Annotated in this window: 54 protein-coding genes, 3 pseudogenes and 1 riboswitch (1 of these 58 only partly in view); of the genes and pseudogenes, 43 read left to right on the top strand and 14 right to left on the bottom strand. The window is 73.3% G+C overall.

What is annotated here, in order from left to right:
- On the bottom strand, window positions 1-1095 hold the 5' portion of the coding sequence (locus AMK25_RS30785; RefSeq protein ID WP_073831865.1) for a glycosyltransferase. It extends 27 nt beyond the left edge of the window; 1095 of the gene's 1122 nt are visible here — the first part of the coding sequence; the start codon lies at window positions 1093-1095; its stop codon lies beyond the left edge, outside the window.
- A gap of 129 nt (window positions 1096-1224) precedes the next feature.
- On the opposite strand from AMK25_RS30785, the gene AMK25_RS30780 reads away from it, so the two are divergent.
- Window positions 1225-1863, top strand: coding sequence for an SRPBCC family protein (locus AMK25_RS30780; protein ID WP_073831864.1), 639 nt, complete (start codon window positions 1225-1227; stop codon window positions 1861-1863).
- The gene (locus AMK25_RS30775) at window positions 1860-3038 is read left to right on the top strand and encodes a zinc-dependent alcohol dehydrogenase (protein WP_073831863.1); all 1179 of its coding nucleotides are present in this window, start codon (window positions 1860-1862) and stop codon (window positions 3036-3038) included. The genes AMK25_RS30780 and AMK25_RS30775 overlap by 4 nt, the downstream gene beginning before the upstream one ends.
- Before the next feature lie 19 nt (window positions 3039-3057).
- Here AMK25_RS30775 and AMK25_RS30770 read toward each other — a convergent pair whose 3' ends face one another.
- Window positions 3058-4341 (bottom strand): cytochrome P450, encoded by a 1284-nt coding sequence (locus tag AMK25_RS30770; RefSeq protein WP_073831862.1) that lies wholly within the window; start codon window positions 4339-4341, stop codon window positions 3058-3060.
- A 238-nt stretch (window positions 4342-4579) separates the two neighbouring features.
- Between AMK25_RS30770 and AMK25_RS30765 the strand changes: the two genes are divergently transcribed.
- Window positions 4580-4966, top strand: coding sequence for a hypothetical protein (locus AMK25_RS30765; RefSeq protein WP_073831861.1), 387 nt, complete (start codon window positions 4580-4582; stop codon window positions 4964-4966).
- Window positions 4967-4973: 7 nt separating this feature from the next.
- Here the strand turns inward: AMK25_RS30765 and AMK25_RS30760 are convergent, their stop codons facing one another.
- Window positions 4974-5192, bottom strand: a complete 219-nt coding sequence (locus AMK25_RS30760) for a DUF397 domain-containing protein (RefSeq protein WP_030503096.1) — start codon at window positions 5190-5192, stop codon at window positions 4974-4976.
- 67 nt (window positions 5193-5259) lie between these two features.
- On the opposite strand from AMK25_RS30760, the gene pepN reads away from it, so the two are divergent.
- From pepN to AMK25_RS30710, 10 genes are all read left to right on the top strand, one after another.
- On the top strand, window positions 5260-7776 hold the full coding sequence (gene pepN, locus AMK25_RS30755; protein WP_073831860.1) for an aminopeptidase N: 2517 nt from the start codon (window positions 5260-5262) through the stop codon (window positions 7774-7776).
- A gap of 89 nt (window positions 7777-7865) precedes the next feature.
- The gene (nadD, locus tag AMK25_RS30750; RefSeq protein ID WP_030503098.1) at window positions 7866-8462 is read left to right on the top strand and encodes a nicotinate-nucleotide adenylyltransferase; all 597 of its coding nucleotides are present in this window, start codon (window positions 7866-7868) and stop codon (window positions 8460-8462) included.
- A gap of 110 nt (window positions 8463-8572) precedes the next feature.
- A complete protein-coding gene (rsfS, locus tag AMK25_RS30745; protein WP_073831859.1) occupies window positions 8573-8977 on the top strand; it encodes a ribosome silencing factor in 405 nt (134 codons plus the stop codon).
- Window positions 8974-9603: a histidine phosphatase family protein gene (locus AMK25_RS30740; protein WP_073831858.1), complete on the top strand. Its 630-nt coding sequence runs from the start codon at window positions 8974-8976 to the stop codon at window positions 9601-9603. The genes rsfS and AMK25_RS30740 overlap by 4 nt, the downstream gene beginning before the upstream one ends.
- A 48-nt stretch (window positions 9604-9651) precedes the next feature.
- Window positions 9652-10506, top strand: coding sequence for a DegV family protein (locus AMK25_RS30735; RefSeq protein ID WP_073831857.1), 855 nt, complete (start codon window positions 9652-9654; stop codon window positions 10504-10506).
- A gap of 9 nt (window positions 10507-10515) precedes the next feature.
- Complete coding sequence (locus tag AMK25_RS30730; protein ID WP_073831856.1) at window positions 10516-11292, top strand: SDR family NAD(P)-dependent oxidoreductase; 777 nt, start codon at window positions 10516-10518, stop codon at window positions 11290-11292.
- A gap of 125 nt (window positions 11293-11417) precedes the next feature.
- A complete protein-coding gene (locus tag AMK25_RS30725; protein WP_073831855.1) occupies window positions 11418-12296 on the top strand; it encodes a ComEA family DNA-binding protein in 879 nt (292 codons plus the stop codon).
- Window positions 12293-14707 carry a ComEC/Rec2 family competence protein gene (locus tag AMK25_RS30720; RefSeq protein WP_241826569.1) on the top strand — a complete coding sequence of 805 codons (2415 nt, stop codon included), beginning with the start codon at window positions 12293-12295 and terminating at the stop codon, window positions 14705-14707. The genes AMK25_RS30725 and AMK25_RS30720 overlap by 4 nt, the downstream gene beginning before the upstream one ends.
- 122 nt (window positions 14708-14829) lie before the next feature.
- Window positions 14830-15810 (top strand): DNA polymerase III subunit delta, encoded by a 981-nt coding sequence (holA, locus tag AMK25_RS30715; protein WP_073831854.1) that lies wholly within the window; start codon window positions 14830-14832, stop codon window positions 15808-15810.
- Entirely contained in the window at window positions 15807-16271 is a 465-nt protein-coding gene (locus AMK25_RS30710) for a hypothetical protein (RefSeq protein WP_073831853.1), read from the top strand. The genes holA and AMK25_RS30710 overlap by 4 nt, the downstream gene beginning before the upstream one ends.
- 171 nt (window positions 16272-16442) lie before the next feature.
- Here AMK25_RS30710 and rpsT read toward each other — a convergent pair whose 3' ends face one another.
- Both rpsT and AMK25_RS30700 read right to left on the bottom strand, forming a co-directional pair.
- On the bottom strand, window positions 16443-16709 hold the full coding sequence (gene rpsT, locus AMK25_RS30705; RefSeq protein WP_030503107.1) for a 30S ribosomal protein S20: 267 nt from the start codon (window positions 16707-16709) through the stop codon (window positions 16443-16445).
- Window positions 16710-17212: 503 nt separating this feature from the next.
- Window positions 17213-18217, bottom strand: coding sequence for a phosphotransferase family protein (locus AMK25_RS30700; protein WP_073831852.1), 1005 nt, complete (start codon window positions 18215-18217; stop codon window positions 17213-17215).
- 293 nt (window positions 18218-18510) lie between these two features.
- On the opposite strand from AMK25_RS30700, the gene AMK25_RS30695 reads away from it, so the two are divergent.
- The 7 genes from AMK25_RS30695 to AMK25_RS30665 all read left to right on the top strand — a co-directional run bounded on the left by AMK25_RS30695 (window position 18511) and on the right by AMK25_RS30665 (window position 25425).
- Complete coding sequence (locus AMK25_RS30695) at window positions 18511-19047, top strand: DUF4240 domain-containing protein (RefSeq protein WP_073831851.1); 537 nt, start codon at window positions 18511-18513, stop codon at window positions 19045-19047.
- A gap of 125 nt (window positions 19048-19172) precedes the next feature.
- Window positions 19173-21050 carry a translation elongation factor 4 gene (gene lepA, locus AMK25_RS30690; RefSeq protein ID WP_073831850.1) on the top strand — a complete coding sequence of 626 codons (1878 nt, stop codon included), beginning with the start codon at window positions 19173-19175 and terminating at the stop codon, window positions 21048-21050.
- A gap of 222 nt (window positions 21051-21272) precedes the next feature.
- Window positions 21273-21560, top strand: coding sequence for a GlsB/YeaQ/YmgE family stress response membrane protein (locus tag AMK25_RS30685; protein WP_073831849.1), 288 nt, complete (start codon window positions 21273-21275; stop codon window positions 21558-21560).
- Between the two features lie 251 nt (window positions 21561-21811).
- Entirely contained in the window at window positions 21812-22096 is a 285-nt protein-coding gene (locus AMK25_RS30680) for a GlsB/YeaQ/YmgE family stress response membrane protein (protein ID WP_013287983.1), read from the top strand.
- 223 nt (window positions 22097-22319) lie between these two features.
- Complete coding sequence (locus AMK25_RS30675; protein WP_073831848.1) at window positions 22320-23612, top strand: sugar ABC transporter substrate-binding protein; 1293 nt, start codon at window positions 22320-22322, stop codon at window positions 23610-23612.
- The gene (locus AMK25_RS30670) at window positions 23609-24595 is read left to right on the top strand and encodes a carbohydrate ABC transporter permease (protein WP_073831847.1); all 987 of its coding nucleotides are present in this window, start codon (window positions 23609-23611) and stop codon (window positions 24593-24595) included. The genes AMK25_RS30675 and AMK25_RS30670 overlap by 4 nt, the downstream gene beginning before the upstream one ends.
- Window positions 24592-25425 (top strand): carbohydrate ABC transporter permease, encoded by an 834-nt coding sequence (locus tag AMK25_RS30665; protein ID WP_030503115.1) that lies wholly within the window; start codon window positions 24592-24594, stop codon window positions 25423-25425. Before AMK25_RS30670 ends, AMK25_RS30665 begins: the two co-directional genes overlap by 4 nt.
- 12 nt (window positions 25426-25437) lie before the next feature.
- Here AMK25_RS30665 and AMK25_RS30660 read toward each other — a convergent pair whose 3' ends face one another.
- Together AMK25_RS30660 and AMK25_RS30655 are read right to left on the bottom strand one after the other, a co-directional pair.
- On the bottom strand, window positions 25438-26298 hold the full coding sequence (locus AMK25_RS30660) for a hypothetical protein (RefSeq protein ID WP_198937726.1): 861 nt from the start codon (window positions 26296-26298) through the stop codon (window positions 25438-25440).
- Between the two features lie 152 nt (window positions 26299-26450).
- Window positions 26451-27236 (bottom strand): enoyl-CoA hydratase-related protein, encoded by a 786-nt coding sequence (locus AMK25_RS30655; protein WP_073831875.1) that lies wholly within the window; start codon window positions 27234-27236, stop codon window positions 26451-26453.
- 19 nt (window positions 27237-27255) lie between these two features.
- Here AMK25_RS30655 and hemW point away from each other — a divergent pair, with 19 nt between their 5' ends.
- Window positions 27256-28479 (top strand): radical SAM family heme chaperone HemW, encoded by a 1224-nt coding sequence (hemW, locus tag AMK25_RS30650; RefSeq protein WP_198937725.1) that lies wholly within the window; start codon window positions 27256-27258, stop codon window positions 28477-28479.
- A gap of 39 nt (window positions 28480-28518) precedes the next feature.
- On the opposite strand, the gene AMK25_RS30645 is transcribed toward hemW, so the two are convergent.
- On the bottom strand, window positions 28519-29175 hold the full coding sequence (locus tag AMK25_RS30645) for a DUF4870 domain-containing protein (protein WP_073831845.1): 657 nt from the start codon (window positions 29173-29175) through the stop codon (window positions 28519-28521).
- 231 nt (window positions 29176-29406) lie between these two features.
- Here AMK25_RS30645 and hrcA point away from each other — a divergent pair, with 231 nt between their 5' ends.
- From hrcA to AMK25_RS30630, 3 genes are all read left to right on the top strand, one after another.
- The gene (gene hrcA / locus AMK25_RS30640) at window positions 29407-30429 is read left to right on the top strand and encodes a heat-inducible transcriptional repressor HrcA (protein WP_030503120.1); all 1023 of its coding nucleotides are present in this window, start codon (window positions 29407-29409) and stop codon (window positions 30427-30429) included.
- A gap of 73 nt (window positions 30430-30502) precedes the next feature.
- A complete protein-coding gene (gene dnaJ, locus AMK25_RS30635) occupies window positions 30503-31648 on the top strand; it encodes a molecular chaperone DnaJ (protein ID WP_192900100.1) in 1146 nt (381 codons plus the stop codon).
- A 1-nt stretch (window position 31649) separates the two neighbouring features.
- Entirely contained in the window at window positions 31650-32384 is a 735-nt protein-coding gene (locus AMK25_RS30630) for a 16S rRNA (uracil(1498)-N(3))-methyltransferase (RefSeq protein WP_064448691.1), read from the top strand.
- Between the two features lie 106 nt (window positions 32385-32490).
- Here the strand turns inward: AMK25_RS30630 and AMK25_RS30625 are convergent, their stop codons facing one another.
- Window positions 32491-33252, bottom strand: a complete 762-nt coding sequence (locus AMK25_RS30625) for an SDR family NAD(P)-dependent oxidoreductase (RefSeq protein ID WP_073831843.1) — start codon at window positions 33250-33252, stop codon at window positions 32491-32493.
- Between the two features lie 93 nt (window positions 33253-33345).
- Between AMK25_RS30625 and AMK25_RS30620 the strand changes: the two genes are divergently transcribed.
- The 10 genes and pseudogenes from AMK25_RS30620 (at window position 33346) to AMK25_RS30585 (ending at window position 41814) form a co-directional block, all read left to right on the top strand.
- Complete coding sequence (locus tag AMK25_RS30620) at window positions 33346-33690, top strand: histidine triad nucleotide-binding protein (RefSeq protein ID WP_073831842.1); 345 nt, start codon at window positions 33346-33348, stop codon at window positions 33688-33690.
- Window positions 33687-35063, top strand: a complete 1377-nt coding sequence (locus AMK25_RS30615) for a serine hydrolase domain-containing protein (protein WP_073831841.1) — start codon at window positions 33687-33689, stop codon at window positions 35061-35063. The genes AMK25_RS30620 and AMK25_RS30615 overlap by 4 nt, the downstream gene beginning before the upstream one ends.
- Before the next feature lie 134 nt (window positions 35064-35197).
- A pseudogene (locus AMK25_RS32915) lies at window positions 35198-35893 on the top strand (PhoH family protein); the annotation flags it as partial.
- Window positions 35882-36703: pseudogene (locus tag AMK25_RS33135) on the top strand (LAGLIDADG family homing endonuclease); the annotation flags it as partial. The pseudogenes AMK25_RS32915 and AMK25_RS33135, both read left to right, overlap by 12 nt.
- A 261-nt stretch (window positions 36704-36964) precedes the next feature.
- A pseudogene (locus tag AMK25_RS32905) lies at window positions 36965-37327 on the top strand (PhoH family protein); the annotation flags it as partial.
- 38 nt (window positions 37328-37365) lie between these two features.
- Window positions 37366-37839 carry an rRNA maturation RNase YbeY gene (gene ybeY, locus AMK25_RS30605; protein ID WP_073831839.1) on the top strand — a complete coding sequence of 158 codons (474 nt, stop codon included), beginning with the start codon at window positions 37366-37368 and terminating at the stop codon, window positions 37837-37839.
- The gene (locus AMK25_RS30600; protein ID WP_198937727.1) at window positions 37815-39224 is read left to right on the top strand and encodes a hemolysin family protein; all 1410 of its coding nucleotides are present in this window, start codon (window positions 37815-37817) and stop codon (window positions 39222-39224) included. Before ybeY ends, AMK25_RS30600 begins: the two co-directional genes overlap by 25 nt.
- On the top strand, window positions 39217-39603 hold the full coding sequence (locus AMK25_RS30595) for a cytidine deaminase (protein WP_073831837.1): 387 nt from the start codon (window positions 39217-39219) through the stop codon (window positions 39601-39603). Before AMK25_RS30600 ends, AMK25_RS30595 begins: the two co-directional genes overlap by 8 nt.
- On the top strand, window positions 39600-40496 hold the full coding sequence (gene era / locus AMK25_RS30590) for a GTPase Era (RefSeq protein ID WP_073831836.1): 897 nt from the start codon (window positions 39600-39602) through the stop codon (window positions 40494-40496). Before AMK25_RS30595 ends, era begins: the two co-directional genes overlap by 4 nt.
- A 148-nt stretch (window positions 40497-40644) precedes the next feature.
- A complete protein-coding gene (locus tag AMK25_RS30585) occupies window positions 40645-41814 on the top strand; it encodes an acyltransferase family protein (RefSeq protein WP_073831835.1) in 1170 nt (389 codons plus the stop codon).
- A 21-nt stretch (window positions 41815-41835) separates the two neighbouring features.
- Here the strand turns inward: AMK25_RS30585 and AMK25_RS30580 are convergent, their stop codons facing one another.
- Window positions 41836-42615, bottom strand: coding sequence for a DUF4097 family beta strand repeat-containing protein (locus tag AMK25_RS30580; RefSeq protein ID WP_073831834.1), 780 nt, complete (start codon window positions 42613-42615; stop codon window positions 41836-41838).
- A gap of 102 nt (window positions 42616-42717) precedes the next feature.
- Between AMK25_RS30580 and recO the strand changes: the two genes are divergently transcribed.
- The 4 genes from recO (at window position 42718) to AMK25_RS30560 (ending at window position 45000) form a co-directional block, all read left to right on the top strand.
- Window positions 42718-43590 (top strand): DNA repair protein RecO, encoded by an 873-nt coding sequence (gene recO / locus AMK25_RS30575; protein ID WP_073831833.1) that lies wholly within the window; start codon window positions 42718-42720, stop codon window positions 43588-43590.
- Between the two features lie 32 nt (window positions 43591-43622).
- Window positions 43623-44399 carry an isoprenyl transferase gene (locus tag AMK25_RS30570; RefSeq protein ID WP_030274649.1) on the top strand — a complete coding sequence of 259 codons (777 nt, stop codon included), beginning with the start codon at window positions 43623-43625 and terminating at the stop codon, window positions 44397-44399.
- A gap of 68 nt (window positions 44400-44467) precedes the next feature.
- Entirely contained in the window at window positions 44468-44653 is a 186-nt protein-coding gene (locus AMK25_RS30565) for a hypothetical protein (protein ID WP_073831832.1), read from the top strand.
- Between the two features lie 122 nt (window positions 44654-44775).
- Window positions 44776-45000: a thioredoxin reductase gene (locus AMK25_RS30560; protein WP_073831831.1), complete on the top strand. Its 225-nt coding sequence runs from the start codon at window positions 44776-44778 to the stop codon at window positions 44998-45000.
- A gap of 9 nt (window positions 45001-45009) precedes the next feature.
- Here the strand turns inward: AMK25_RS30560 and gndA are convergent, their stop codons facing one another.
- Window positions 45010-46452: an NADP-dependent phosphogluconate dehydrogenase gene (gene gndA, locus AMK25_RS30555; RefSeq protein ID WP_073831874.1), complete on the bottom strand. Its 1443-nt coding sequence runs from the start codon at window positions 46450-46452 to the stop codon at window positions 45010-45012.
- A gap of 354 nt (window positions 46453-46806) precedes the next feature.
- On the opposite strand from gndA, the gene AMK25_RS30550 reads away from it, so the two are divergent.
- Window positions 46807-47169, top strand: coding sequence for a hypothetical protein (locus tag AMK25_RS30550; protein ID WP_073831830.1), 363 nt, complete (start codon window positions 46807-46809; stop codon window positions 47167-47169).
- A 253-nt stretch (window positions 47170-47422) separates the two neighbouring features.
- Here AMK25_RS30550 and AMK25_RS30545 read toward each other — a convergent pair whose 3' ends face one another.
- The 3 genes from AMK25_RS30545 to AMK25_RS30535 all read right to left on the bottom strand — a co-directional run bounded on the left by AMK25_RS30545 (window position 47423) and on the right by AMK25_RS30535 (window position 50356).
- A complete protein-coding gene (locus AMK25_RS30545; RefSeq protein WP_073831829.1) occupies window positions 47423-48223 on the bottom strand; it encodes an energy-coupling factor transporter transmembrane component T family protein in 801 nt (266 codons plus the stop codon).
- Entirely contained in the window at window positions 48220-49653 is a 1434-nt protein-coding gene (locus tag AMK25_RS30540) for an ABC transporter ATP-binding protein (protein WP_073831828.1), read from the bottom strand. Before AMK25_RS30540 ends, AMK25_RS30545 begins: the two co-directional genes overlap by 4 nt.
- 112 nt (window positions 49654-49765) lie before the next feature.
- A complete protein-coding gene (locus tag AMK25_RS30535) occupies window positions 49766-50356 on the bottom strand; it encodes an ECF transporter S component (protein WP_073831827.1) in 591 nt (196 codons plus the stop codon).
- A 75-nt stretch (window positions 50357-50431) separates the two neighbouring features.
- Window positions 50432-50538: riboswitch (TPP riboswitch) on the bottom strand.
- 76 nt (window positions 50539-50614) lie between these two features.
- Between AMK25_RS30535 and AMK25_RS30530 the strand changes: the two genes are divergently transcribed.
- The 4 genes from AMK25_RS30530 to AMK25_RS30515 all read left to right on the top strand — a co-directional run bounded on the left by AMK25_RS30530 (window position 50615) and on the right by AMK25_RS30515 (window position 54870).
- Window positions 50615-51451, top strand: a complete 837-nt coding sequence (locus AMK25_RS30530; RefSeq protein WP_198937724.1) for an alpha/beta fold hydrolase — start codon at window positions 50615-50617, stop codon at window positions 51449-51451.
- Window positions 51448-52197 carry a sugar isomerase domain-containing protein gene (locus AMK25_RS30525; protein WP_073831825.1) on the top strand — a complete coding sequence of 250 codons (750 nt, stop codon included), beginning with the start codon at window positions 51448-51450 and terminating at the stop codon, window positions 52195-52197. The genes AMK25_RS30530 and AMK25_RS30525 overlap by 4 nt, the downstream gene beginning before the upstream one ends.
- Window positions 52198-52287: 90 nt before the next feature.
- A complete protein-coding gene (locus tag AMK25_RS30520; RefSeq protein ID WP_073831824.1) occupies window positions 52288-52788 on the top strand; it encodes a DUF6328 family protein in 501 nt (166 codons plus the stop codon).
- Window positions 52789-52896: 108 nt separating this feature from the next.
- The gene (locus tag AMK25_RS30515) at window positions 52897-54870 is read left to right on the top strand and encodes an acyl-CoA dehydrogenase family protein (RefSeq protein ID WP_073831823.1); all 1974 of its coding nucleotides are present in this window, start codon (window positions 52897-52899) and stop codon (window positions 54868-54870) included.
- Window positions 54871-55233: the final 363 nt, after the last annotated feature.

The following is a 55233-nucleotide window of genomic DNA, read 5'->3' as shown; positions in this document are numbered from 1 at the left end:
GCGATAAGAAGGGGCCCTTCCTTTCACCTCAGCGGGCGCCGCCCCGGTCTCCACCCAGAGCACCAGCTCGTCCGGGCGGCGCCGGGTCATCCGGCGGCGCAGCGCACGTGTGGAGTTGGCGGCCACCCGCAGCCGGGCGCCCGCGTAGGGCACCCCGCCGCGCAGCCGCAGCCCCACCGCCAGCCACGCGCACAGCCCGCGCTCCAGCGCCCACACGGGCGCGGCCAGGCTGGTGTGCGCCGGGAACACGGTCGCGCCGCCGGCCCGTCGCCGGCCCAGCTCGGCCACCGCCACCGTCGCCAGCCCGGCCCGCAGCAGCAGCCCGGGCCGGCGGGTGGCGAGCACGAGAGCCGTCGCCGGCAGCACCGCCAGCGCGGCCAGCAGCCACGCCGGCCGGGCCGTCTCGTCGTACGCCTGGCGGACACGCTGCCCGAGGAAGTGCGCGGCGGTGGGCGGGAGCCGCCGCACGTACAGCCACGCCGGGGTGGCCGTGCTGCCGCCGTACGCGCGCACGGTCCGGACCAGCTCCAGGTTCTCGAAGAGCACGTCCGGGTCGTAGCCGCCCATCGCCAGGAACGTGCCCCGCCGCACCCCGAGGGTGCCCGGCCAGTCCCCGCCGAACGCGCGGGCGAGCAGCGTCCGGCCGGTGTCCCACCAGGCGTGCCAGGGCAGCGGGTCGAAGTGGTTCTGCGGCCGGACCAGGTCGACCACGTCCAGCATCTGGTGTACCGCGCACAGGGCCGGCAGGTCGTACCGGACGTCGTCGTCGGCGATCACCACGTGCTCGTGCCGGGCCAGCGCGACGCCGGTGAGCACCCCGAGCACCTTGCCGTTGCGTCCGCGCAGCGCCGGGTCCGGCGGCACGTGCCGCACCAGCCCGTCCCAGGCGTCGGCGTGCCGGGCGAACAGTTCCGGCGGCGAGGCGTCGACCACCACCACGTCGAGCCAGCGGCTCAGCTCCCGCAGGTACCGGGTCAGCTCGTCCAGGCCGCCGTCGTCGTGGGCGCGCAGCGGCAGCACGTACGCCATCGGGAGCCGGACCGGCGCGGACGCGGCGGCCTCGTCACGCACGTGCGCAGCGGTCGGTCTGGTCACGTCGCCTCCCCTCGTGTCGGGTCACGCGACTTGCCCGGAATGCGGCTGCTGAAACCGTTTCGGGCGGGCTGTGTCGGGTAGCGCAGCCGGATACGGACGGTCCGAGTCGTTCGAGGCGGAGGAGACGTGATGAGCAGGAACGCGACCAGGTGGGCGCTGGCCGGCGCCGCCACGGTGACCGCGCTCGGGATCACCCGCACGGTGGCCCGGCGGCGGCACCGGCACCAACCCGACCGTGAGGACGGCTGGTACGTGGTGCGCCGCGGCATCACAGTGGACCGGCCGGTCGACGCGGTGATCGGGTTCTGGACCGACCGGGAACGGCTCGACCGCGGCCTGGCCGAGTGGGCGACGCTGGAGCAGCTCGACGCGAACCGGTGGCGCTGCGTGGCGGCCGACCCGGCCGGCGGCGGTGCCGAGTGGCGGGCCGAGATCACCGTCGACGGCCCGGGACGGTTGAGCTGGCGGGTCACCGACGGACCGGTGGCCCAGCGCGGCCGGATCGAGCTGGTGACCGCGCCGCAGGACCGGGGCACCGAGATCCGGGCCGAGCTGCGCTGGCGCTCCGGACCGATCCGGCGCGCGGTCGGGCTGGCCGGTGGAACCGACCCCGACCTGGGGCTGCGCACCACGCTGCGCCGGATCAAGTCGCTGATCGAGACCGGGCAGGTGCTGGACACCCGGCACGACCCGTCCGGGCGCAGCCCGCGCCAGGAGCGGGCGACGGACAAGGTACGCGAGAAGCTGATGGTGGGAGGACGACCGTGAGGGCGTTGTGCTGGGAGGGTGTCGGGAAGCTGGCCGTGCGGGACGTGCCGGAGCCGACCATCAGGTCGGCCGGCGACATCATCGTCAAGGTGCGCGCGAGCAGCGTGTGCGGCTCCGACCTGCACCTGATCAACGGCTACCTGCCGGCGATGCGCGAGGGGGACGTCCTCGGCCACGAGTTCATGGGTGAGGTGGTCGAGACCGGCCCGGACGTGCGGCGCATCTCCGTCGGCGACCGGGTGGTGGTCGGGTCGGTGGTGGCCTGCGGCTCGTGCTGGTACTGCCGTACCGAGCAGTTCTCGCTCTGCGACAACTCGAACCCGCAGCCGGTCTTCACCGAGAAGCTGTGGGGTCACTCGCCCGCGGGCATCCTCGGCTACTCGCACGCGGCCGGCGGCTACTCGGGCAGCCACGCCGAGTACATCCGCGTGCCGTTCGGCGACGTCGGCGCGTTCACCGTGCCGGACGGGGTGCCGGACGACTCGGTGGTGTTCGCCTCCGACGCGATGCCGACCGGCTGGATGGCCGCCGACTTCTGCAACCTCAAGGGCGGCGAGGTGGTGGCGGTCTGGGGCGCCGGTGGGGTCGGCCAGATGGCGGCCCGGTCCGCGCAGATCCTCGGCGCCGAGCGAGTAGTGGTCATCGACCGGCTGCCGGAACGGCTCGCCACCGCGGCGCAGCGGCTCGGCGTGGAGACGATCAACTACGCCGAGACCGACGTGCTGGAGGCGCTGCGGGAGATGACCGCCGGGCGCGGCCCGGACGCCTGCATCGAGGCCGTCGGCATGGAGTCGCACGACGTCGGCCCGGCGTACGCGTACGACAAGGCCAAGCAGACGGTACGGGCGCAGACCGACCGGCCCACCTCGGTCCGGCAGGCGATCATGGCGGCTCGCAAGGGCGGCACGGTGAGCATCGTCGGCGTGTACGGCGGCCTGGTGGACAAGTTCCCGCTCGGCGCGGCCATGAACAAGGCCCTGGTGCTGCGGATGGGGCAGATGCACGCCCAGCGCTACATCCCGATGCTGCTGGACCGGGTCGCGGCCGGCGAGATCGACCCCGGCTACCTGGCCACTCACCCGATGTCCCTGGAGCAGGGCGCCCGGGGTTACGAGATCTTCGAGAAGAAGGAGGACGGCTGCCTGCGTACCGTGCTGCACCCGCAGGCCGCCTGACGACGAAGGGTGCGCCCGTTCAGCGCAGCGGGCGCACCCCGTCGGCCCGATGTGCCCCGTCGACCGGGCGTACGCCGTCGAGCACCAGCCCGCTGGGCGGCAGCGCCGGCATGGCGCCCAGGTCGAGCGCCAGGTCCTGCGGCGGTACGCGGTAGTCCATCGCGCCGGTCAGGTTCGTCACGGCCCGCTTCATCAACTCGATGGTGATCCATTCTCCGGCGCAGCGGTGGCCGGTGAAGTGGTCGCCGCCGCCCTGCGGGACCAGGCCGAACGGGTCGTCGCGCCAGCCGGTGAAGCGCTCGGGGCGGAACTGCTCCGGCTCCGGCCAGATGTCGGGGTGGTGGTTGGTGCCGTACAGGTCGAGCAGCACCCGCCGGCCCTGCGGGAACGTGTACCCCCGCCACTGGAACGAGCGGCGCACCCGGGCCGCGGTGACCGGGAAGAACGGGTAGTAGCGGCGTACCTCCTGCACGAACCGCTCCGTCGCGGCGTCGTCGCCTGGTAGCCGGTCCCGCCAGTGCGGGTGGTCGTGCAGCGCCAGTGCGGCGAAGACCACGTACCGGTCCACCGCGACGGTGGGGCGCAGCACGTTGAGCAGTTCCACAGCGGCGATCCGGCGGGGCAGCGGCCGTCCCCGCTCGTCCCGGTGCCCGGCGACGACCGCCAGCGCGCTGCCCTCCGGGGCGGGCACCGTGCCCGCGCGTACCCCTTCGATCAGGTCGCCGGCCCAGCGTTGCGCGCGGTGGCGGCCGAGCCGTCCGCGCCAGTGACGGGGGCCCAGCGCGGCCGGGGCCTCGATCATCGCGTGCATCTCGGCGGTGCGGCGCGGCACGTCGTCCTCGGCAAGCGGCACCCCGGCCCAGGCCCAGACCGTACGGGTCAGGATCTCGCCCACCTCGTCGTAGAGCACCACCGGTCCGGTGCGGGACCAGGCCGGGATCCGGGCCCGCCACTGCTCGTCGAAGACCTCCCCGAGGCGGCTGATCGCGGCCCGCGTCATGATCGACATGAACATCGCCTTGCGGACCCGGTGCGCCTGGCCGTCCAGGCCCTGCACGCCGCCGACACCGGTGAGCGTGCGCTGCCCGCGCATCGGCATGGCGCCGTGCCGTACGAACCGCTCCTCGTCGTAGAACAGCTCGGCGGCGTCCCGGCCGCGCAGGCAGATCGTCGGTCTCAGCAGCAGCCGGGTCTGGAAGATGTCGGTGCCGAGGCGGTCGCAGCGGGAGCCGACGAAGCGGTAGCCCTCCCGGATGAAGGCGAGCGTGCTGTCCGGGCTCCGGTCGCTGGGCATGGTGCTCATGTCGACTGCTCCTACGCGGTTCGGCGGCGCTGCCTACCTACCCCGGGCGGCGCTGCCGAACCCTCTATCTCAGCAGCTCGGGCCGCATGGGGGAGGGGCCAGCGGGGCGGGCGGACGCTGGCCCCTCCCCGGGGGCGGAAAAGCTGGTTCCCTCGGGGTACGCGGACCGGCGGCGACCGGTCCGGCGCCCGCCGGCGTGGTGTCCGGCGGTGGTCACCGGCGACGGGGGAGGACACGGATGCGTGACGACAGGGCGGTGCGGCGGCACCGCGAGGCGTTGGCCGGGCTGCGCGGCGACGGCCGCGACGGCACGCTGATCGGCGGGCCCCGGCGCGCCGGGGCCCGCCCACCGCGGTACTTCACCGTGCACCTGGGCTTCGCCGCCACCGATCCCGCGGTCGCGCGGGAGCAGGCGGTGGCGTACGCCGAAGCGCTCGGCCTGCTCCGCCCGGAGCTGGCGCTCGGCGCGGCGGCCCTGTCCCCGGCGGACGCCTGGCACCGGGCCGAGCGGCTGTTCTGCGACGCGGTCGGGCCCGACGGCGAGCGCTGCGCCGACGTGGCCGCTCACCCCGGCTTCCACCACGCGCCCGGTCCGGGCGGCCTCGGCTGGGGCGACGGTGACTGAGGTGCGCTCAGTCCAGGTCGAACTCGCCGTCCTGGGCGCCCGCCACGAAGGCGTCCCACTCGGCCTGGGTGAAGACCAGCACCGGACCGTCCGGCTCGGCGGAGTTGCGCATGCCGATCAGGTCGTCCACGAAGGCCACCTCGACCGCGCCCTCGGAGGTGTCGCCCTCCGCCCGCTGCCAGACCGCCCGGGAACTGTCGAAATCACCCTTGGGGTGCTGACCCATCGCTGCTCCTTCGTCGCCTTGCGTAACGAGAAGGTCCCGAGCGGACCTCATCGGGCAGGATAAGCGGATGCCGAGCCTCACCCGTGCAGAGGCGACCGCGCGCCGCGCGTCGATCGATGTCGAGTCCTATCACGTGGACCTCGACCTGACCGGCGACGCCGAGCGGTTCCGCTCCGCCGTCACCATCCGGTTCCGGGCCACCCCCGGCGCCGAGACCTTCGTCGACATCAAGCCGCGCCGACTCCTCGCCGCCCGCCTCAACGACAGCGACCTCGACCCGGCCCTGCTGGCGGACGGCCGGCTGCCGCTGCCCGGCCTGGCCGCCGACAACACGCTCATCGTCGAGGCCGAGATGGCCTACTCCAACACCGGCGAAGGGCTGCACCGCTTCGTCGACCCGGCCGACGGCGAGACCTACCTCTATGCGATGTCCTTCCTGGACGAGGGGCCGCGCCTCTTCGCCGCGTTCGACCAGCCCGACCTGAAGGCGCCGGTGACGCTGACCGTCACCGCCCCGGCGGAGTGGACTGTTGCCGCCAACGGGCCGCTCGCCGACCGGCCGGAGCCCGGGCGTTGGGAGTTCGCCCCCACGGAGCCGCTCGCCACCTACTTCGTCACGCTGATCGCCGGGCCCTGGCACGTGCTGCGCGCCGAGCACGACGGCATCCCGCTCGGCCTCTACTGCCGGCGCTCGCTCGCCGCCCACCTGGACGCCGACGCCGACGAGATCTTCACGGTCACCCGGCAGTGCCTCGACCGCTTCCACCAGTTGTTCGCCGAGCGCTACCCGTTCGGCAAGTACGACCAGGCGTTCGTGCCCGAGTTCAACGCCGGCGCGATGGAGAACCCGGGCCTGGTCACGATCCGCGACGACTACGTCTTCCGCTCGGCGGTCACCGACACGCAGCGGGAGCTGCGCGCCACCACGATCGCCCACGAGATGGCGCACATGTGGTTCGGCGACCTGGTCACCATGCGCTGGTGGGACGACCTCTGGCTCAACGAGTCGTTCGCGGAATACCTCGGCACCCGGGTCACCGCCGAGGCGACCCGGTTCGACCGGGCGTGGACCACGTTCGCGAGCCGCCGCAAGGCCTGGGGCTACACCGCCGACCAGCGCCCCTCCACCCACCCGGTCGCGCCGGAGGAGGTCGCAGACGCCGCCCAGGCGCTGCTCAACTTCGACGGCATCTCGTACGCCAAGGGCGCCAGCGTGCTGCGCCAGCTCGTCGCCTGGCTCGGCGACGACGCGTTCCTGGCCGGGCTGAACGCGCACTTCGCCGCGCACCGGTTCGGCAACGCCACGCTCGCCGACCTGCTGTCCAGCCTGGGCGCCGCGAGCGGCCGCGACCTGGACGGCTGGGCCGAGCGCTGGCTGCGCCGCGCGCAGGTGAACACGCTGCGGATCGACACCGCTGTGGACACCGACGGGCGGTGGACCGAGGTGGCGATCGTGCAGACCGCCCCGGCGAGCCACCCGGTCCTGCGGCCGCACCGCATCGGCGTGGCCCACCACACCGCCGACGGCCCGGCCCGCCGGTACGCCGTCGACCTCGACCCGGACGCCGACGGCGGCCGGACGCCGCTGCCCGAGCTGGTCGGGCAGCCCGCCACCGGGCTGCTGCTGCCGAACGCCGGTGACCTGACGTTCGCCAAGATCCGGCTCGATCCGGCCTCGGCGGACGCGGTGCCGACGCTGCTGCCCGGCCTCGCCGACCCGCTGGCCCGGGCGCTGCTCTGGGGCGAGGCGCTGGACGCGGTCACCGACGGGGAACGCCCGGCCGGCGCGCTGGCCGCGCTGATCGCGGCGGCGCTGCCCGCCGAGACCGAGGTGACGATCGTCGAGGACGTGCTGCTGCTCAGCCGCCGGCTGATCGACCGCTACCTCGACCCGCTCGCCCGGGACGCGGCGCTGCTGCGGGTGGCGACCGCCTGCGCGGCGCTGCTCGACTCGGCTCCCGCGGGCGGCTCGTTGCAGCTCGCCGCGGCGCGGGGTCTGATCGCCGCGACCACCGACACCGCGATGCTCACCGGCTGGCTGGCCGGCAAGGAGGTGCCGTCGGGGCTGGCCGTGGACACCGACCTGCGCTGGGCGGTGCTGCGCCGGCTGGTGGTGCTCGGCGCGGCCGGTACACCGCAGATCGACGCCGAGGCCGACGCCGACCGCAGCGCCACCGGCGCCGAGCAGGCAACCGCGTGCCGGGCCGCGCTGCCCGACCCCGACGCGAAGCGGGCCGCCTGGGAGATCGTCACCCGCAGCACGGAGCTGTCCAACCGCCTGGTCGAGGCGGCCGCCGAGGGCTTCTGGCAGCCCGAGCAGGCCGAGCTGACCGCCGGGTACGTGCAGCGCTACTTCACCGACATTCCGGCGGCGGCGCGGCTGCGTACCCCGTGGGTGGCCGACGCGGTCACGGTGGCCGCGTATCCCCGCTACGCCGTGGCGCAGCCCACCCGGGAACTGGCCGCGGCGCTGCTGGCCCGCGACGACCTGACGCCCGGCCTGCGGCGGTGGGTGACCGACCTGGACGACGACATGCGCCGGGCGCTCGTGGCCCGGACAGCGGTGGCCGCCGCGTCGGCCTGAGCTGGGAGCGCGCCGGGTGAGGGCCCGCCCGGCGCGCTCGACCGCGGACCCCGCCCAGGGCTGTCGGGCGGGCGGCCTACGATCGCTGGGTGGAGGAAGACATCCGGCGGGTCGGCATCATGGGCGGCACGTTCGACCCGATCCACCACGGGCACCTGGTGGCGGCGAGCGAGGTGGCCGACCGGTTCGGTCTGGACGAGGTGGTCTTCGTGCCGACCGGACAGCCGTGGCAGAAGGCGGAGGAAGCGGTCACCCCGGCCGAGGACCGTTATCTGATGACGGTGATCGCCACCGCCTCCAACCCGCGCTTCCAGGTGAGCCGGGTCGACATCGACCGCGGCGGCCCCACCTACACGGTCGACACGCTGCGCGACCTGCACGCCGAGTACGGCGCGAAGGCGCAGCTGTTCTTCATCACCGGCGCGGACGCGCTGGAGCGCATCCTCTCCTGGAAGGACCTGGACGAGGCGCTCGAACTCGCCCACTTCATCGGCGTGACCCGGCCCGGCTTCGAACTCACCGACAAGCACCTGCCGGCCGACTCGGTCAGCCTGGTGCAGGTGCCCGCGATGGCGATCTCCTCGACCGACTGCCGCGCCCGGGTCGCCCGGGGCGAACCGGTGTGGTACCTGGTGCCCGACGGTGTGGTGCAGTACATCGCGAAACGGCGGCTCTATCAGCGGTGATTGCGCCCTTTGTGTCCCCCTTCATGCCTGAAATCGACCAGAACTGACAAGTCGTCGCCACGCCGGGTGTGAGAGGCTTGGAGGGTCGCACGGTTGATCGAAGGAGAACGGTGACAGTTTCCGAGCGCGCGCACGAGCTGGCGATGGCCGCCGCCCAGGCCGCGGCCGACAAGAAGGCACAGGACATCGTCATCATCGACGTGGGTGACCAGCTCGCGATCACCGACGCGTTCCTGCTGGCCGCCGCTCCGAACGAGCGTCAGGTGCTCGCCATCGTCGACGCCATCGAGGAACGCCTGCTGGAGCTGCCGGAGAAGGCCAAGCCGGTGCGCCGCGAAGGCGAGCGGGGTGGCCGCTGGGTGCTGCTCGACTACGTCGACATCGTGATCCACGTCCAGCACGCCGAGGAGCGCGAGTTCTACGCGCTCGACCGGCTCTGGAAGGACTGCCCGCAGATCCCGTTCACCGATCGCGACCTGGCCGACTCGGCCGCCGGCACCGCCACCGCCGAATGACCCGCCTGATCATCTGGCGGCACGGCAACACCGACTGGAACGCCGCGAGCCGCGTCCAGGGCCAGACCGACGTGCCACTCAACGACCTCGGCCGGGAGCAGGCCCACGCCGCAGCCCCGGTGCTCGCCGCGCTGCGCCCGGACGCGATCGTCGCCAGCGACCTGCGCCGGGCCGCCGACACCGCCGCCGCGCTCGCCGCGCTGACCGGGCTGCCGGTCCGCACCGACGCGCGGCTGCGGGAACGGCACTTCGGCCAGTGGCAGGGCCTCACCCTGACCGAGGCGGCCGAGCGGTTCCCCGACGAGTACGCCCGCTGGCGGGCCGGTGACCCCGACCCCGGCGCCGACATCGAGAGCCTGCACGACCTGGGCGAACGGCTCGGCGCCGCCTTCCGGGACGCCGCCGGCCTGGCCACCGGCGGCACTGTCGTGGTGACCACGCACGGTGGCGGCGCCCGGCAGGGCGTCGGGCACCTGCTCGGCTGGGACCACACGGTGCTGCGCAGCCTCGGCTCGCTGGCGAACTGCCACTGGACCGAGCTGCGCCGCAACGACGTCCGGGGCTGGCACCTGCGGGCGCACAACGTCGGTCTGGTCACCCAGGCGGCGCTCACCGACGCGGTCTGAGACCTCCGGCCCCGGCGTGTCACCGCGTCATCGGCTAGCGTGCCGGTCATGCCCGTCGCGGTCGTCACCGACTCCACCGCCTATCTGCCCTCCGACCTGGTCCGCGCACGCGGGCTCACAGTCGTCCCGCTGACCGTCGTCCTCAACGGCGCCGAAGGGCTGGAGGGCGTCGAGACCTCGCCCGCCGACGCCACCCGCGCGCTGAGCGCCCGGCGGGTCTCGGTGAGCACGTCCCGGCCCGCGCCGGAACAGTTCGCGCAGGTCTACCGCACGCTGCTCGCCGAGGGCGCCGACGGCGTGGTGTCGGTGCACCTGTCCGCCGAACTGTCCGGCACCGTCGAGGCCGCCCGGCTGGCCGCCGCCGAGGTCGGCGACGACCGTGTCACCGTCGTGGACAGCCGATCCACCGGCATGGGCCTCGGCTTCCCGGCGCTCGCCGCCGCCGCGGCCGCCGCGCAGGGCGCCGACCTCACCGGGGTACGCGACGCGGCGCTGGACGCGGTCGCCCGGACCACCATCTACTTCTACGTCGACACGCTCGAGTTCCTGCGCCGGGGCGGCCGGATCAACGCGGCCGAGGCGCTGCTCGGCACCGCCCTCTCGGTGAAGCCCATCATGCACATGCCGGACGGCGCGATCGTGGTGAAGGACAAGGTCCGGACCGCCAGCCGGGGAGTCGCACGTCTGGTCGACCTCGCCGTCGAGACAGCCGGGGATGCCCAGGTGGACGTGGCGGTGCACCACCTCGCCGCGCCGCAGCGGGCCGAGCAGTTGCTGACGGCGCTGACCGAGCGGCTGGGCGACCGGCTGCACGACACGTACGTCACCGAGGCCGGAGCGGTGGTCGCGGCGCACGCCGGACCCGGGCTGGCATGCGTGGTGGTCCACCGCCGCACGCCCTAGGGTGGCCGGATGAGCGTTCGGTCGTATGTCGTCACCGGCGGTGGGCGGGGCGTCGGACGGGCGATTGTCGAGCGGTTGGCCGCCGGCGGCGGCGTGGTGGTCGTGGTCGAACGGGACCCGGGCGCGCTGGAATGGCTGGCCGGGCATCCGCTCACCGACCGGCTGCACGCCGTGACCGGGGACGCCGGCGACGAGGCCGTCACCGGCCCGGCCGCCGACCGCGCCGAGGCGTACGCGCCGCTGGCCGGCTGGGTCAACAACGCCGCCGTCTTCCGCGACGCCGACCTGCACCGCGCGCCCGCGAGCGAGGTGGTCGACCTGATCGCGCTCAACCTGCGGCCCGCCGTGGCCGGGGCCGGCACCGCCGTACGCCGGTTCCTGGCCGCCCGGACCGGCGGGGCGATCGTCAACGTCTCGTCCCACCAGGCCCGCCGGGCGGTGCCGGGCGCGCTGCCGTACGCCACCGCCAAGGCCGCGGTGGAGGGGCTGACCCGGGCGCTCGCCGTCGACTACGGCCCGCACGGGATCCGTGCCAACGCGGTCGCGCTCGGCTCCGTCCACACCGAACGGCACGCCGCCTACCTGGCCGGACTCGACCCGGCGGAGGTGGCGCACGTCGACGCGGAGATGGCCCGGCTGCACCCGCTCGGCCGGATCGGGCGTACCGACGAGGTGGCCGAGGTGGTCGCGTTTCTGCTCTCCGACCGCGCCTCGTTCGTCAACGGCGCGACGGTGCCGGTCGACGGGGGACGGGCCGCGCTCGGCCTGGACCCGGAGGCACGCTGACTGCCGTCTCGGCTACCTAGCACGGCCACGGCTTGATCGGGTGTCCGTCCACAGTCCTCCCGTCGTCCACAGGTGAGCGCTCGCCGGCCGATGCGGCACGAGCTGTCGCCGTAGCGTCCCGAGCCGTGCCAGACGACGAGGAGACGACGGTACGGCGGCGGCTCGCCCGGCTGTTCGGGTCTGGGCCGGGCGAGGCCGAGCCGGGTCTCGGGCTGCGTCCCGGTTTCCCGGAGCGCGACGGCGGGCGGGAGCGTCCCTCCGGGGCGTACCCCTGGTCCGGCGAGCCGGACGCCGACGACGGCCCGCCCCACGATGCTCCCGTGACCGCGCGCGGCCTGGCGTCCCGGCTGCCCGGACCCGGGGCGTTCGACCCCGGCCGCCGGGGTGTGCGTGCGCTCGCGGCGGTGGCGGCAGTGGTGGTCGTGGTGGCCGCCGTCTGGGCCTGGCGCTCGCGCCCGAGCACCGAACCCGTCCAGCCGGTGGCGGCGTCCTCCGAGGCGCCGGTGGGTGCGGCGACCGAGGCGGTCACCGGGGCGCCCGCGTCAGCCGGCTCACCGGGTCAGGTGGTCGTCGCGGTGGCCGGGAAGGTCCGCCGCCCCGGCCTGGTCCGGCTGCCGGCCGGAGCCCGGCTGGCCGACGCCGTCGAGGCGGCCGGCGGGGCGCTGCCCGGCGTCGACGTCGCGCTGCTCAACCCCGCCCGCAAGGTCACCGACGGCGAGCTGATCCTGGTCGGCGTGACCGCCCCACCGGGACCGGGCGGGCCCGCCGCGGCGGGCGCCGGCGGTGCGCCGGGCGGTCCGCCGGCGCCGGCCGGGCCGGTCAACCTGAACACCGCGACGCTCGCCCAGCTCGACGCGCTGCCGGGCGTCGGCCCGGTGCTCGCCCAGCGGATCCTCGACCACCGGGACCAGCACGGCGGATTCCGGTCCGTGTCCGACCTGCGCCAGGTCGACGGCATCGGCGACGCCCGGTACGAGCAGCTCAAGGAACTGGTGACGGTGTGACCGGCCGGCGTGCCACTGCCTCGCCCGTCCTCGACGGTGGCCCTGCGTACGTTCGCGACGTACCCGATCTGCGGCTGGCCGGGTCGGCGGTGGCCGCGTGGCTCGCCGCGCTGGCCGGGCTGCACCTCACCGTCCGGGCGACCGTGTGGATGGCCGCCGTCGCCGCCACGCTCGCCCTTCTGGCGGGCCTGCGCCGCTGCGGCGTGCTCGGTCGGCCGGGAGAACCGGCCCGCCGTTACGGCTGGATCGCCGTCGCCGTGCTGCTCGGCGTCGTCTGCGGGGCGGCCGCCACCGGCGCCCGGCTCGCGATCCGCGACGCCACAGCGGTACGCGCGCTGGTCACCGAAGGCGCAGTGGTCACCGCCGACCTGGTGCTGCGCGACGATCCGCGTCCGGTACGCGGTGCCCCCGGCCGGCCACCGATGCTGCTGGTCCGAGTCGACCTGGTCCGCCTCACCGGAGGCGACGGCGCGCGGGTCACCGGCCCGGTACGCGCCCTGGTGCTGGCCACCGACCCGGCCTGGCGACCGCTGCTGCCGGGTCAGCGGGTCACCACCCAAGGGCGGCTGTCCGCCCCGCGCGGCGGTGACCTGACCGCCGCCGTGCTCTCCGCGGCCGACCCGCCCACGTTGCGCGGCAGCGCGTCCTGGCCGCAGCGGGCAGCCGGTGTGCTGCGATCGGGGCTCCAACGCGCCTGTGAGCCGCTGCCGGACGCGCCGGGCGGGCTGCTGCCCGGACTCGTGGTGGGGGACATCAGCCGGCTGCTGCCCGAGGTGGAGGACGACTTCCGGGCCACCGGGATGACGCACCTCAACGCGGTGTCCGGCTCCAACGTGGCGATCGTCGTCGGGGCCGTGCTGCTGCTGGCCCGCTGGGCTCGTGCCGGTCCGCGTACCGCCGCCACGCTGTGCGTGCTCGCCCTGGTCGGGTTCGTCATCCTGGTGCGGCCCTCGCCGAGCGTGGTGCGCGCCGCCGCGATGGGTGCGATCGGGCTCGCCGCGCTGGCCGCCGGGCGGTCCCGGTCGGCGCTGCCCGCGCTCGCCGCGGCGGTCACCGGGCTGATCCTGTACGACCCGGACCTCGCGGGCGACCCGGGGTTCGCGTTGTCGGTCTGTGCCACCGGGGGGCTGCTGCTGCTCGCACCGGGATGGCGGGACGCGCTGCGCCGCCGGGGCGTACCGGCCGGGCTGGCCGAGGCGCTCGCCGTGCCGGCCGCCGCGCAGCTCGCCTGCGGCCCGGTGATCGCCGGACTGTCCGCGACAGTGAGCCTGGTGGCGGTGCCGGCGAACCTGCTGGTGGTGCCGGCCGTCGCGCCGGCCACTGTGCTCGGTGTGCTGGCGGCGGTGCTGTCGCCGGTGTGGCCGGGCGGGGCGGAATTCCTGGCCTGGCTGGCGAGTTGGCCGGCGCGCTGGCTGGTGGCGGTCGCCGCGTACGGGGCGGACCTGCCGGCCGGGAACCTGCCCTGGGCGGGCGGCGTGGCCGGCGCCCTGCTGCTGGCGGTGGTGAGCGTGGCGCTGCTGCTCGCCTTCCGCCGACGCCGGGCCCGGCGGCTGATCGTGGTCGTCGCGGTGGCGGTCGTGCTGGGCGCGGTGCCGGTCCGGCTGCTGGCCTCCGGCTGGCCGCCGCGCGGCTGGGTGGTGGTGGCGTGCGCGGTGGGGCAGGGGGACGCGGTCGTGCTGCCGGTCGCGGCCGGCCGGGCCGTGGTGGTGGACGCCGGACCGGACCCGTCCGGCGTGGACGCCTGCCTGCGCCGCCTCCGCGTACGCGAGGTGTCGCTGCTGGTGGTCAGTCACTTCCACGTCGACCACATCGGCGGCGTGGCCGGGGTGTTCCGGGGCCGGCGGGTGAGCGCGGTGGTGGGGCCGTCCTGGTCCGAGCCGCCCTACGGCGCCGCCCAGGTCCGTGAGGCGGCCCGCCGGGCCGGTGCGCCGCTCGCTGCCGCCCAGGCGGGCTGGCGATGGCGGGCGGGAGCTGTGGACCTGGTCGCGATCGGGCCGCCGTACCCGCTGCGGGGCAGCCGGTCAGATCCGAACAACAACTCGCTCGTCCTGACCGCCACCGTGGCCGGGGTACGGATCCTGCTCGCCGGTGACGCCGAGACGGAGGAGCAGCGGGCGATGCTGGAGACGATGCCGGCCGCCGCGATCCGGGCCGACGTGCTGAAGGTGGCCCACCACGGCTCGGCGTACCAGGATCCGGAGTTCATCGCCGCGGTGCGGCCGGCGGTGGCGCTGGTGTGCGTCGGCGTCGACAACGACTACGGGCATCCCAACGCCGGGCTGCTGGACCGGCTGACCCGGGGCGGCGCGCGGGTGCTGCGTACCGACACCGGCGGTGACCTGGCCGCTGTTCGCGTCGGCGCCGGCCTCGCCGTGGTGACGCGCGGCCCCGATCCGGTACGACAGCGATGAGCCGGTGAATCTTGTCGTGGTAGATGGGGGATCAAGGCAAATGTCTGGATTTGCGCTGAGTGCGGGCTGCGCCGTCACAGTCCTCGATGACCAGGTCCGATCGGGTCGGAGGGCGTGCGAGTATGGGCGACGTGACCCCCGCCGACCTGCCCCCTATTGTGCTCGTCCTCGGCGACGAGGAGCTGCTCGCCACGCGAGCGGTCACCGAAGCCGTCGCCCGGGCCCGCGAGGTGGACCCCGACGTGGACGTGCGGGAATACCAGGCCGGCACGCTGACCGTCGGCGAGATCGCCGAGATGCTCAGCCCGTCTCTGTTCGGCGGCCGCCGGGTGCTGGTGCTCCGCTCCGGCCAGGACGCCCGCAAGGACCTGTCCACCGCGCTGCTGGCGTACGCGAAGAACCCCGACCCGGACGTGCAACTCGTGGTGCTGCACCTGGGCGGGGCCAAGGGCAAGGCGTTCGCCGACGGGCTGCGGGCGGCCGGCGCCACAGTGGTGCCGGCGATGAAGCTCAAGGGCGACCGGGAGCGGGCCGCCTTCGTGCGGGACGAGATCCGCCGCAACGGTGGCAAGTGCACGCCGGACGCGGCTGACGCACTGGTCGCGGCGGTCGGGAACGACATGCGTGAGCTGGCCGCCGCCTGCTCGCAGCTGCTCGCCGACACGGACGGGCGGATCGGCGCGGACACGGTGGCCCGCTACTACCGGGGACGGGCCGAGGTGACCGGCTTCACGGTGGCCGACGCGACGATGATCGGCGACGTGCCCGGCGCGCTGGAGGCGCTGCGGTGGGCGTTGCACGTCGGTGTCGATCCGGTGCCGATCGCCGACGCGCTGGCCGACGGCGTGCGGACCGTGGCCCGGGTCGCCGCCGCCGGGCGGGGAAGCCCGTTCCAGCTGGCCAAGACGCTGGGCATGCCGGCGTGGAAGATCGAGAAGGCTCAGGTGCGTGCCCGGGGCTGGACGCCCGAGGGCCTGGTCGAGGCGATGCGGGTGGCCGCCGAGTGCAACGCGGCGGTCAAGGGCGGCGCCGACGACCGGGCGTACGCGCTGGAGCGAGCCGTGTTCTCGGTGGCCGCGGCCCGGCAGGGCGGCGCCCGGTGACCCGATCGTGGTCGACGGTGGCCACTGAGGAGGAGCAGTACCGCCCGCTCTACGCCCGGGTGCTGGGCCTGCGCTTCGTCAACCCGGGCGGGGTGCTCTGCTTCCTGTTCTTCGAGGGCGCGATGGCGCTCGCCGTGCTACTCGCGCTCGCCGAACTGGTGAGCTGGTGGGCGGTGCTGGTGCTGCCGGTCGCGGTGGCCGCGATGGTCAAGCTCAACGACGTGGTCGCCGAGATGGTCGTCCGCACCGCGGCGCTGGTGCCCGAGCAGGAGCGGGACCGCTTCCGGCGGCAGATGGAGCCGGTGGTCGGCCGGGCCCGGGTGCCCGCGAGCGCCCGAGCATTGCCGGGTGGCACGGCCCAGAGCGTCCGGTCGTTGCCGGGCGGCGCGACCACCGACTCCCGGGGCGTCCGCTACCACCATCCGCAACGCGCGACGTTCGACCGCCCGCCTGGGCGGTAGCAGCGCCTCTTCCCCGCGTCGCGCCCTGTGCCGTCGCGCGGAGATCTTGGTACGGAACCGCCCCTCCGAGGGCTGACTTGTACCAAGATCTGCGGCGTGATCGGAGTGGGGACAGCCGTAAGCCCCGGGACTCGGTGGCCCCGGGGCTTACGGTCGGATCTGCGGTTCCGGTCAGGCAGAGAACGAGGCGACGCGCTTGGCGATCGCCGACTTGCGGTTGGCCGCCTGGTTGGCGTGGATGACACCCTTGCTGGCAGCCTTGTCCAGCTTCCGGGTGGCCTCACGCATCAGTACGGTGGCCTTCTCGGCGTCGCCCGCCTCGGCAGCCTCGTGGAACTTCCGGATGGCGGTCTTCAGCGACGACTTGACCGACTTGTTACGCAGCCGGCGCTTCTCGTTCTGCCGGTTGCGCTTGATCTGGGACTTGATGTTCGCCACGCGACAGCCTCGTCTTGATAGCTCGGGTTGGTCTGCTTTCGCGCACGACGAGCATGCGTCATCGCCGCGCGAAAAGCCAGGCTACCAGGTCAGCCCCGGACGAGCCAAAACGCCTCCACCCGCCCCCCGTTGCCAGCCTCCCGTCGCACCCAGGCCGACCGTCTTTCCCAGGCTGGTCGAGCGGCGCACCACTTCGGGGAGGTGGTGGGGTCAGGGGCCGTGTGATGTGGCCACTTCCCCGTGCTGGTGTGGATCAAGGAGAGGGGCAGGTGGGCTGGTTCGCCAGTTCGGGGAGGTGGTGGGGTTAAGGGCCGTGTGATGTGGCCACTTCCCCGTACTGGTGTGGATCAAGGGGAGGGGCAGGTGGGCTGGTTCGCCAGTTCGGGGAGGTGGTGGGGTTAAGGGCCGTGTGATGTGGCCACTTCCCCGTACTGGTGTGGATCAAGGGCGAGGGGACCGGTTTGGTGGGTCAGGGCGGGCCACCGTGGTCGAGCTGGTGTGGATCAAGGGGGAGGGGTGGGGTGTGTCCAGGGCCAGCCTCGCCGCTCGGCCAGCCAGCCGAGCGCCTGCTCGCCGCTCCAGCGCTGATGGGCGCGCAGGTGCGGGGACGCCGTCGACGGTCCGGCGGCGGCCCCGGTCAGGTAGTAGCCGGCCAGCGCGGCCAGCGTCACGTCCAGCGCGTCCCCGGGCGCGCAGGCGGCGGCCGGGTGTCCGGCGAACGCGGCGTCCGCGTCCAGGCCGCTGGCGTACGCGGTGAGCAGCAGTCCGGCCAGGTCGAACCAGCCCGGCCCGTGACAGAGCCACGGCCAGTCGCAGAGCCAGGCCCGCCCGTCGGGGTCGATCAGGAGGTTGTCCACCCGCAGGTCGCCGTGGGCGAGCCCGGTGGCCGCGTCGGCGTACCCGGGCAGGCGCGACTCCAGCGCCACCAGGTCGGCCAGCGGGGCGCCGGCCGCCGGCTCGGGCAGCGGCTCACGTCCGGCGGCCACCTCGCCCCACCAGAGGATGTCGTCGCGGGCCAGGTCCGCGAGCCGGGGGAGCGGGAGCGCGGCCAGCTCCGGGGGCGGATCGGCGAGCGCGGCGGCCACCTCGGCGTACGCGGCCAGGGCGGCGTCCAGCTCGGCCGGCGTCCAGGGCAACCGGGGGGTGTGTCCGTCGATCGCGTCGAGCGCGAGCGCGTACCAGCCGGACTCGGTGAGCGCCCAGCGCGGCCGGGGCACCGGCAGGCCGGCCGGGAGCCGGGCCAGGATCGCCGCCTCGTGGGCGTACCAGTCGACCAGGTGCCGCTGCCCGTCCAGCGCCGCCGCCTTGACGAACACGCGCTCACCGGCGGGACCGGTCAGTACGGCGGCGAAGCCGCTGGTGAACCCGCCGGCCGCCACCCGGACCGCCGCCGGTTCCCCGCCGAGCCGGGCGGCCAGCGCCTCGCGCAGCCCGGCCGGCAGGTCGGTCCAGCCCGGCCGCACGGCCGTCGCCCCGTACGCGACGGGCGGGAGTGAGATCGCACGCACCGCACCATGCTGCCGCACGCGGACCGCGCCGCCCCGCCGCACCGGCCCGCCGACGCAAAGCCGGCGCCGAACGCGCACCGACGCAAGCGCCGACGCCGAACGCGCACCGACGCAAGCGCCGACGCAAGCGCCGACGCCGAACGCGCACCGACGCAAAGCCGCCGAACGCGCACCGGCGCAAAGGCCGGCACCGAACCGAGCACCGGTGCACGAACCGAGCACCGGTGCACGAACCGAGCACCGGCGCACGCACCGCGGACCACTCGTCGGTGGGCTCTGCCAGACTGCCCACCATGAGGACCGACGAGTTCTGGCAGCTGATCGACGAGGCCCGCGCCGGGGCCGGGGGAGAGCCCGACGCGGTCGCCGCCCGGGCGGTCGCGCTGCTGGCCGAGCGCGACCCGGAGGAGATCGTCGGGTACGCCCACCACCAGCGGCGGGTGCTCGCCGCCTCCTACCAGGTCGACCTCTGGGGCGCGGCGTACCTGATCAACGGGGGCGCGTCCGACGACGGCTTCGAGTATTTCCGGGGCTGGCTGATGACCCAGGGCCGGGCGGTGTTCGCCAAGGCGGTCGGCGATCCGGACTCGCTCGCCGAGCTGCCGCAGGTCCGGGCCGCGGCGCTCAGCGGCGAGGAGTTCGAGTGCGAGGACATGCTGGCGGTGCCGTGGGACGCGTACCGGAAGGCCACCGCGGCCGATCTGCCGGCCGAGCGTGATCCGGTGCCGGTGCCCGACCTGAACGACTTCTGGGACTTCGACGACGAGGAGGAGGCCCGCCGCCGGCTGCCGAGGCTGGCCGCGCTCTTCGTCGAGCCACCCGTGGAATAGCGAGCCACCCGTGGAATAGCAGTGGAGTAAAGGGGGAGTCCGGGCGCGCCCCGGGCGACGTGGGACCATGGAGGGGGCCGGCGGCGCGCCGGCCCGCTCACGTCAGCCGACCAGAACGGACCGCTGTGCCACCGACGCTCGATCCCGGCGCGAACGCTCCTGGTGCCACCGACCCGGCGCGCATCCGGAACTTCTGCATCATCGCCCACATCGACCACGGGAAGTCGACCCTGGCCGACCGGATGTTGCAGCTCACCGGTGTGGTCGATCCCCGGCAGATGCGCGCGCAGTATCTGGACCGGATGGACATCGAGCGCGAGCGCGGCATCACCATCAAGAGCCAGGCCGTGCGGATGCCGTGGACGATCCGCGAGGGCGACCGGGCCGGTGAGACAGCCGTGCTCAACATGATCGACACGCCGGGCCACGTGGACTTCACCTACGAGGTGTCCCGTTCGCTGGCCGCCTGCGAGGGCGCGATCCTGCTCGTCGACGCCGCGCAGGGCATCGAGGCGCAGACGCTCGCCAACCTCTACCTGGCGCTCGAGAACGACCTGCACATCATCCCGGTGCTCAACAAGATCGACCTGCCGGCCGCCCAGCCGGAGAAGTACGCCGAGGAGCTGGCGCACCTGATCGGCGGGGACCCGGCGGACTGCATCAGGGTCTCCGGCAAGACCGGTGAGGGAGTGCCCTATCTCCTGGACGAGATCGTCCGGCAGTTCGTGCCGCCGGTGGGCGAGGCCGAGTCGCCGGCCCGCGCGATGATCTTCGACTCGGTGTACGACGTCTACCGGGGCGTGGTCACGTACGTCCGGGTGATCGACGGCCGGATCTCGGCCCGGGACCGGATCAAGATGATGTCCACCGGCGCGGTCCACGAGCTGCTGGAGATCGGCGTCATCTCGCCGGAGATGGTCAAGGCCGACGCGCTCGGCGTCGGCGAGGTGGGCTATCTGATCACCGGCGTGAAGGACGTGCGCCAGTCCCGGGTCGGTGACACCGTCACCATCAACAACAACCCGGCCAAGGAGGCGCTCGGCGGTTACAAGGACCCGAAGCCGATGGTCTACTCGGGCCTCTATCCGATCGACGGCTCGGACTACCCGAACCTGCGCGAGGCGCTGGACAAGCTCAAGCTCAACGACGCCGCGCTGGTCTACGAGCCGGAGACCTCCGGCGCGCTGGGCTTCGGCTTCCGCTGCGGCTTCCTCGGCCTGCTGCACCTGGAGATCATCCGGGAGCGGCTGGAGCGGGAGTTCAACCTCGACCTGATCTCCACCGCGCCGAACGTGGTCTACCGGGCCATCCAGGAGGACGGCGAGGAGATCGTGGTCACCAACCCGAGCGAGTACCCGACCGGCAAGATCGCCGAGGTGTACGAGCCGACGGTGCGGGCGACAGTGCTGACCCCGAACGACTACGTCGGCGCGGTGATGGAGCTGTGCCAGGGCCGCCGGGGCAGCCTGCTCGGCATGGACTACCTCTCCGCCGACCGGGTGGAGCTGCGCTACACGCTGCCGCTGGCCGAGATCATCTTCGACTTCTTCGACCAGCTCAAGAGCCGTACCAAGGGTTACGCCTCGCTCGACTACGAGCCCTCCGGCGAGCAGGCGTCCGACCTGGTGAAGGTGGACATCCTGCTGCACGGCGAGCCGGTCGACGCGTTCAGCGCGATCGTGCACAAGGACAAGGCGTACACGTACGGCACGACGATCGCGGCGAAGCTGCGCTCGCTGATCCCGCGCCAGCAGTTCGAGGTGCCGATCCAGGCGGCGATCGGCAGCCGGGTGATCGCCCGGGAGACCATCCGCGCGATCCGCAAGGACGTGCTCGCCAAGTGCTACGGCGGTGACATCAGCCGGAAGCGCAAGCTGCTGGAGAAGCAGAAGGAGGGCAAGAAGCGGATGAAGATGGTGGGCCGGGTGGAGGTCCCCCAGGAGGCGTTCATCGCCGCGCTCTCGTCCGACTCCGGCGACGGCAAGCCCGCCGGCAAGAAGTAACAGCCCCGGCTCCACGAACCGGCCGGCGTCCTCCTCCGAGGGTGCCGGCCGGTTCGCGTACCCAGGAAATTTCCAGCCGGTGGCAGCGCTCCCACCTGCGGCTTCGCGGTCGCGGAGGGAGCGGCGGTCGATGCCGCCGGTTTCGGTTTTCGATGCGTCGGGCACTTAGCGGTCACGACAGCAAACGCACAGAACGTGCGAAATCGCTTAGGAGGACCGACCGTGGAGTTCACCGTCTGGGGCATCGTCACCGCGCTGGTCGTTGGTCTGATCGTCGGCGCGCTGGGCCGGCTGGTCGTGCCGGGTCGGCAGAACATGCCGATGTGGCTGCACATGGTGATCGGCGTCGGCGCCGCCCTGCTGGGCACCGTCCTGGCCCGGGCGCTCGGCATCGCCACGCAGACCGCCGGCATCGACTGGGCCGAGCTGGCCGTGCAGGTCGTGCTCGCCGCCATCGGTGTGGCCCTGGTGGCCGGCGTCGGCCGCCGCCGCAGCGTCTCGCGGTACTGACCCGCGCACGAACGCGCCTCGACGGGCGCCCGGCCACCTGGCCGGGTGCCCGTCGGCGCTTTCCGCATTGAACCCCGTCCGTGCGTCCCTGCCGCTCGCCGCGCCTGGTTTCGAGGAGAAACAGCAGGTCAGCGTACGTCTGAACAATTCGTCATCGGAGTCGGTTTGGATTTCCGGGCGGTCGGGAACTTAGCGATCACGACAGTAACCACACAAAAATGTGTGACCCGATCTTAAGGAGGAGGGCGACCATGGAGCTCACCGTTTGGGGCATCATCACGGCGCTGGTCGTTGGTCTGATCGTCGGCGCGCTGGGCCGGCTGGTCGTGCCGGGCCGTCAGAACATGCCGATCTGGCTGCACATGCTGATCGGCGTCGGCGCCGCGCTTCTGGGCACGATCGTGGCCCGGGCCTCCGGCTTCGCCGAGACCGCCGGCATCGACTGGCGCGAGCTGATGCTGCAGGTGCTCTTCGCTGCGATCGGCGTGGCCCTGGTGGCCGGCGTCGGCCGTCGCCGCGGCGTCTCGCGCTACTGACCCCGCACCACGCGCCTCGACGGGCGCCCGGCCTCACCGGCCGGGCGCCCGTCGGCGTTCGTGGGCTCTCAACTGCCCGGACGGCATCGATGTCGGCCGGGCCCTCGGCTGCGATACGGTCGCCTCTGCCCTCCGTCGCGAACACCCCCTGTTGTAAAGGAAATTTTCCTACTAAGGTGCGGCGGAGAAGGTTAGTGCCAAACGGCCCTGAGGGAGATATGGCGTGAACAGGTGGAAGCGGCTGGCTCCGGTCACCGCCATCGTGGCGTCGGCCGCGTTGGTGCTGACCGCGTGCGGTGGCTCCGGCGACGACGACAAGGCCGCCGACAACAGCAAGCTCACTGTGTGGATGATGGGTGAGGGCGGCGACGCCCAGACCGCGTTCCTCGACGGCGTCGAGGCGGAGTTCAAGAAGAAGCACCCCGAGACCGACGTCGTGGTGCAGTACATCCCCTGGCTCGAGGCGCCGAAGAAGTTCCAGGCGGCGCTCGCCGGCGGGGAGGGCCCGGACGTCACCGAGCTGGGCAACACCGAGACCCAGGGCTGGGCCGCGCAGGAGGCCCTCGCCGACGTCACGGACAAGTTCAACGGCTGGTCCGAGGGCAAGGACATCCTGCCCGACCTGGTCAAGAACGCCCAGCTCGACGGCAAGCAGTACGGCGTGCCGTGGTACGCCGGCGTGCGCGCCGTCTACTACCGGACCGACTGGTTCGCCGAGGCCGGCGTCAAGCCGCCGACGAACTGGGACGAGATGGTCGCCGCCGCGAAGACCGTCCAGGCCAAGAAGCCCGGCACCTACGGCATCGCCCTGCCCGGCAACTCCGAGCTGCCGTTCTACTCCTTCCTCTGGAGTGCCGGCGCGGAGATCGCCACCAAGGAGGGCGACGCCTGGAAGTCCGGCTACAACACCCCCGAGGCGCAGAAGGCGGTCAAGTTCTGGACCGACCTGGTGACAGTGCACAAGGTCGCCCCGCCGGCCGCCGCCGGGTGGAACGAGGTCGACGCCCGTACCCAGTTCGCCACCGGCAAGGCCGCCATGGCGTTCGCCGGAAGCTGGCAGGGTGGCGCGATGAAGAAGGACAACCCGGACATCGAGAAGGTCTGGGGCACGTTCCCGATCCCCGGCCCGGACGGCAAGGCCGCCCCGGCGTTCGCCGGTGGCTCCGACATCGCCATCTGGAAGGACAGCGAGCGGGCGGCGCTGGCCTGGGACTACATGACCGTGCTGCTGAGCAAGCAGAAGGACAAGGAGTTCGCCAGCAGCCTCGGCTTCTTCCCGGTCTACCAGGACCTGGTCAGCAGCGGCGACTACGCCAACGACAAGGTGATGGCCGCGTTCGCCACCGCCATCCAGAACACCAAGCTGACCCCGCTCACCCCGAAGTGGGTCGAGGTCAGCCGCACCAAGACGGTGACCCAGGCGATGAACAGCTCGGTCATCAAGGGCCAGAAGACGGTCGAGAAGGCCACCGCCGACGCGGCCACCGAGATGGAAAGCATCCTCAACGCCAAGTGACCACGCTGACCGAGGCCACCGGCGAGGCCGCCGCGCGGGAGACCCCCGCGCGGCGGCGCCGTCGCCGGGTGGATCACCTTCCGTACCTGCTGCTCCTGCCCTGCCTGGCGATCATCGCCGTGCTGCTGCTCTGGCCGCTCGGCCAGGTCGTGTGGATGTCCTTCCACAAGCTGGACAGCGTCCGGCAGCTGCGCGGCGACCGCGAGTGGCCGTGGGTCGGCCTGGCCAACTACGCGCAGATCCTCGGCGACCCGTTCTTCCGTACGGTCCTGCGCAACACCGTGCTGTTCGCGGTCGCCAACGTGGCGCTCACGATGATCCTCGGCACCCTGGTCGGGCTGCTGCTCAACCGCCTGGGCAAGAAGATGGCCACGTTCGTGGCGAGCTGCGTGATGCTCGCCTGGGCCACCCCGGCGCTGACCGGCACCATCGTCTGGAAGTGGATCTTCGACGACACGAGCGGCCTGGTCACCTGGCTGTTCAACAAGCTCCCCGACGGGCTCTCCACGACCCTGTTCGGGCGCAGCGACTGGACCGGGTACGGCTGGTTCAACGACCCGCTGATGTTCTTCGCCATCCTGACGCTCGTGGTGGTCTGGCACTCGTTCCCGTTCATCGCGGTGAGCGTGCTGGCCGGGCTCAAGAGCGTGCCGACCGAGTTGCAGGAGGCGGCCAGGGTCGACGGCGCCGGCCCGTGGAAGGTCTTCTGGTCGGTCACCTTCCCGATCCTGCGGCCGGTCTTCGGCATCCTCGTGGTGCTCTCCACGATCTGGGACTTCAAGGTCTTCACCCAGCAGTTCGTGCTGGCCGGCGGCACCCAGGACCGGTCGACGTTCATGCTGTCGATCTACTCGTACGCGGAGGCGTTCTCGCCGCCGCCCAAGTACGGCCTCGGCTCCGCCATCGCCGTGATCCTCACCGTGATCCTGCTCGTGGTGACCGCCCTGTACGTCCGCATGGTGCTGCGGCAGGAGGACGAATGATGAAGAAGATCGCCCTCAACGGCGCGGGCCTGCTGGTCGCGCTCTTCGCCGCGTTCCCGGTCTACTGGATGGTGGCGACGTCGCTGAAGCCCAACCGGGAGATCTTCTCGTCCACGCCCCGGCCGGTGCCGGCGGAGCCGACGCTGGAGCACTACCGGGAGATCCTCACCGGCAACCTGATCCCGGGCGTGACGTTCACCGACTTCTTCCTCAACAGCGCGCTGGTCGCGCTGGCGACGGTGCTGCTGAGCGGGCTGGTCGCGCTGCTCGCCGCGACAGCCGTGGCCCGGTTCCGGTTCAAGCTGCGCACCACGTTCCTGATCATGCTGCTGGTGGTGCAGATGATCCCGCTGGAGGCGCTGGTCATCCCGCTGTTCCTGATGATCCAGCGGCTCGGCCTCTACAACACGCTGCCCAGCCTGATCCTCACGTACCTCGGCTTCTCGCTGCCGTTCGCGGTCTGGATGCTGCGTGGCTTCGTCGCCGCGGTGCCGAAGGAACTGGAGGAGGCCGCCGCCATCGACGGGGCCAGCCGGGCCCAGACGTTCCGCAAGGTGCTGTTCCCGCTGGTCGCGCCCGGCCTGGTCGCCACCAGCATCTTCTCGTTCATCACCGCCTGGAACGAGCTGATCTTCGCGCTGACCTTCATCAACGACCAGCAGAAGTACACGCTGCCGGTGGCGATGACGTTCTTCTTCGGCCGGGACGACACCGCCTGGGGGTCGGTCATGGCCGCGTCCACGCTGTTCACCCTGCCGGTGATCATCTTCTTCCTGCTGGTGCAGCGCCGGATGGTCTCCGGCCTGGTCGCCGGAGCGGTGAAGGGCTGAGAGGGCGGCCGGTCAGGCCGCGGCGAACACCTCGGCGCGTACCTCGGTGGCCGGATCGCCCTTCACCCGAGCCCAGGAACCCTGCTCGGCCGTCCACTCCAGGTTGCCGAAGCGGACCTTCTTCACGCCGTGGTCGTCGGCGTGCGACACCAGCCAGTGCGCGTACCGCCAGCCGTTGCGGTCGTCGCCCGCCGGCACGGTGAGCGCGGTCAGGTCCGTCGCCGCGGCCAGCCGGGGCAGCCCCCAGTCCAGCGACAGGCTCTCCAGCACGGCGCTGGCGGCGGCCGGCCCGCGCATCGTCGGCGGCGAACTCACCGTGCAGGCCACCGCGCCGGTCGCGTGGCCGAGCAACGCGCGGGTCAGGACCTCCGACTCGTCGGCCCACTTCTCGTACGCCTCGGGGAAGGCCGACCGCTGCACCCGCTGGGCGGCGTCGGTGACCCGCATCCGCTCCCACCCCTTGACCTTCTTCAACGCGGCGTAGAACTTGTTCGCCGCGTAGCGCGGGTCCTGGACCTGCTCCGGGGTGCCCCAGCCCTGGCTCGGGCGCTGCTGGAACAGGCCGAGCGAGTCGCGGTCACCGTGCGCGATGTTGCGCAGGTGCGACTCCTGGTACGCGGTCGCCAGCGCCACCACCACCGCCCGCTCGGGCATCCGGCGCTGCATCCCGATGGCCGCGATGGTCGCCGCGTTCGCCATCTGGTCGGCGCCGAGCACCACCTCGCCGTCGGCCTGCACCGTGCAGGTCCGGCTGGCCAGGGGGAGCCGCAGGTGCTCCCCGAACTGCTTGGTCACGACATAGACCGCGAGCAGGGCCAGTACGCACACCGCAACACCAGATGCCACGATCGCCGCTCGCGTCCGCACCCGCACCCCCTGTCCCGACAGTCCGCCAAGCGTACGTCGGCCCCGCGCCCGCGCCTCTCGTCCGAGTGGCCGTCCCGTCGCCACGTGACCGGCCACGCCGTGCCGCCCGGCGGGGCCCGCCGCCACCGAAGGCGTCGAGACGGGCCCCGCCGCGCACCTCAGTCCCCGGCGGGCACCCAGGCGGCGGGCCGCTTCTCCCGGAACGCCATGACGCCCTCACGTCCTTCGTCGGAGAGGAAGTACCCGGTGGACAGCGCCGCCAACTCGGCGATCTCGGCCCGCAGGTCCGTGGCGGCGGGCCGGCGCAGCAGCTCCTTCGCCCCGGCCAGCGCCCCCGGCGCGCCCTTGACGAGCGAGGCGCAGTAGCGCTCGACGGCGGCGTCCAGCTCGTCGGCCGGCACCGCGGCGGTGACCAGGCCGACCTCGGCGGCGCGGCGGCCGTCGAACGTGTCGCCGGTCAGGTACAGCTCGGCGGCGGCCCGCTGGTCCAGCCGGGGCAGCACGGTCGCCGAGATCACCGCCGGGATCACCCCGATCCGCACCTCGGTGAACGCGAACGTCGCCTCCTGCGCGCAGATCGCCAGGTCGGCGGCGGCGATCAGGCCCAGCCCACCGGCCCGGGCCGGCCCGGCGACCTTCGCGACCACCGGCTTCGGGCACTCCCGCACCGCCACCAGCACGTCGCCGAGCATCCCGGCGGGCACCGTGCCGCTGGCGTACGCCGCGGCGGTCTCCTTCAGATCGGCGCCGGAGCAGAAGACCGGGCCGGTGTGGTCGAGCACGATCGCGCGTACCGCGTCGTCGGCGACCGCGTCGGCCAGCCCGGCCAGCAGCTGGGTCATCAGGGGCGTGGAGAGCGCGTTGCGGTTGTGCGGGCTGTCCAGGGTGAGGGTGGTCACCCCACGGGCCGTGGCGACTCGCACGAGAGCGTCCGGAGAGGTCATGCCGGGCACACTAGTGGCCATGCCCGGCGTCCTTCCAGAAGGCGAACCCGTCCCGCGCGACGGATCGCTGCCCGCCACCGCCCGTCGCACCGTCGGCGCGCGCGGCTTCGGCGTGTACGTCCACGTCCCGTTCTGTGCCTCCCGGTGCGGTTACTGCGACTTCAACACGTACACCGCCGCCGAGCTGGGCGGCGGGGCGAGCCGGGAGACGTACGCCGACTCCGTGCTGGCCGAGCTGGCGCTGGCCGCCCGGGTGCTGGGCGACTCGCCGCCGCAGCGGGTCGACACCGTCTTCGTCGGCGGCGGCACGCCGACCCTGCTGCCCGCCGACGACCTGGCCCGCATCCTCGACGGCATCGACCGCGTCTGGGGGCTGGCCGCCGACGCCGAGGTGACCACCGAGGCCAACCCCGAGTCGGTGACCCCGGAGTCGCTCAAGACGCTGCGGGCCGCCGGCTACACCCGGATCTCGCTGGGCATGCAGTCCGCCGCGCCCGGGGTGCTCGCGGTGCTCGACCGGCGGCACAGCGCGGGCCGGGCCACCGCCGCCGCGCTGGAGGCGCGCGACGCCGGGTTCGAGCACGTGAACCTGGACCTGATCTACGGCACGCCGGGCGAGACGGCCGAGGACTTCGCCGCCTCGCTGGCCCAGGTGGTCGACGCCGGGGTGGACCACGTCAGCGCGTACGCCCTGATCGTGGAGGACGGCACCCGGCTGGCCGCGCGGATGCGCCGGGGCGAGCTGCCGTACCCCTCCGACGACGTGGCGGCGGACCGCTACCTGGCCGCGGAGGCGGCGCTCGGCGCGGCCGGCTTCTCCTGGTACGAGGTGTCGAACTGGGCCCGCTCGGCGGCGGCCCGGTGCCGGCACAACCTGCTCTACTGGACCGGCGCCGACTGGTGGGGCCTGGGCCCGGGGGCGCACAGCCACGTCGGCGGCGTGCGCTGGTGGAACGTCAAGCACCCGAGCGCGTACGCGGCGCGGCTGGCCGAGGGCGCCTCGCCGGCGCTGGCCCGGGAAGTGCTCAGCCCGGACGAACAGCACATGGAGGACGTGATGCTGCGGGTGCGGCTCGCCTCCGGCCTGCCACTGGACGTGCTGGACGAGCCCGGCCGGGCGGGCGCCGAACGGGCCCGGGACGCCGGGCTGCTCGACGCGGAGGACTACGCGCGGGGGCGGGTGGCGCTGACGCTGCGCGGCCGGCTGCTGGCCGACGCGGTGGTACGCGACCTGCTGCCGTGACCGGGGCCGGTCGGCCGCCCCCTCGGCCGACCGGCGATGTCACTTGCTGAAGCTGTAGCTCATCGGGTAGCGGTAGAGCACACCCTCGTTGGCCTTGATCCCACCGATGATCCCGAAGATCAGCGGCACCAGCCAGACCAGCATCGGGATGAAGAACAGGATCCCGCAGGTGACGAACGTGAGCACCCAGGCCAGCACGCCGGCGATGGCCCAGGTGATCTGGAAGTTCAGCGCCGCCACGGAGTGGGCGCGGACGGTCGGCGACTGCTGACCACGGGTCATCAGCGCGATCAGCGGGGCGACCCAGCCGAGCAGGCCGCCGCCGACGATGACACCGGCGGCGCCACCGAAGTGCGCGACGAGCGCCCAGGTCTTCTCGTCGTTGTTGGCGTACCCGGCCGAGCCGTAGCCGCCACCACCGGGATAGCCGCCACCGCCGGGATAGCCGGCGCCGTAGCCCGGCGTGCCGCCCGGCGGGGGGTAACCACCAGGGGGCGGGTAGTCGCCCGGCGGGGGTTGCCCGCCCGGAGGCGGGTAGCCGCCCGGGGGCGGATAGTCACCGGGCGGGGGATACCCGCCCGCGCCCGGCGCGCCGGACAGTGGAGCGGTGGGCGGCTCGCCGGAGCCGTAGGGCGCCGACGGGTCGGGCTGGGGGCCGGAGTCCCCTGCTCCGGGAGGGCGAGGAGGTTCAGTCATGCCGTCACGGTAGGGCCACCGGGCAAGCGGCACCAGAGCGACACAGACCCAGCGTGACCGGCTGTTCGGTCTGGCTTGGCCCATGGTGTGGTGGGCCGCACCGCAGGTCCGTCGGGCGATCATCGCATCGGTGGGGGTGCCGACGTAGACTGGCACTCGCTACAGTCGAGTGCCAGCCGCCCGGCGGATGCCGCGTGCCGGCCCGGCCGAGGTGTGTCAGGAGGTGGGGACATGGGTCTCGACGACCGCAAACTCGCCGTGCTGCGCGCGATCGTCGAGGACTACGTCGCCACGCAGGAACCGGTGGGTAGCAAGGCCCTGGTCGAGCGGCACCAGCTCGGCGTCTCCCCGGCGACAGTGCGCAACGACATGGCGGTGCTGGAGGAAGAGGGCTACATCCGGCAGCCGCACACCAGCGCCGGCCGGGTGCCCACCGACCGCGGCTACCGCCTCTTCGTGGACCGGCTCTCCCGGGTCAAGCCGCTCAGCCCGGCCGAGCGGCGGGCCATCGAGCGCTTCCTGGTCGGCGCGGTCGACCTCGACGACGTGGTGCACCGCACGGTCCGGCTGCTCGCCCAGCTCACCCGGCAGGTCGCCGTGGTGCAGTACCCGAGCCTGGCCCGGTCCAAGGTGCGTCACCTGGAACTGGTGCCGATCTCCACCACCCGGCTGATGGTCGTCATGATCGCCGACACCGGCCGGGTCGAGCAGCGGCTCGTCGAGCTGCCCGCCCCGGTTCCCGCCGACGACGTGACCGACCTGCGCCGGCTGGTGAACGAGAAGCTCGTCGGCAGCCAGCTCTCCGAGACGCCGCCGCTGGTGCAGGCGCTGGTGGACGAGTCCGCGCCGCATCTGCGCCCGGCCATGACCACGCTCTCCACGGTGCTGCTGGAGACGCTCGTGGAACGGCACGAGGAGCGCCTCGCGCTGGCTGGGCAGGCCAACCTCACCCGGGGCGGCCTGCTCGACTTCCAGGGCTCGCTGCGGCCGATCCTGGAGGCGCTCGAAGAAGAGGTAGTGCTGCTCAAACTGATCGGCGAGACGGAGCCGAGCACCACCCGCGTGCTGATCGGCGACGAGAACGAGTTCGACAACCTGCGGGCCGCCTCGGTGGTCAGCACCGGCTACGGACCGGGCAGCACGATCGTCGGTGGGCTCGGCGTGCTCGGGCCGACCCGGATGGACTACCCCGGCAATATCGCCATGGTGAGGGCCGTGGCACGCTACGTGGGCGAACTGCTGGCCCAGAACTGACCAGTCAGGGCCGACGGCCGGTTGCGGCCGACGACCGGAGCGACGCGAGACGAACATGAGGACACCTAACGCAGTGGCCAGGGACTACTACGGCATTCTCGGTGTGAGCCGGGACGCCTCCGACGACGAGATCAAGCGCGCCTACCGCAAGCTGGCGCGGCAGTACCACCCGGACGTCAATCCGGACCCGGAGGCCCAGGAGAAGTTCAAGGACATCAACGCCGCGTACGAGGTCCTCTCGGACGACCGGAAACGGCAGATCGTCGACCTCGGCGGCGACCCGCTCGCCCCCGGCGGCGGTGGCATGGGCGGCCCGGGCGGGCCCGGCGGCGCCGGTCCGTTCGTCGGCTTCCAGGACATCATGGACGCGTTCTTCGGCGGCGCGGCGGGCGGCAGCCGGGGTCCCCGGCCGCGCACCCGGCCCGGCGCGGACGCGATCCTGCGCCTGGAACTGGACCTCAACGAGACCGCGTTCGGCGTCGAGGCGCCGATCACCGTCGACACCGCGGTGCTCTGCACCACCTGCTCCGGCGCCGGCACCGCCGCCGGCACCCACCTGGCCACCTGCGAGGCGTGCGGTGGCCGGGGCGAGGTGCAGTCGGTGCAGCGCACGTTCCTCGGCCAGGTGGTCTCCGCCCGCCCGTGCACCGTCTGCCAGGGCTACGGCACCACCATCCCGCACCCCTGCCCGACCTGCGCCGGTGAGGGCCGGGTGCGTACCCGCCGCTCGCTGACCGTCAAGATTCCGGCCGGCGTCGAGGACGGCATGCGGATCCGCCTGGCCCAGCAGGGCGAGGTCGGCCCGGGTGGTGGCACCGCCGGCGACCTCTACGTGGAGATCCACGAGCGGCCGCACGACGTCTACTCCCGCAAGGGCGACGACCTGCACTGCCGGGTCACCGTGCCGATGACCGCCGCCGCGCTCGGCACCCGGCTGACCATCAAGACGCTCGACAGCGAGGAAGCTGTCGACGTCAAGCCCGGCACCCAGCCCGGCAGCACGCTGCGGCTGCGCGCCCGGGGCGTACCGCACCTGCGCGGCACCGGCCGGGGCGACCTCTACGTGCACCTTGACGTGCGTACCCCGACCAAGCTCGACGCCGACCAGGAGCGGATGCTGCGCGACTTCGCCAAGACCCGCGGCGAGGAGGTCGCCGAGCTGAGCAAGCAGGGCGGCTTCTTCTCCCGGATGCGCGACGCCTTCAACGGGCACGCCTGAGGTGTCCGCCCCGCTGTTCCTGGTCGAGGCGCTGCCCACCGGTGACACGCTGACGCTGGACGGCCCGGAGGGCCATCACGCGGCCACCGTGCAGCGGCTGCGCGCCGGTGAGGAACTGCTGCTCGCCGACGGCCGGGGCGGCACCGCCGCCGCGGTGGTCACCGCCGTCGGCCGGGGCACGCTCGACCTGCGCGTCACCAGCCGGGGGTACGCGGACGCGCCCGTCCCCCGGCTGGTCGTGGTGCAGGGCATCGCCAAGGGCGACCGGGGTGAACTGGCGGTGCAGGCGATGACCGAGGTCGGGGTGGACGAGATCGTGCCCTGGGCGGCGTCCCGCTCGGTGGCGCAGTGGCGCGGCGACCGGGGCGTACGGGCCCGCCAGAAGTGGGTGGCCACCGCCCGGGAGGCAGCCAAGCAGGCCCGCCGCCCGTGGCTGCCGGTGGTGGCCGGTGCCCCGGACGAGTCCACCGCGACTGTGGCCCGCCGGATCGCCGGCGCGGCCGCCGCGTTCGTGCTGCACGAGGGCGCGCAGGACCGGCTGACCACAGTAGACCTGCCGACGGCCGGGGAGATCGTCCTGGTGGTCGGCCCGGAGGGCGGGATCGCCGACCACGAGCTTGCTACGTTCGCCGAGGCGGGCGCCCGCACGGTCCGCCTGGGCCCGTCCGTCCTGCGCACGTCCACAGCAGGCGTCGCCGCCCTCACAGTCCTGGCCACCCGCCTGACCCACTGGTAAGCCCTCTTCTGGTGTGCGCGCTGATCTTGCAGTTGCGGCCCGGGTTGCGTCCCTTTTGCGGTGCTTCGCCGGGGCCGAAAGTGCAAGATCGCGGGGGAGAGCGGCGTCAGGAGCGGAGGTAGGAGGCGCCGTTCAGGTCGATGATGGTGCCTGACGCCCACTCGGCCTCGGGGCTCGCCAGCCAGTGCACCGCCGCGGCGATCTCCTCCGGCCGGGCCACCCGGTGGAACGGGGACTGCGCGCGTACCGCCTCGCCCCGCTCGCTCTTCAGGTGCTCGTTGGTCATGTCGGTCTCGACGAAGCCGGGCGCCACGCACGCCACGGCGATGCCGTACGGGGCCAGGGCCACCGCGAGCGACTGGGCCATCGCGTTCATCCCGGCCTTGCTGGCCCCGTACGCCGGGTTGGCCGGCTCGCCCCGGAACGCGCCCCGGGACGAGACGTTGACGATCCGGCCCCCGCGTTCCCGCATGTGCTGCGCTGCGCACCAGGCCGCGTTCGCCGCGCCGACCAGGTTGGTGTCGAGCACCTCCCGCCACCGCGCCCGCCACTGCTCGTAGCTGCTCTCGAAGACCGGGTGCGGGGGATCGGCCGGCCCGAACACGCCCGCGTTGTTGACCAGCACGTCGAGGCCGCCGAGCCGCTGGGCCGCCTCGTCCACCATGGCGCGTACGGCGTCGGGGTCGGCCAGGTCGGCGCGGACCACGACGTGTTCGTCGCCCGGCAGTTCGGCGCGCAGCCGCTCGGCCAGCTCGGCCGAGTCCCGGTGGTGGATCGCCACCCGGTCTCCACCTGCGGCGAACGCCCTCGCCACCGCCCGCCCGATGCCCCGCGAGGCCCCCGTCACCAGCACTGCCCGTCCCGACATGGCGGCCATCCTGCCGCACCGGCCCGGGGTGTTAAGAAGGGCCCCTTCCGATGCCGGAGGCGTTAAGCGGGGGCCCCTCCTTACACTGCTGCGATGGACTGCCTGTTCTGCCGGATCGTCGCCGGGGAGATCCCGGCCACCATCGTCCGCGAGACCGCCACCACCCTCGCCTTCCGGGACATCGACCCGAAGGCGCCCACCCACGTGCTGGTGATCCCGAAGGAGCACTACGTGGACGTGGCCACGCTGGCCCAGGGCGCGCCCGAGCTGGCCGGTGAGGTGCTCCAGACCGCCGCCGTGGTGGCCGAGGAGGAGGGCCTGACCGTCGACGGGTTCCGGCTCATGTTCAACACCGGGCCGTACGGCGGCCAGGAGGTCTTCCACGTGCACGCCCACCTGCTCGGCGGCGCGCCGCTCGGACCGATGCTCTGCCGATGACCGACGTCCCGGACCGGCTCGGCCGGATGGTGCGCCAGGCGCAGGCCACCGGGCGCATCCCGGCGGTGTCGGCCGCCCTGCACCGCGCCGACCGGCCGCTCTGGACCTGCGCCGTGGGCGACACCGGCAACGAGACCGCGCTCGGGCCGGAGACGGTGTTCCGGATCGGCTCGGTCACCAAGACCTTCACGGCGGCGCTGGTCATGCAGTGCCGAGACGACGGCCTGCTCGACCTGGACGACCCGATCGGGCGGCACCTCGACCTGGCCGCGCACGGCGAGCTGACCGTACGCCGGCTGCTGTCGCACACCGCCGGCCTGCAACGCGAGCCCCACGGCGACGTGTGGGACAGCCTGCGCGCCCCGGCCGTCGAGGAGTTGCTGGCCGACCTGGCCCGGGTCGAGCGGGTGCTGCCCACCGGGCGGCGCTTCCACTACTCCAACCTCGGCATGGCGCTGCTGGGCGAGATGGCCGCCCGGCTCCGGGGCGGCACCTGGGCCGAGGTGCTGGCCGACCGGGTCCTCGCCCCGCTCGGGCTGACCGCCACCTACACGCACCCGACCGAGCGGGCTGCGACCGGGTTCCTGGTCGACGCGTACTCCGACGAGGCCCGCCCGGAGCCACCCGCCGACTTCGGCGCGGTGGCGCCGGCCGCGCAGCTGTGGAGCACCGCGCCGGACATGGCCCGCTGGGCCGCGTTCCTGGCCGACCCGGCGGCGCTCGACCCGGACGGCACGGTGCTCGCCGCGGCCACCGTCGAGGAGATGCGCTGGCCGCTGACCACCACCGACGAGTCGCTCTGGGCGGCCGGTTTCGGTCTCGGGCTGATCCTGGTCCCGCAGCCGGAGCGGGTGACCCACGTGGGGCACGACGGCGCGATGCCCGGATTCCTGGCCGCCGTCTACGGGCGGCGCGGCGGGCAGGGCACCGCCGGGGCGATGGGCGCCGCGGTGCTCGGCTCGTCCGGCACCGGCGTGGAGGTGTTCGACCTGGTGCACCGGCTGCTCGCCGCCGCCGCCGAGCACGACCCGGCGGAGATCGAGCCGTGGCGTCCCGGCCCGCCCGCCCCGGCGCACCTGCGCGGCATGCTGGGCCGCTGGTGGGGCGAGGGTTTCGAGTACGTCTTCTCCTGGCACGACGGGACGCTGCGGGCCCGGGGCGCGGACGACCCGGCCGGGAAGCCGCCCGCGGTGTTCGCGCCGCTGCCGGACCGGCCGGACGTGTTCCGCACGGTCTCCGGCCGCGAGGTGGGGGAGCTGCTGCGGCTGACGCGCGACGAGCGCGGCGTGGTGGTCCGGATGCACTGGGCGACCTACCGCTTCACCCGCCGCCAGGAGACCTTCGACGGGTACGACTTCCGCGTCGGTGACTGATCGCCGAGCGCCGGAAATGGGCGCGGTGTGCGCGGTGCCGACCCGATACGATGGGAGGTAACCGTACGCCGCGCCAGCAGGGCCCGGCACCGAGAAGCGGAGAGCAGGTGGCGCAGGGCCCGACGGCCCGACCTATGACCGGCACCCCACCTCCCGGCACGCCGCGCGTGCAGACCAGGATCACGGTCGGAGACCAGAAGATCATGGTGAACCTGCTCGGCGCGGGCGACGAGATCCTGCGACTCGTCGAACGCTCGGTCAACAGCGACGTCCACGTGCGCGGCAACGAGATCACCATCACCGGCGCGCCCGCCGACAACGCCCTCGCCGAGCGTCTCTTCAGTGAACTCCTCGAACTGATCGAGAAAGGCGAGACCCTGACCACAGACGCCGTACGGCGTACCGTCGGCATGCTCGAGCAGGGCGGCGCCGAGCGGCCCGCCGAGGTCCTGACGCTCAACATCCTCTCCCGGCGCGGCCGCACCATCCGTCCCAAGACGCTCGGGCAGAAGAAGTACGTCGACGCGATCGACGCGCACACCATCGTCTTCGGCATCGGCCCGGCCGGTACCGGCAAGACCTACCTGGCCATGGCGAAGGCCGTGCAGGCGCTGCAGGCCAAGCAGGTCAACCGGATCATCCTGACCCGTCCGGCGGTCGAGGCGGGGGAGCGGCTCGGCTTCCTGCCCGGCACTCTGAACGAGAAGATCGACCCGTACCTGCGCCCGCTCTACGACGCGCTGCACGACATGCTCGACCCGGAGACAATCCCGAAGCTGATGGCCGCCGGGACGATCGAGGTCGCGCCGCTGGCATACATGCGCGGGCGGGCCCAGCCGTACGACGCCCGGGTGCTGACCCCGGAGGGCTTCCGGCCGTTCGGCTCGCTCCAGGTCGGTGACCTGGTCATCGGCTCGAACGGGACGCCCACACCGGTGATCGGCATCTACCCCCAGGGGCCGAAGCAGACCTACCGGGTCACCACGCAGGACGGCGCGTCCACGCTCTGCTGCGGCGAGCACCTGTGGACCGTAGCCACTCCGGACGACAAGCGTCGCGGCCGACGGCGCACGATCGAGACGCAGGAGATGATCGGCAAGGAGTGGCGAGGCCACACCCGTCGCTACGAACTCCCGCTCGTCGCGCCGGTGCAGATGGAGCCGCGGGCGGTTCCGCTCGACCCGTACGCGCTCGGGCTGCTGCTCGGCGACGGCGCGATCTCGTGCCGCACCACGCCGGCCTTCTGCACCGCCGACCCGGAGTTGGCGACCGCGCTGGAGGAGGCGCTCGTCGACATCCAACTTGTCCGCAAGGGTGACTACGACTACGTCCTCCGGCACGTCAACGGGCACCGCGGCGGTGTGATCGTGGCCAACCCGGTCACGGTTGCCATCCGGGAGTTGGGGCTGGCCGGAACCACCTCGGGCACGAAGTTCGTCCCCGAGGTCTACAAGAACAACAGCGTCGGCGTCCGGCTGGCGGTCCTGCAAGGGCTGCTGGACACCGACGGCGGGCCGGTCACCCAGGCCGGGCGCACGTGCCGTGTGCAGTACTCGACCACTTCCCCCCGGTTGTGCGACGACGTGGTCCACCTGGTCGAGTCGCTCGGAGGGGTGGCCACGGCGCGGGTTCGTCCGGCCGAGGGACGCAAGCCCGGTCTGGCGAAGGGCCGGCCGGTTCCGTACCGGTCCGACACTTACGTCGTGGAGATCCGGCTGCCCGCCGGTGTCGCGCCGTTCCGTCTGTCGCGCAAGCGCCGGCTCTACGACGAGCACGGCGGTGGCCGGCCGATGCGGTTCATCGACTCGATCATCCCGGCCGGGGTGCGGGAGACGATGTGCATCCAGGTCGCGGCGGAGGACTCGCTCTACGTCACCGACGACTTCCTGGTGACCCACAACACCCTCAACGACGCGTTCATCATCCTGGACGAGGCGCAGAACACCACGCCCGAGCAGATGAAGATGTTCCTCACCCGGCTCGGCTTCGGCTCCAAGATCGTCGTCACCGGTGACGTCACCCAGGTGGACCTTCCCGGCGGGACGACGAGCGGCCTGCGGGTGGTCCGGGAGATCCTGAACAACGTCGAGGACGTGCACTTCGCCCAGCTCTCCAGCTCCGACGTGGTCCGCCACAAGCTGGTGGGCGAGATCGTCGACGCGTACGCCCGCTGGGACGCCGAGCGGGAGAACCAGCAGGCCCAGAGCGTGCACGCCGTACCCGGGCGGACCGCCCAGGGCGGCCGGGCCGGCCGGCGCCGCTGACCACCGGCGCAAGCCGTCACACCACCAGAGGAAGACAGTTGTCCATCGAGATCGCCAACGAGTCGGGTGTCGAGGTCGACACCGACGCCGTGCTCGCCGTCGCGCGGCACGCCCTCGACGAGATGGGGGTCAACCCCCTCGCCGAGCTGTCCGTGCTGCTCGTCGACATCGAGTACATGACGGAGCTGAACCACCGCTGGATGGGCGGCGACGGCCCGACCGACGTGCTCGCCTTCCCCATGGACGAGGGCAGCGTCGACCACGGGCCGGGCGAGAGCGCCCCGGCCGGCGGTGAGCCGGCCCTGCTCGGCGACATCGTGCTCTGCCCGGAGGTGGCGGCCAAGCAGGCCGCCGTGGCCGGGCACTCGGCGGCCGACGAGCTGCACCTGCTCACCGTGCACGGCGTGCTGCACCTGCTCGGTTACGACCACGCCGAGCCCGAGGAGGAGCGGGAGATGTTCGGTCTCCAGGCCCGGCTGCTGGCCAGCTGGCGGTCGACCCGGTCGCGGTGATGGACGCCTTGGCGGCGGTCCGCGCGCCCGCCGGCCTGCCCGATCTTCAACTCCTGGTGTTCGCCGCCGGGCTGGTGGTGCTCGCCGGCCTGATCGCGATGACCGAGGCGGCGCTCGCAGCTGTCTCCCCGGCCCGCGCCGCGGAGATGACCCGGGACGGAGCGCGCGGCGGGCGGGCGCTCCAGGTGGTGGCCGGTGACGTGGTCCGCCATCTGAACCTGCTGCTCCTGCTGCGTCTGCTGGCCGAGCTGACAGCCACCACGCTCGTCGCGCTGGTGGCTGTGGACACGTTCGGCGCGGGCTGGCGGGCGGCGCTGGTGACCGCCGGCGCGATGACGGTGGTGAGCTTCGTGGTGGTCGGGGTCGGGCCGCGCACGATCGGCCGCCAGCACGCGTACGCGGTCGGCCGGGCGGTCGCGCCGCTGGTGCGCTGGCTGGGCCGCGCGCTCAACCCGCTGGCGTCGCTGCTGATCCTGATCGGCAACGCGGTCACCCCGGGTAAGGGTTTCCGGGAGGGCCCGTTCGCGACCCAGGTGGAGCTGCGCGAACTGGTCGACCTGGCCGAGCAGCGCGGCGTCGTGGAGCACGGCGAACGCCAGATGATCCACTCGGTCTTCGCGCTCGGCGACACCATCGCCCGGGAGGTGATGGTGCCGCGTACCGAGATGGTGTGGATCGAGGAGCGCAAGACGCTCGCCCAGGCGCTGGCGCTGTTCCTGCGCTCCGGGTTCAGCCGCATCCCGGTGATCGGCGAGAACGTCGACGACGTGCTCGGTGTGCTCTATCTCAAGGACCTGATCCGGCGGGTCCAGGGCGACCAGGAGGCCCGGCAGATGCCGGTGGCCGAGCTGATGCGCCCGGCCACGTTCGTGCCGGAGTCCAAGCCGGTGGACGACCTGCTCTCGGAGATGCAGGCGGCCCGCAACCACCTGGTCATCGTCGTCGACGAGTACGGCGGCACCGGTGGGCTGGTCACCATCGAGGACATCCTGGAGGAGATCGTCGGGGAGATCACCGACGAGTACGATGTCGAGCGCCCGCCGGTCGAGCACCTGGCGGACGGGGCCGTGCGGGTGACCGCGCGGCTGCCGGTGGAGAATCTGGGCGAGCTGTTCGACACCGAGCTGCCCACCGACGAGGTGGAGACGGTCGGTGGCCTGCTGGCCCAGGCGCTCGGCCGGGTGCCCATCCCGGGCGCCGAGGCCGAGGTGGCCGGCCTGCGGCTGATGGCCGAGGGCACCACCGGCCGGCGCAACCGGATCGACACGGTTCTGGTGAGCCGGGTCGACCGGGGCGACGCGCCGGAGGGCACGAACCGACACGACCCGCCCGATTCCCGTGGCGACAACAACCGTTCCGAGGAGAGGCAATCCGCCGATGCCTGAGTCACCCGCCGTGCCCGCCGCCCTGCCCACCCCCGCCGATCCGGCCGAGCTGAGCGCCGAGGACGCCAAGCTCGTCGTCCTGGCCCGGGGCGCGCGGGGCCGGGTGGCCGCAGTGGAGGGCGCCGCGGTCCGCGACCAGGACGGCCGGACGTACGCGGCGGCGAGCGTCGCGCTGCCGTCGTTGACGCTCACCGCGCTCCAGTTGGCTGTCGCCTCGGCGGTGGCGGCGGGCGCGAGCCGGCTGGAGGCCGCTGTGGTGGTGACCGAGGCGTCGACGCTGGACGGGGCGGGGCACGCGGCGGTACGGGACCTGTCCGCCGACGCGCCGATCCACGTGGCCGCGCCGGACGGCGCCGTCCTCGGCACGGTGGTCGAGTGACCACGCCCGAGGCGCGTCCCTACCGGGCCGGTTTCGCCTGTTTCGTGGGGCGGCCGAACGCCGGCAAGTCGACGCTGACGAACGCGATCGTCGGCACCAAGATCGCGATCACCTCGAGCAAGCCGCAGACCACCCGGCACATCATCCGGGCGGTGCTGCACCGGCCGGACTCGCAGCTCGTGCTCGTGGACACCCCGGGCCTGCACCGCCCCCGGACGCTGCTCGGCGAGCGCCTCAACGACCTGGTCCGGGAGACCTGGAGCGAGGTCGACGTGATCGGCCTGTGCGTGCCGGCGAACGAGCCGGTCGGCCGGGGCGACCGTTTCATCACCGGCGAGCTGGCCAGCCTGAAGGCCACCGTGCTGGCGGTGGTCACCAAGACCGACCTGGTCGACAAGAAGCGGCTGGCCGAGCAGTTGCTCGCGGTGAGCGAGCTGGGCGAGTTCGCCGCGGTGGTGCCGGTCAGCGCCGTGTCCGGGCATCAGGTCGACACGCTCGTCGACGTGATGACCGGTTATCTGCCGGAGTCACCGCAGCTCTATCCGGACGACATGCTCACCGACGACCCGGAGCAGGTGCTCGTGGCGGAGCTGGTCCGCGAGGCGGCGCTGGAGGGCGTACGCGACGAGCTGCCGCACTCCATCGCGGTGGTGGTCGAGGAGATGATCCCGGAGGGCAACCTCACCAAGATCTACGCCGACGTGTACGTCGAGCGGTCGAGCCAGAAGGCCATCGTCATCGGCCACCGGGGCAGCCGCCTCAAGCACGTCGGCACCACCGCCCGCCGGCAGATCGAGGAGTTGCTCGGCACCCGGGTCTATCTCGACCTGCACGTGCGCGTGGCGAAGGACTGGCAGCGCGACCCGAAGCAGCTGCGCAAGCTCGGCTTCTGAGCCGCGGCCGGGCCACCCGGCGACAGGTGATCAGGATCAGTCAGACCTATGGGACATCTCACTTTCCATAGGTGTCTGTGGTTGTTTGGCGTCGTCCAGGAGCAGGGTAGGGACCATTGTCTCTGCCCCCGGACCCCGCCGCGAGCTGATGCGAAACCGCTATCTCGACCTGCTGCGCTTCCTGGCCATCCTCCGCGTCGTCACGTACCACGTCACCGGTTACGCCACGCTCACGCTGGTGTTCCCGGCGATGTCGGTGATGTTCGCCCTGGCCGGGTCGCTGATGGCCGCGTCGCTGGACCGCAGCGGGGTGGGCTCGGTCGGGCGGCGGCTGCGCCGGCTGCTGCCGTCGCTGTGGGTGGTCGCCGCCGTCTTCGTGCCGGCCATGCTGCTCACCGGGCTGCCGTTCAGCCCGAAGGTGCTGCTCTGGCTCTTCCCGATCAGTGACCCGCCGGCCAACTACTGGGGCGGCCTGGCGCTCAGCCCGATCTGGTACCTGCGGGACTACCTGTGGTTCGTGCTCGCCTCGCCGCTCGTGCTGTGGCTGTTCCGCCGGGCGCCGCTGCCCACGCTCGCCGCCCCGTACGTGCTCCTGGTCGCCATCGAGGCCGGCATCCTGGCGAACCCGCCGACGGTGCTGCGCGAGTTCGGCCTCTACTTCGGCGCCTGGCTGCTCGGCTTCGCCCACCACGACGGGCTGCTGCGCCGGATGCGCAACCGGGTGCTGCTGCCGGTGGCCGCCGCCGTCGGCGCCGCCGGCCTGGCCTGGATCGTCACCCACCCCGGCCCCCGGGGGTACGACATCAACGACATCCCGCTGGGCAACGCGCTCTGGTCGGCCGCGTTCATCCTGGTGGCGATCGGCCGGGCGCCGGTCGGGGTGACCTGGGTCGACCGCGTGCCGGCGCTCGGCCGCGCGGTGACGGTGGTGAACCGGCGCGCGCTGACCATCTACCTCTGGCACATGCCGTTCGTGGTGGCGCTCACCCCGCTCGTCGGCCTGGTCGGCTGGTCGCCGCGCGACCCGGTCGGCCTGTGGCTGCGGGTGGGGCTGGTCTTCGCGCTGGTCGGCGTGGTGACGCTGATGGTCGGCTGGGTCGAGGACGTGGCCGCCCGGCGTACCCCGGAACTGCTCCCCGGCAAGCCACGGCGGACCGTGGCCGATCCGGCGGCGACCGCCCCGGCCAGCCCGGCTCCCGCCGGCGCCCAGGACGGGCTGGTGGGCGCCGGCGCCCGGGTCCCCGCGCCGCGCCGCGCGGCCGAGGACAGGGACGACGGCCGCGCGGCGAACCGGCGGGACACCCCCGGCGGCGACTGAGCGACCGGACGCCCCCCCGGCTCAGCGAGTGCTGACCGTGACGTTGCCGCTCGTGGTGGACGCTTCGAGCTGCACCGACGCGGCCGGGTCGTCGGTGACGCGGACGTCCTTGTCGCCGGACGTGGCGGTGGCGCGCACCCGGTAGCGGCCGGCCGGTACGGACAGGTCGACGTCTCCGCTCGTGGCGTGCACCCGGGCCGGAGCCGGCTGGTCCAGCTCGACGACGATGCTGCCGGAGGTGGTCTCCGCGTCGACGGCGGAGGCGAGCCGGCGGGCCTCGATGTCGCCCGAGCGGGCCCGCAGCCGCACCGGGCCGGCCGCCTCGACCACCCGGATGTTGCCCGACGTGGTGGACGCGCGGACCTCGCCGGTGACGCCCCGGATCGTCAGATCGCCGGAGCTGAGCGTGAACTCCACCGCCCCGACGTCGGTGAGGTCGACGTTGCCCGAGGCGGTCCCGCCCTTCACCGTCACGCCGGGCGGGGCGGTCACCTCCCAGGAGATGCTGCACCGGTGGCCGCAGTCGGTGGGCAGCACGAGTTCGTCGCCCTTGATCTCGTACCGGCTGGTCGGCTCGTCGCCCTGGTAGCGGACGACGCGCTTGATCCGTACCTGGTCGGCCGGGCCGTTGGCCCGGACCACGACGTCCCCGGCGCCGTCTTCCGTCACGCTGATCCGGGTGATCTTCGCCTGCTCGGTGTGGTCGTAGTCGAGCCGGCGGAACGAGAGGGTGTCACACCCGGAGAGAACGATGAGCGTGGCGGCAGCGGTCGCGGCCACCGCGGTGCGGAGCGAAGCCATGGCCAGCACAGTAGGGCCGCCCGGGCGGCCGGCACATCGGGGATCGCCCGACGGTCCACCCCGAGCCGACCCTGAGATCGCACCCGGAGGGAGAATGGCCTGATGGCCGGGTACCGCCGACAGCTCTACCGCGACGACGCGGTGGTGCTGCGTGTGCAGAAGCTGGGCGAGTCCGACCGGATCATCACGCTGTTCACCCGCCGGCACGGCCGGTTGCGCGCGGTGGCCCGGGGCGTGCGGCGCACCATGAGCCGGTTCGGCGCCCGGCTGGAGCCGTTCGGGCACGTCGACCTCCAGCTCGCCGGTGACCCCAAGGGCAACCAGGGCAGCTCCCTGCACACCGTCAGCCAGGTCGAGGCGATCGAGCTGTACGGCAAACGGTTCCTCGGCGACTACCCCCGCTACACGGCGGCCAGCGCGATCGCCGAGACCGCCGAGCGGCTCACCCCGATCGAGCGCGAGCCGTCGCTGCGGTTGTTCCAGCTCACGCTCGGCGCGATGAAGTCGCTGGCCCGCGGCGAACACGCCACCACGCTGGTGCTCGACGCGTACCTGCTGCGCGGGATGGCGTTCGCCGGCTGGGCGCCGGCGCTCGCCGCCTGCGCCGTCTGCGGCGAGCCGGGCCGGCACCGCGCGTTCTCCGTACCGGCCGGCGGCGCGGTCTGCCCGGACTGCCGGCCCCCCGGCGCCGCCCACCCCGCGCCCGCGACGCTGGAGCTGATGTCCGCGCTGACCTCCGGCGACTGGGGGTACGCCGACGCGGCCGAGACCGGCGTGCGCCGCGAGTGCAGCGGGCTGGTCGCGGCGCACCTCCAGTGGCATCTGGAACGCGCGCTACGCTCGCTGCCGCTGGTCGACCGGGGCACCCCGGCGTCCGGCGCGGTCCCGTCGCCCGGCGGCGCGGGGCCGGATGTGGTCCCGCCGCGCTCCGGCGCCGGGCCCGTCGCCGGTGTGAACAGGGAGATGACCGAGTGATCCGATCGACGAGGGCGACCCGCCGCGAGCCGGTGCCGCCGACCCCGCACCCGTCCGGCGCCCGCCCGCCAGCGCTGCCGCCCGCGGCGGTGCCCCGGCACGTCGCCATCGTGATGGACGGCAACGGCCGCTGGGCCAAGGAGCGCGGCCTGCCCCGCACCAAGGGCCACGAGCAGGGCGAGCACAGCCTGTTCGACGCCGTCGAGGGCGCGATCGAGATGGGGATTCCCTACCTGTCGGCGTACGCGTTCTCCACCGAGAACTGGCGGCGCTCGCCGGACGAGGTCCGCTTCCTGATGGGCTTCAACCGCGACGTCATCCGCCGCCGCCGGGACCAGCTCGTCGACCTCGGTGTCCGGGTGGTCTGGTCGGGTCGCGCGGGCCGGCTGTGGAAGAGCGTCATCTCCGAGCTGCAGACCGCCGAGGAGATGTCGCGCGGCAACTCGACGCTGACGCTGCAGTTCTGCGTCAACTACGGCGGTCAGGCGGAGATCGCCGACGCCGCCGCCGGGATCGCCCGCGACGTCGCCGCCGGCAGGCTCGACCCGGCCAAGGTGAACGAGAAGACGGTGGCGCGGTACCTCTACCACCCCGAGGTGCCCGAGGTCGACCTGTTCCTGCGCCCCTCCGGCGAGCAGCGCATCTCCAACTTCCTGCTCTGGCAGACCGCGTACGCCGAACTGGTCTACCTGGACACGCTCTGGCCCGACTTCGACCGCCGCCACCTCTGGTACGCCTGCGAGCTGTACGCCCAGCGCGACCGGCGCTTCGGCGGCGCCCTGCCCAACCCGGTGGCCCCGGGCGCCTGAGGGCAGGCTTACCGACGCGCCGCGCTGGGTACCGGTAACGGTAGACAGCTAACGCGGAGGTGAACCACATGATTCAGAAGCGGATCGCGCAGTGGGCGGTCATGGCGGTCGCCGTGCCGCTGGCGGCGGCCGGCGCGCGTCGGCTCAGCCACACCCTGGAGGCCCGTCGCGGCCCGTCCGGGGTGAGCCGTCTGCTGACCAAGGGCGCCGACCTGGTCCGGCCGCAGAAGGCCAAGCGCCGCCGGTTCTTCTGACCTGCGACGTCCGGCCCGACCGGTACGCCCCGCATCCGGCTTTCCGGCCGGGCGCGGGGCGTTCCGCTCTACGATCGGCGCAGGGCGCGCCGCCGGGTGTGCGCCCGCCACGGGGGTGGAGGATGCGCGAGCTCCGGTACGAGATGACGGCTGCCCTGGCCGCCGCCGACCTGGTGGAGGCGACCCGCCGGGACGCGGTCGCCGCGCTGTGCGCCGACGTGGCGCAGCGGTGGTGCGCCGAGCTGGGGCACACCCCGGCGGTCCGCTCCGGCGAGATCGGCGAACTGGCGGCAGGCGAGCCGGCCGCCGGCTGGGCACCCGACCCGCACGCCCCGCGAGCCTGGTGAGCGCGGGGTTCACGCCTCCACTTCGGAGCGGTCACCCGCCCAGAGCGTGTGGAACGAGCCGTCCCGGTCCACCCGGTGGTAGGTGTGCGCGCCGAAGTTGTCCCGCAGCCCCTGGATCAGCGCGGCCGGCAGCCGCTGTGCCCGCAGCGCGTCGAAGTAGGCCAGCGACGACCCGAAGGCCGGCGCCGGCACGCCCGCCCGGGCCGCGTCGGCCACCACCCGTCGCCAGGCCGGTACGCCGGCGCTGACCCGCTCGGCGAACCACGGCGCGACCAGCAGCGTCGCCAGGTCCGGCTCCGCGTCGTACGCCTCCCGGATCCGGTCCAGGAAACCGGCCCGGATGATGCAGCCGCCCCGCCAGATGGTGGCCGTGCCGCCCAGGTCGATGTTCCAGTCGTACTCCCGGCTGCCCGCGCGGATGTGGTCGAACCCCTGCGCGTACGCGACGATCTTGCTGGCCAGCAGTGCGCGGCGCACGTCCTCGACGAACGCGTCCCGGTCGTCCACCTGCCACTTGTCGCCCGCGTCGGCGAACACCCGGCGGGCGGCCTCGCGCTGGTCGGCGTGGCCGGACAGCGACCGGGCGAACGTGGCCTCGGCGATGCCGGTGATCGGAATGCCCAGGTCGAGCGCGCTCTGCACGGTCCAGCGGCCGGTGCCCTTCTGCTCGGCCTGGTCGAGCACCACGTCCACGAACGCCTGACCGGTGGCCGCGTCGGTGTGGCCGAGCACGTCGGCGGTGATCTCGATGAGGAACGACCCCAGCTCGCCGGCGTTCCACTCCCGGAAGATCTCCGCGATCTCCGCGGGGCTCGCTGACAGACCGGCCCGCAACAGGTCGTACGCCTCGGCGATGAGCTGCATGTCGGCGTACTCGATGCCGTTGTGCACCATCTTCACGAAGTGGCCCGCGCCGTCCGGCCCGACGTGCCGGCAGCAGGGCTCGCCGTCCACGTGCGCGGCGATCTTTTCGAAGATCGGCCCCAGCTTGCGGTACGACTCCGCCGAACCGCCCGGCATGATGCTCGGGCCGAGCAGCGCGCCCTCCTCGCCGCCGGACACGCCGGTGCCGACGAAGTGCAGCCCGTGCTCGCGCAGCGCCTCCTCGCGGCGGCGGGTGTCGGCGAAGTGCGCGTTGCCGCAGTCGACGACGATGTCGCCCTCCTCCAGCAGCGGGACCAGCTCGTCGATCACCGCGTCGGTGGGCGCGCCGGCCTTGACCATCACGATCACCGCGCGGGGCCGCTCCAGCGAGCCGACGAAGTCCGCGAGCGACTCCGACGGCACGAACGTGCCCTCGTCGCCGTGCTCGGCGACCAACGTGCGGGTACGTTCCGGCGATCGGTTGTGCACCGCCACGGCGAAGCCGTTGCGGGCCAGGTTCCGGGCCAGGTTGCGGCCCATCACCGCCAGACCGGTGACCCCGATCTGCGCCGTCGCCTGCTCTGCCATGCGTACCGCCACCTCTCGTCCGTACTGCCGTGCTGCGACGGTATCGCGGTCGTCGAGGAAGTGGGCCACGGTGTCCACAGGGCGTGACCGGTGGGTGGCCGTACGTCCCGCGGGATGGTCGCGGTAATTCGGGTGCGGGGCGGCCGGTCGGCGGGATAGCGTTACGGCATGCGTAAGTGACGCCCCACCTCCGAGCCCGGTCCACCGCCGCCAGTGCCGTGGACCCGTCCTGCTCCGGGCGTCCGCATCCCTTCCCCGCCACCGTCGGTCGCGGTGTCTGTCGTGATCGGTTCGCACCGGAGCCCTCGCTCGGCGCGTCCCGGTCGGCGCGCCCGCACCACAGGAGGCCCGCGAATGCCCGCGAAGCGCAATCCGAAGAAGTCCCGCAAGCAGTCCTCGCCGCAGGTGACCCCGCCGGCGCTCGACGCGCTCACCGTGGAGCCGCCCGCGATGGTGCTCCCGGCGGAGCCGGTGGCGCCCACTGTGTCCCTGGACGCGGCGCCGCCTACCGCGACTGCGCCGTTGGTGTCGCCCGCCATCGGCGCGGGGGTGCCCGCCGTGGCCGCGGGATCGGTGTCGCTCCCGGAGACGCCGGTCCTGCCCGGCGCATCCGCGACGCCGCCCAGATCGGGCCCGCCGGCAGGGCGGCAGGCCCGGCTCGGCGGCCGTAGCCAGCGCGCCGGCCAGACCCGGTTCTACGCCTTCCGCCGAAGCTGACCGACCAACCCGTTCCCAGCCGGTCGCTCGCCGGGCAGGCCTCATCCCGGGCCCGGCCGGCACCACAGAGATCTTGGACGATTTCGGCCCCTATGGGGGCCGTCTCGTACCAAGATCTTCGCCAGTCTCGGTCGATCATGAGGTTGGCGGCGACAAAACGGGCAACCGGTGCCGTCAACTTCATGATCAATGAGGCGGGGCAGGGCGGGGCAGGGCGGGGCGGGGCGGGGGCGGCGGGGGAACAGGGGCGGGGTCAGCCGATCAAGGGGCGGAAGGTGCCCAGGGCGATGCTTGTCGCCAGGGCGGCGGCGGCCAGGAGGGCCGCTCCCACGATCAGCAGCGTGTCCGCGCCGGTGAAGCGCTGCGGGCGGGCCACGGTGCGCGGCGTGCCCGCGTCGAAGCCCCGGGCGTCCATCGCCACGGCGAGCCGGGTGCCGCGCCGGATCGCGCCCACCAGCAGCGTGAACGCGGTGGACCCGAACAGCCGCAGCTTCGCCACCGGGTTGCGGCCGGCGTCCACGCCGCGGGCCCGCCGAGCCATGCTGATCATCCGCCACTCCTGCTCCAGCAGCGGCACCATCCGGAACGCGGCCAGCGCCCCGATGGCGAACCGGGCGGGCGCCTTCGCGTTCTGGATCAGCGCGTCGGCCAGGTCGGTCGGGTCGGTGGTGGCGAACACGACGATGCCGGGCAGCGCGACGGCCAGCATCCGGAGCACCAGACCCAGCGCCGTGACGAGCACACCTTCGGTGACCAGCACCGGCCCGGCCTGGAGCAGGACCGGGCCGGAACGGTCGGCGGCGAAGAGCACCAGCGTGACCAGGATGCCGACGGCACCGGCGAGCAGCGGCCAGGCGCGGCGGGCCAGCACCCGGTAGCGGACGCCGAACAGCGGCAGCACCGCGAGTTCGACGGCGATGGCGACGGCCGGAGCCACCGGATCGAGCGTCGCCACCAGGATCAGCGTGAACACCATCGCGGCGGCCAGCTTCGCCACCGGGTTGCGCCGCGCCAGCGGGGCGCCCGGCGCGGCGACCGGTTCGAGGTTGATCACGAGGACGCCCCGGCGGCGGGACGGTCCAGGGTGAGCGCCCGGTCGGCCAGCGCGGCGACGAAGTCCTCGTCGTGGGTCACCGTGACCACGCCGTGCCCCGCGTCGCGCAGCTCGGCCAGCAGGTCGACCAGCTCCAGCCAGGTGCGCCGGTCCTGGCCGAACGTGGGCTCGTCGCAGATCAGCAGGCGGGGCGCGGTGGCCAGGGCCGTCGCCACGCTCAGCCGCCGCGCCTCGCCACCCGAGAGGGTGTACGGGTTGGCGCCGGCCAGCCGGTCCAGCCGCAGCCGCTCCAGCAGCGCGTCCACGGTGGCGCGGACCGCTGCCTCGGGCTGACCGGTGCGGCGCGGGCCGAGCGCCAGCTCGTCGCGGACGGTGGCGGTGACGAACTGGTGCTCCGGGTCCTGGAACACCGAACCGATCCGGCGCACCAGCGCGGGCGCCCGCCAGCGGTACGGGGGAGTGCGCGCGTCCCGCCCCGCCAGCTCCGCCGACGCGGTGACGGTCCCCGTGCCGGGGCGCAGCAGGCCGCCCAGCAGCAGCGCCAGCGTGGACTTGCCGGCCCCGTTGGGGCCGAGGACGGCGAGCGCCTCGCCGGCGCGTACCCGGAGGTCGGTGGAGGCCAGCCGGGGTGGCAGGCCGAGCCGCTCGGCGGTGAGCAGCACGTCGCCGGGCGGCGTGGTGGCGTGCCGGGGTGGCGCGACGTGGCCGGGCACCCAGACCCCGGCGGCGGCCAGCGCGTCGCCGTGCGCGGCGAAGACCGCAGCGGGTGGCCCGTCGGCGCGCACCCCGCCGCCCGGTTCCAGCACCACCACGCGGTCGACCAGCGGCAACGCCTCGGTGACCCGGTGCTCGACCAGGATCATCGTGGTGTCCGCGTCGAGCGCGTTCGCGACGGCCCGGCGGATCAGGGCGGCGCCGGCCGGGTCGAGGTTGGCGGTGGGCTCGTCGAGCAGCAGCAGCCCGGGGCGCAGCGCGAGCGTGCCGGCCAGGGCGAGCCGCTGCTGCTCACCGCCGCTGAGCGCGGCGGTCGGGCGGTCCCGGGGGTACGGGAAGCCGACCCGGTGCAGTGCCTCGTCGACGCGGGGCCAGATCTCCCCGGCGGGTACGCCCCGGTTCTCCAGCCCGAACGCGACGTCGTCACCGGAGCGGGCCATGACGAGCTGGGTCTGCGGATCCTGGAACAGGATGCCGACGCGCTCCCGCGCCTTGCGCGGGTCCAGCCCGTCGATCTCGACGCTGCCCTCCTGCTCGCCGGAGTCCTCCGGCAGCAGGCCGGCCAGCGCCGCCAGCAGCGTGCTCTTACCGGCCCCGGAGGGCCCGAGCAGCAGTACCCGCTCGCCGCTCTCCACGCGCAGATCCACCCCGCGCAGAGCCCAGCGTTTCCGCCCCCCGTGCCGCCACCCGAACCCCCGCAGCACCACCCCGCTCACCGCCCACCACCCCCTCTCCCGGCCCAGCCTGCGTGATCAAGGAGTTCGCGTCCGGAAAACCGTGCCCGGCGGACGCAAACTCCTTGATCACCGGGGCGGGGCGAGGCGAGCCTCAGACCAGGGCGCGGTCGCGGCCGGCGGGGAAGCGGTCCAGGACGCCGGTGTTCGCCAGCGCGCGGGTGAGGACGTGCGCGCCCAGACCGGCGACGATCGTGGCGCTGACGATCGTGATCAGCGCATACGGGAGGCGGTAGGAGGCGAAGTCGTACGCCTTGTTCCAGTAGACGAAGTCGAAGATCGCCGCGCCGAGGCCGGTCAGCGCGCCGGCCAGCACCGCCACCGGCAGCTTGAACGAGCGGTACCGGAACGCGGCGAACGCCAGCTCGGCGCCGATGCCCTGCATCAGGCCCTGGAGGATCACGATGCTCGCCCACTGGCTGCCCAGCAGGGCGGAGATGATGGCGGCCACCGTCTCGCAGTACAGGGCGGCGCCCGGCTTGCGGATGATCAGGCCGGCGAGCACCGCCGGGATCAGCCACACGCCGTAGAGCACCGCCTGCGCCGGTGGGAAGAACGCGAACGCCGCGTCGGTGGCGCTCCAGAGCAGGCCCCAGGCCCAGAACACGACGCCGAAGGCGACGGCGATGACCGAGGCGACGACGATGTCGACGGTACGCCAGCGATTGCTGTCGGTGTGGTTCACGGTTGGCTCCCAGTTCGTCGAGGTGAACCAGGAGAAGACGCACGCCGCGCCCGGTGGTCACCGGACGGCGACGCGGCTGGAGGTCGACCGAACTCCCTGCGCTGGCATTACCCAGATCAGGTTCGAGGGTCTGCGGGCACCGGCCCGCACTCTCAGCGCTGTGCGCTCCCCTGTCGGATGTGAAGTTGTCTCGTCGCAGACGCTAGCACCGACCACGGGCACCGGCCCAGCAGGGCGAGTGTCGGTATGGTGGCGATCATGCTGGTGGATGCGCGGGGACTGACGTTCGAGGTACGCGCCGGCGGCCCCGAGGGCGGTGACCCGGTCCTGCTGCTGCACGGCTTCCCGCAGCACTCCGGCGAGTGGGACGCGGTCACGCCCGCGCTGCACGCCGCCGGGCTGCGCACGTACGCGCTCGACCAGCGCGGCTACTCGCCGGGCGCGCGGCCGGCGGACGTCGGGGCGTACCGGATTCCGGAGCTGGTGGCCGACGCGGCCGGCGTGCTGGACTCCCTCGGGGTGACCCGCGCGCACCTGGTCGGCCACGACTGGGGCGCGATCGTCGCGTGGGGCCTTGCGGCGGCGCACCCGGAGCGGGTGCGGACGCTCACAGCGGTGTCGGTGCCGCACCCGGCCGCGATGGGCCACGCGCTCGCCACCGACCCCCGCCAGAAGATCAAGTCCGCCTACATCGCGTTGTTCCGCAAGCCCGGTACGGCGGAGCGGGTGCTGCTGGCGTGGAACGGCGCCACGCTGCGCAAGCTGCTCAGCGGGGTGGGCGACGCCGGCGCGGTGGCCCGGTACGCCGAGCCGATGCGCGAGCCGGGGGCGTTGACGGCGGCGCTGAACTGGTACCGGGCGATGACCGGGGCGGACATGAAGGCTGTCGCCCCGGTCGGGGTGCCGACCACGTTCGTGTGGAGCGACAAGGACGTGGCGATCGGCCGGACCGCCGCGCAGGCGTGCGCCGCGCACGTCACCGGCGACTACCGGTTCGTGACGCTGCCCGGCGTCACCCACTGGATCCCGGACGAGGCGCCGGGCCCGCTGGCCGAGGCGATCCTCGCCCGGTGCGCAGGAACGGAGGAGGCATGACGGTGAGCGCCGAGGCGTACCTGGCGGTGGTGACGGAGACGATCGGCCGGGTGGCCGCCGAGCAGCGGCGCAACGTCGCGGACGCGGCCGACCTGATCGCGGCGGCGCTGCGCGCCGACGGAGTGGTGCACGCGTTCGGCACCGGGCACTCCGAGGCGCTGGCCATGGAGATCGCCGGGCGGGCCGGCGGCCTGGTGCCCACCAACCGGATCGCGCTGCGTGACCTGGTGCTGGTCGGCGGCGACCCGGCCGACGTGCTCGGCCCGAAGCTGGAACGCGACCCGGCGGTGGCGCACCGCCTCTACGAGCTGGCGCCGATCCGCCCGCAGGACGTGTTCGTGCTGGCCTCGAACTCGGGCGTGAACGGCGCGATGGTCGAGTTCGCGTCCATCGTGAAGGAACGCGGGCACGGGCTGGTGGCGATCACCTCGGCGCAGCACTCGGGCCGGATGACCTCGCGGCACCCGTCCGGCCGCAAGCTCGCCGACTTCGCGGACGTGGTGCTGGACAACGGCGCGCCGTACGGAGACGCGACGCTGCCGCTGCCGGGCGGCGGCGCGGTGGGCGCGGTCTCGTCGATCACCGCGGCGCTGCTGGCCCAGCAGATCGTCGCCGAGGTGGTGGCCCGGCTGGTCGCGGCGGGGGAGCGTCCGCCGGTCTACCTGTCCGCGAACATCACCGGCGGCGACGAGCACAACGCCGAGCTGGAGGCACGGTACGCGGGGCGTATCCGCCGCGGCTCCTGAGGCGGTTTCGCGATCGCCTTAACGGGGCACAGGCGGTGCGCCGGTGGGCGTTTCCCCGCCGGCCGTGCCGTCTCCCGGGGAGGTCCGCGAGTGTCGAAGGAATCCGAGAAGCAGCGCTGGCAGCGCAACTTCGCCGATCTGTTGCAGGAGTTGCGGGTCGCGCAGACCGGTGTGCAGATCCTGTTCGCCTTCCTGCTGACGCTGCCGTTCAGCGCCGGGTTCGACCGGACCACCGAGTTCCAGCGTGACGTCTACATTCTGGCGCTGCTGACCGCCGCCGCGTCCGCCGCGATGATCATCTCTCCGGTCGCGTTCCACCGTGCGCTGTTCCGCCAGGGACGCAAGCCGGAACTGGTGCGCTTCGCCCACCGGATGGCCACCGGCGGTCTGGCCTTCATGCTGATCGCGATGGTCAGCTCGGTCCTGCTGGTCAGCGACTTCGTGCTGGACCGGCCGATCGCGTTCCTGCTCAGCGCGCTCACCGGGGTCTGGTTCCTGATCTTCTGGGCGGTCCTGCCGTTCAGCCGCCGCAACTGGGGCGACGACGACATCGACGACGAGGACGACAGCCCTCAGTCGCTGACCGACTGACCGTCCGCCAAATCGGACGTGCACGCGGCGCTACCCCTGGGTAACACCCGGGGGTAGCGTCGTTTTCGTCGAGCGCCTCGACGCAGCCGGACCGACGAGGAGGCAGCCGTGACCACGACACAGAACAGCCGGCCCGAGTCCCCCGACGGCGCGGGGCCGCTGCCCACCGAGGCGGGCCAGGTCACCGAGAAGGAGGCCCGCCAGGTCGCCGAGGCGGCCCGCGAGTCGGCCTGGGACCGGCCCAGCTTCGGCAAGGAGCTGTTCCTCGGCCGTTTCCGCCTCGACCTGATCGACCCCTGGCCCCGCCCCGACCCGGCCGACGTGGCCCGCGCGGACGAGTTCCTCGGGGCGCTGCGCGCGTACCTGGGGTCCGAGGTGGACGGCGAGGCGATCGAGCGGGACGCCCGCATCCCGGACGAGGTGTTCCACGGCCTGGCCGGGCTCGGCGCGTTCGGCATGAAGATCGACCGGAAGTACGGCGGGCTCGGGCTGAGCAACCTGCACTACTGCCGGGCGCTGATGCTCGTCGGCTCGGTGAACCCGGCGGTGAGCGCGCTGCTCTCCGCGCACCAGTCGATCGGCGTGCCGCAGCCGCTGAAGATGTTCGGCACGCCCGAGCAGAAGGAACGGTTCCTGCCCCGGCTCGCCGCCGGTGAGGTCTCCGCGTTCCTGCTCACCGAGCCGGACGTCGGCTCCGACCCGGCCCGGCTCGCCACCATCGCCGAGCCCACCGCCGACGGCACCGGCTACCGGCTCAACGGGGTGAAGCTGTGGGCCACGAACGGCACGCTCGCCACCCTGCTCGTGGTGATGGCCCGGGTACCGGCCGGCGAGGGGCGGCGCGGCGGCATCACCGCGTTCGTGGTGGAGGGCGACAGCGACGGCATCACCGTGGAGCGGCGCAACTCCTTCGTCGGGCTGCGCGGCCTGGAGAACAGCCTCACCCGGTTCCACGACGTGTTCGTGCCGGCCGAGAACGTGATCGGTGGCGAGGGCAAGGGCCTGAAGATCGCGCTGACCACGTTGAACACCGGCCGTCTCTCGCTACCGGCGATGTGCGTCGGCGCCGGGAAGTGGGCGCTGAACGTGGCCCGGGAATGGGCGGCGGACCGGGTCCAGTGGGGCCGCCCGGTGGCCGAGCACGAGGCGGTGGCGAAGAAGCTGTCGTTCATCGCCGCCACCACGTACGGCATGGAGTCCATGCTCGACCTGTCCTGCATGCTCGCCGACGACGACCGCAACGACATCCGGATCGAGGCGGCGCTGGTCAAGCTCTACGCCAGCGAGATGGCCTGGCGGATCGCCGACGAGCTGATCCAGATCCGCGGCGGACGCGGGTACGAGACGGCCGACTCGCTCGCCGCCCGGGGCGAACGGCCCGCCGCCGTCGAGCAGCTCCTGCGCGACCTGCGGATCAACCGGATCTTCGAGGGCTCCACCGAGATCATGCACCTGCTGATCGCCCGCGAGGCGGTCGACGCGCACCTGTCGGTGGCGGGCGACATCATCGACCCCGACGCCGGGCTGGGCCGCAAGGCGAAGGCGGGCGCGCGGGCCGGCGCCTTCTACGCGAAGTGGCTGCCCACGCTCGCCGTCGGCAAGGGGCAGACGCCCGGGGCGTACCAGGAGTTCGGGCCGCTGGCCGGGCACCTGCGCCACGTCGAGCGGACCTCCCGCAAGCTGGCCCGGTCGACGTTCTACGCCATGTCGCGGTGGCAGGGAAAGATGGAGCGCAAGCAGGCGTTCCTCGGCCGGGTGGTGGACATCGGCGCGGAGCTGTTCGCGATGAGCGCGGTCTGCGTCCGGGCCCACGCCGAGCGGGACGCGCACCCGGAGAACGTCGAGCTGGCCGACCTGTTCTGCCGTCAGGCCCGGCTGCGCGTCGACGAGCTGTTCACCGGCCTGTGGTCGAACACCGACTCGGTCGACGTGGCAGCCGCCAAGCGGATCGTCGCCGGCCGGTACGCCTCGCTGGAGGACGGCGTCCTCACGCCGCCCGCCGACCTGCCGTGGGTGGCGCGCTGGGAGCCCGGCCCGTCCACCGCCGAGGACGTGCGCCGCCGCATCCCGCCGGCCGGCTGACCAACCGCTACGCCTCGGCGCGCCCGCGCGGCGGTCGTCGTCCGCCGGTGCGGTGCCGGGTTCCGGCGCGCTGCGCCTGCGGACGGCACCGTCCGTCGGTCCACGCGGAGTCCGGCGACCGCCCGGCCGCGCAGGAACTTCGGCCGCGCCCCACCGGTCTCCGTTCCCGAACCGGGGGAGCGGGCCTCCTGGTGTCGCGGCGTGGCCCGGGCCCGTGGCCGTGGTGCCGGACCTGCGGCGTGCCGTCGGACCGGCGGTCCTCAGGCGGGGCCAGCGACCCGTTACGCGGTGTCACGTGGTGCCAGAGGAAGGACTCTGCTTTCGGCGTTATGACTCTCAGTCATAAATATGGGTCTTGTGACG

It is taken from the genome of Micromonospora sp. TSRI0369, assembly GCF_001905625.1.
Lineage (GTDB): Bacteria > Actinomycetota > Actinomycetes > Mycobacteriales > Micromonosporaceae > Micromonospora > Micromonospora echinospora_A.
This window is presented reverse-complemented; position numbering and strand designations above follow the sequence as displayed.

Excerpts from the sequence above, each read along its gene's own strand:
- AMK25_RS30550 (WP_073831830.1), top strand. The coding sequence starts at position 46,807 with ATGCCCGCGAAGCGCAATCCGAAGAAGTCCCGCAAGCAGTCCTCGCCG.
- AMK25_RS30780 (WP_073831864.1), top strand. The coding sequence starts at position 1,225 with ATGAGCAGGAACGCGACCAGGTGGGCGCTGGCCGGCGCCGCCACGGTG.
- AMK25_RS30595 (WP_073831837.1), top strand. The coding sequence starts at position 39,217 with ATGCCTGAGTCACCCGCCGTGCCCGCCGCCCTGCCCACCCCCGCCGAT.
- AMK25_RS30695 (WP_073831851.1), top strand. The coding sequence starts at position 18,511 with ATGAGGACCGACGAGTTCTGGCAGCTGATCGACGAGGCCCGCGCCGGG.
- AMK25_RS30615 (WP_073831841.1), top strand. The coding sequence starts at position 33,687 with ATGACCGACGTCCCGGACCGGCTCGGCCGGATGGTGCGCCAGGCGCAG.
- AMK25_RS30680 (WP_013287983.1), top strand. The coding sequence starts at position 21,812 with ATGGAGCTCACCGTTTGGGGCATCATCACGGCGCTGGTCGTTGGTCTG.
- AMK25_RS30770 (WP_073831862.1), bottom strand. The coding sequence starts at position 4,341 with ATGAGCACCATGCCCAGCGACCGGAGCCCGGACAGCACGCTCGCCTTC.
- AMK25_RS30760 (WP_030503096.1), bottom strand. The coding sequence starts at position 5,192 with ATGGGTCAGCACCCCAAGGGTGATTTCGACAGTTCCCGGGCGGTCTGG.
- AMK25_RS30560 (WP_073831831.1), top strand. The coding sequence starts at position 44,776 with ATGCGCGAGCTCCGGTACGAGATGACGGCTGCCCTGGCCGCCGCCGAC.
- AMK25_RS30730 (WP_073831856.1), top strand. The coding sequence starts at position 10,516 with ATGAGCGTTCGGTCGTATGTCGTCACCGGCGGTGGGCGGGGCGTCGGA.
- hrcA (WP_030503120.1), top strand. The coding sequence starts at position 29,407 with ATGGGTCTCGACGACCGCAAACTCGCCGTGCTGCGCGCGATCGTCGAG.
- gndA (WP_073831874.1), bottom strand. The coding sequence starts at position 46,452 with ATGGCAGAGCAGGCGACGGCGCAGATCGGGGTCACCGGTCTGGCGGTG.
- recO (WP_073831833.1), top strand. The coding sequence starts at position 42,718 with ATGGCCGGGTACCGCCGACAGCTCTACCGCGACGACGCGGTGGTGCTG.
- AMK25_RS30525 (WP_073831825.1), top strand. The coding sequence starts at position 51,448 with ATGACGGTGAGCGCCGAGGCGTACCTGGCGGTGGTGACGGAGACGATC.
- AMK25_RS30625 (WP_073831843.1), bottom strand. The coding sequence starts at position 33,252 with ATGTCGGGACGGGCAGTGCTGGTGACGGGGGCCTCGCGGGGCATCGGG.
- holA (WP_073831854.1), top strand. The coding sequence starts at position 14,830 with ATGGGCGACGTGACCCCCGCCGACCTGCCCCCTATTGTGCTCGTCCTC.
- AMK25_RS30665 (WP_030503115.1), top strand. The coding sequence starts at position 24,592 with ATGATGAAGAAGATCGCCCTCAACGGCGCGGGCCTGCTGGTCGCGCTC.
- AMK25_RS30530 (WP_198937724.1), top strand. The coding sequence starts at position 50,615 with ATGCTGGTGGATGCGCGGGGACTGACGTTCGAGGTACGCGCCGGCGGC.
- AMK25_RS30620 (WP_073831842.1), top strand. The coding sequence starts at position 33,346 with ATGGACTGCCTGTTCTGCCGGATCGTCGCCGGGGAGATCCCGGCCACC.
- AMK25_RS30735 (WP_073831857.1), top strand. The coding sequence starts at position 9,652 with ATGCCCGTCGCGGTCGTCACCGACTCCACCGCCTATCTGCCCTCCGAC.
- AMK25_RS30645 (WP_073831845.1), bottom strand. The coding sequence starts at position 29,175 with ATGACTGAACCTCCTCGCCCTCCCGGAGCAGGGGACTCCGGCCCCCAG.
- AMK25_RS30740 (WP_073831858.1), top strand. The coding sequence starts at position 8,974 with ATGACCCGCCTGATCATCTGGCGGCACGGCAACACCGACTGGAACGCC.
- AMK25_RS30655 (WP_073831875.1), bottom strand. The coding sequence starts at position 27,236 with ATGACCTCTCCGGACGCTCTCGTGCGAGTCGCCACGGCCCGTGGGGTG.
- hemW (WP_198937725.1), top strand. The coding sequence starts at position 27,256 with ATGCCCGGCGTCCTTCCAGAAGGCGAACCCGTCCCGCGCGACGGATCG.
- AMK25_RS30565 (WP_073831832.1), top strand. The coding sequence starts at position 44,468 with ATGATTCAGAAGCGGATCGCGCAGTGGGCGGTCATGGCGGTCGCCGTG.
- AMK25_RS30585 (WP_073831835.1), top strand. The coding sequence starts at position 40,645 with ATGCGAAACCGCTATCTCGACCTGCTGCGCTTCCTGGCCATCCTCCGC.
- AMK25_RS30580 (WP_073831834.1), bottom strand. The coding sequence starts at position 42,615 with ATGGCTTCGCTCCGCACCGCGGTGGCCGCGACCGCTGCCGCCACGCTC.
- AMK25_RS30765 (WP_073831861.1), top strand. The coding sequence starts at position 4,580 with ATGCGTGACGACAGGGCGGTGCGGCGGCACCGCGAGGCGTTGGCCGGG.
- pepN (WP_073831860.1), top strand. The coding sequence starts at position 5,260 with ATGCCGAGCCTCACCCGTGCAGAGGCGACCGCGCGCCGCGCGTCGATC.